General features: G+C 67.8%; 57 protein-coding genes (1 of these 57 cut by a window edge). 23 read left to right on the top strand and 34 right to left on the bottom strand.

Features of this window, described 5'->3' with window-relative positions; all coding sequences use genetic code 11:
* The 3 genes from WG898_RS22145 to WG898_RS22135 all read right to left on the bottom strand — a co-directional run.
* On the bottom strand, positions 1-441 hold the 5' portion of the coding sequence (locus WG898_RS22145; RefSeq protein WP_339604958.1) for a DUF7482 domain-containing protein. Its footprint begins 87 nt before the window's first position; only the first 441 of its 528 coding nucleotides appear in the window; it begins with the start codon at positions 439-441; its stop codon lies off the left edge, out of view.
* Positions 442-502: 61 nt separating this feature from the next.
* Entirely contained in the window at positions 503-1,627 is a 1,125-nt protein-coding gene (locus WG898_RS22140; RefSeq protein ID WP_339604957.1) for an alpha/beta hydrolase family protein, read from the bottom strand.
* Between the two features lie 101 nt (positions 1,628-1,728).
* Complete coding sequence (locus WG898_RS22135) at positions 1,729-2,019, bottom strand: antibiotic biosynthesis monooxygenase family protein (protein WP_339604956.1); 291 nt, start codon at positions 2,017-2,019, stop codon at positions 1,729-1,731.
* Between the two features lie 82 nt (positions 2,020-2,101).
* On the opposite strand from WG898_RS22135, the gene WG898_RS22130 reads away from it, so the two are divergent.
* Complete coding sequence (locus WG898_RS22130) at positions 2,102-3,220, top strand: GGDEF domain-containing protein (RefSeq protein WP_339604955.1); 1,119 nt, start codon at positions 2,102-2,104, stop codon at positions 3,218-3,220.
* A 34-nt stretch (positions 3,221-3,254) separates the two neighbouring features.
* Here the strand turns inward: WG898_RS22130 and WG898_RS22125 are convergent, their stop codons facing one another.
* The 12 genes from WG898_RS22125 to WG898_RS22070 form a co-directional block, all read right to left on the bottom strand.
* Positions 3,255-4,220 (bottom strand): AraC family transcriptional regulator, encoded by a 966-nt coding sequence (locus WG898_RS22125; protein WP_339604954.1) that lies wholly within the window; start codon positions 4,218-4,220, stop codon positions 3,255-3,257.
* A 57-nt stretch (positions 4,221-4,277) separates the two neighbouring features.
* Entirely contained in the window at positions 4,278-5,111 is an 834-nt protein-coding gene (locus WG898_RS22120; RefSeq protein ID WP_339604953.1) for an alpha/beta fold hydrolase, read from the bottom strand.
* Positions 5,112-5,119: 8 nt separating this feature from the next.
* On the bottom strand, positions 5,120-6,400 hold the full coding sequence (locus WG898_RS22115; RefSeq protein WP_339604952.1) for a hypothetical protein: 1,281 nt from the start codon (positions 6,398-6,400) through the stop codon (positions 5,120-5,122).
* Entirely contained in the window at positions 6,397-7,179 is a 783-nt protein-coding gene (locus WG898_RS22110; protein WP_339604951.1) for an outer membrane lipoprotein-sorting protein, read from the bottom strand. Before WG898_RS22110 ends, WG898_RS22115 begins: the two co-directional genes overlap by 4 nt.
* Before the next feature lie 9 nt (positions 7,180-7,188).
* The gene (locus WG898_RS22105; protein ID WP_339604950.1) at positions 7,189-8,586 is read right to left on the bottom strand and encodes an ABC transporter permease; all 1,398 of its coding nucleotides are present in this window, start codon (positions 8,584-8,586) and stop codon (positions 7,189-7,191) included.
* Positions 8,583-9,308 carry an ABC transporter ATP-binding protein gene (locus tag WG898_RS22100; protein WP_339604949.1) on the bottom strand — a complete coding sequence of 242 codons (726 nt, stop codon included), beginning with the start codon at positions 9,306-9,308 and terminating at the stop codon, positions 8,583-8,585. Before WG898_RS22100 ends, WG898_RS22105 begins: the two co-directional genes overlap by 4 nt.
* Positions 9,309-9,392: 84 nt before the next feature.
* The gene (locus WG898_RS22095; RefSeq protein WP_339604948.1) at positions 9,393-9,620 is read right to left on the bottom strand and encodes a formate dehydrogenase subunit delta; all 228 of its coding nucleotides are present in this window, start codon (positions 9,618-9,620) and stop codon (positions 9,393-9,395) included.
* Positions 9,610-10,458 carry a formate dehydrogenase accessory sulfurtransferase FdhD gene (fdhD, locus tag WG898_RS22090; RefSeq protein ID WP_339604947.1) on the bottom strand — a complete coding sequence of 283 codons (849 nt, stop codon included), beginning with the start codon at positions 10,456-10,458 and terminating at the stop codon, positions 9,610-9,612. Before fdhD ends, WG898_RS22095 begins: the two co-directional genes overlap by 11 nt.
* On the bottom strand, positions 10,448-13,324 hold the full coding sequence (gene fdhF, locus WG898_RS22085) for a formate dehydrogenase subunit alpha (protein ID WP_339604946.1): 2,877 nt from the start codon (positions 13,322-13,324) through the stop codon (positions 10,448-10,450). The genes fdhD and fdhF overlap by 11 nt, the downstream gene beginning before the upstream one ends.
* A 2-nt stretch (positions 13,325-13,326) precedes the next feature.
* The gene (locus WG898_RS22080; RefSeq protein ID WP_339604945.1) at positions 13,327-14,889 is read right to left on the bottom strand and encodes a formate dehydrogenase beta subunit; all 1,563 of its coding nucleotides are present in this window, start codon (positions 14,887-14,889) and stop codon (positions 13,327-13,329) included.
* Positions 14,889-15,347, bottom strand: a complete 459-nt coding sequence (locus WG898_RS22075; protein ID WP_339604944.1) for a formate dehydrogenase subunit gamma — start codon at positions 15,345-15,347, stop codon at positions 14,889-14,891. The genes WG898_RS22080 and WG898_RS22075 overlap by 1 nt, the downstream gene beginning before the upstream one ends.
* 121 nt (positions 15,348-15,468) lie before the next feature.
* A complete protein-coding gene (locus WG898_RS22070; RefSeq protein WP_339604943.1) occupies positions 15,469-16,401 on the bottom strand; it encodes a LysR substrate-binding domain-containing protein in 933 nt (310 codons plus the stop codon).
* Positions 16,402-16,477: 76 nt separating this feature from the next.
* Between WG898_RS22070 and WG898_RS22065 the strand changes: the two genes are divergently transcribed.
* Positions 16,478-17,287 carry an enoyl-CoA hydratase-related protein gene (locus tag WG898_RS22065; protein ID WP_339604942.1) on the top strand — a complete coding sequence of 270 codons (810 nt, stop codon included), beginning with the start codon at positions 16,478-16,480 and terminating at the stop codon, positions 17,285-17,287.
* Positions 17,288-17,290: 3 nt separating this feature from the next.
* Complete coding sequence (locus WG898_RS22060; RefSeq protein WP_339604941.1) at positions 17,291-18,823, top strand: 3-hydroxyacyl-CoA dehydrogenase; 1,533 nt, start codon at positions 17,291-17,293, stop codon at positions 18,821-18,823.
* Positions 18,824-18,829: 6 nt separating this feature from the next.
* Here WG898_RS22060 and lepB read toward each other — a convergent pair whose 3' ends face one another.
* From lepB to WG898_RS22030, 6 genes are all read right to left on the bottom strand, one after another.
* Positions 18,830-19,492 (bottom strand): signal peptidase I, encoded by a 663-nt coding sequence (lepB, locus tag WG898_RS22055; RefSeq protein ID WP_339604940.1) that lies wholly within the window; start codon positions 19,490-19,492, stop codon positions 18,830-18,832.
* Positions 19,493-19,550: 58 nt separating this feature from the next.
* The gene (gene pobA, locus WG898_RS22050) at positions 19,551-20,729 is read right to left on the bottom strand and encodes a 4-hydroxybenzoate 3-monooxygenase (RefSeq protein WP_339604939.1); all 1,179 of its coding nucleotides are present in this window, start codon (positions 20,727-20,729) and stop codon (positions 19,551-19,553) included.
* Between the two features lie 49 nt (positions 20,730-20,778).
* Positions 20,779-21,615, bottom strand: coding sequence for an IclR family transcriptional regulator domain-containing protein (locus WG898_RS22045; protein WP_339604938.1), 837 nt, complete (start codon positions 21,613-21,615; stop codon positions 20,779-20,781).
* Between the two features lie 375 nt (positions 21,616-21,990).
* On the bottom strand, positions 21,991-23,193 hold the full coding sequence (pcaF, locus tag WG898_RS22040; RefSeq protein ID WP_339604937.1) for a 3-oxoadipyl-CoA thiolase: 1,203 nt from the start codon (positions 23,191-23,193) through the stop codon (positions 21,991-21,993).
* Positions 23,194-23,224: 31 nt separating this feature from the next.
* A complete protein-coding gene (locus WG898_RS22035) occupies positions 23,225-23,866 on the bottom strand; it encodes a 3-oxoacid CoA-transferase subunit B (RefSeq protein WP_339604936.1) in 642 nt (213 codons plus the stop codon).
* Complete coding sequence (locus tag WG898_RS22030) at positions 23,863-24,555, bottom strand: 3-oxoacid CoA-transferase subunit A (protein WP_339604935.1); 693 nt, start codon at positions 24,553-24,555, stop codon at positions 23,863-23,865. Before WG898_RS22030 ends, WG898_RS22035 begins: the two co-directional genes overlap by 4 nt.
* 307 nt (positions 24,556-24,862) lie before the next feature.
* Between WG898_RS22030 and WG898_RS22025 the strand changes: the two genes are divergently transcribed.
* The 5 genes from WG898_RS22025 (at position 24,863) to WG898_RS22005 (ending at position 30,277) form a co-directional block, all read left to right on the top strand.
* Positions 24,863-26,062: a cyclic di-GMP phosphodiesterase gene (locus WG898_RS22025; protein ID WP_444718985.1), complete on the top strand. Its 1,200-nt coding sequence runs from the start codon at positions 24,863-24,865 to the stop codon at positions 26,060-26,062.
* On the top strand, positions 26,059-28,179 hold the full coding sequence (locus WG898_RS22020) for a putative bifunctional diguanylate cyclase/phosphodiesterase (protein ID WP_339604933.1): 2,121 nt from the start codon (positions 26,059-26,061) through the stop codon (positions 28,177-28,179). Before WG898_RS22025 ends, WG898_RS22020 begins: the two co-directional genes overlap by 4 nt.
* Positions 28,180-28,215: 36 nt before the next feature.
* Positions 28,216-28,539, top strand: a complete 324-nt coding sequence (locus tag WG898_RS22015) for a DUF1840 family protein (protein ID WP_339604932.1) — start codon at positions 28,216-28,218, stop codon at positions 28,537-28,539.
* A complete protein-coding gene (locus WG898_RS22010) occupies positions 28,536-29,183 on the top strand; it encodes a histidine phosphatase family protein (protein ID WP_339604931.1) in 648 nt (215 codons plus the stop codon). The genes WG898_RS22015 and WG898_RS22010 overlap by 4 nt, the downstream gene beginning before the upstream one ends.
* Before the next feature lie 182 nt (positions 29,184-29,365).
* A complete protein-coding gene (locus tag WG898_RS22005) occupies positions 29,366-30,277 on the top strand; it encodes a porin (protein ID WP_339604930.1) in 912 nt (303 codons plus the stop codon).
* Positions 30,278-30,340: 63 nt separating this feature from the next.
* On the opposite strand, the gene ruvB is transcribed toward WG898_RS22005, so the two are convergent.
* From ruvB to WG898_RS21985, 4 genes are all read right to left on the bottom strand, one after another.
* Positions 30,341-31,396: a Holliday junction branch migration DNA helicase RuvB gene (ruvB, locus tag WG898_RS22000; protein ID WP_339604929.1), complete on the bottom strand. Its 1,056-nt coding sequence runs from the start codon at positions 31,394-31,396 to the stop codon at positions 30,341-30,343.
* A 3-nt stretch (positions 31,397-31,399) separates the two neighbouring features.
* Complete coding sequence (ruvA, locus tag WG898_RS21995) at positions 31,400-31,978, bottom strand: Holliday junction branch migration protein RuvA (protein WP_339604928.1); 579 nt, start codon at positions 31,976-31,978, stop codon at positions 31,400-31,402.
* Between the two features lie 31 nt (positions 31,979-32,009).
* Positions 32,010-32,663 carry a response regulator gene (locus tag WG898_RS21990; RefSeq protein WP_339604927.1) on the bottom strand — a complete coding sequence of 218 codons (654 nt, stop codon included), beginning with the start codon at positions 32,661-32,663 and terminating at the stop codon, positions 32,010-32,012.
* Between the two features lie 107 nt (positions 32,664-32,770).
* Positions 32,771-34,672: a sensor histidine kinase gene (locus WG898_RS21985; RefSeq protein WP_339604926.1), complete on the bottom strand. Its 1,902-nt coding sequence runs from the start codon at positions 34,670-34,672 to the stop codon at positions 32,771-32,773.
* Between the two features lie 99 nt (positions 34,673-34,771).
* Between WG898_RS21985 and WG898_RS21980 the strand changes: the two genes are divergently transcribed.
* Complete coding sequence (locus tag WG898_RS21980; protein WP_339604925.1) at positions 34,772-35,752, top strand: PhoH family protein; 981 nt, start codon at positions 34,772-34,774, stop codon at positions 35,750-35,752.
* Positions 35,749-36,198, top strand: coding sequence for an rRNA maturation RNase YbeY (gene ybeY / locus WG898_RS21975; protein WP_339604924.1), 450 nt, complete (start codon positions 35,749-35,751; stop codon positions 36,196-36,198). The genes WG898_RS21980 and ybeY overlap by 4 nt, the downstream gene beginning before the upstream one ends.
* Positions 36,199-36,201: 3 nt before the next feature.
* Here ybeY and WG898_RS21970 read toward each other — a convergent pair whose 3' ends face one another.
* A complete protein-coding gene (locus tag WG898_RS21970; protein WP_339604923.1) occupies positions 36,202-37,254 on the bottom strand; it encodes a magnesium transporter CorA family protein in 1,053 nt (350 codons plus the stop codon).
* Positions 37,255-37,259: 5 nt separating this feature from the next.
* Entirely contained in the window at positions 37,260-38,273 is a 1,014-nt protein-coding gene (gene hemB / locus WG898_RS21965) for a porphobilinogen synthase (protein ID WP_339605092.1), read from the bottom strand.
* Positions 38,274-38,583: 310 nt separating this feature from the next.
* Between hemB and WG898_RS21960 the strand changes: the two genes are divergently transcribed.
* The 7 genes from WG898_RS21960 to WG898_RS21930 all read left to right on the top strand — a co-directional run bounded on the left by WG898_RS21960 (position 38,584) and on the right by WG898_RS21930 (position 43,510).
* Complete coding sequence (locus WG898_RS21960) at positions 38,584-39,012, top strand: CopD family protein (protein ID WP_339604922.1); 429 nt, start codon at positions 38,584-38,586, stop codon at positions 39,010-39,012.
* Between the two features lies 1 nt (position 39,013).
* Positions 39,014-40,096 carry a VanZ family protein gene (locus tag WG898_RS21955; RefSeq protein ID WP_339604921.1) on the top strand — a complete coding sequence of 361 codons (1,083 nt, stop codon included), beginning with the start codon at positions 39,014-39,016 and terminating at the stop codon, positions 40,094-40,096.
* 27 nt (positions 40,097-40,123) lie between these two features.
* Positions 40,124-40,450 (top strand): (2Fe-2S) ferredoxin domain-containing protein, encoded by a 327-nt coding sequence (locus tag WG898_RS21950; protein ID WP_339604920.1) that lies wholly within the window; start codon positions 40,124-40,126, stop codon positions 40,448-40,450.
* A 7-nt stretch (positions 40,451-40,457) separates the two neighbouring features.
* Positions 40,458-41,081, top strand: coding sequence for an alpha/beta hydrolase (locus tag WG898_RS21945; protein WP_339604919.1), 624 nt, complete (start codon positions 40,458-40,460; stop codon positions 41,079-41,081).
* A 42-nt stretch (positions 41,082-41,123) separates the two neighbouring features.
* On the top strand, positions 41,124-42,275 hold the full coding sequence (locus tag WG898_RS21940) for a D-alanyl-D-alanine carboxypeptidase family protein (RefSeq protein WP_339604918.1): 1,152 nt from the start codon (positions 41,124-41,126) through the stop codon (positions 42,273-42,275).
* Between the two features lie 67 nt (positions 42,276-42,342).
* The gene (locus tag WG898_RS21935) at positions 42,343-43,218 is read left to right on the top strand and encodes a D-amino acid aminotransferase (protein WP_339604917.1); all 876 of its coding nucleotides are present in this window, start codon (positions 42,343-42,345) and stop codon (positions 43,216-43,218) included.
* Between the two features lie 7 nt (positions 43,219-43,225).
* Positions 43,226-43,510, top strand: coding sequence for a DUF493 family protein (locus tag WG898_RS21930; protein WP_339604916.1), 285 nt, complete (start codon positions 43,226-43,228; stop codon positions 43,508-43,510).
* Between the two features lie 7 nt (positions 43,511-43,517).
* Here WG898_RS21930 and WG898_RS21925 read toward each other — a convergent pair whose 3' ends face one another.
* The gene (locus tag WG898_RS21925) at positions 43,518-44,162 is read right to left on the bottom strand and encodes a tetratricopeptide repeat protein (RefSeq protein WP_339604915.1); all 645 of its coding nucleotides are present in this window, start codon (positions 44,160-44,162) and stop codon (positions 43,518-43,520) included.
* Positions 44,163-44,254: 92 nt separating this feature from the next.
* Between WG898_RS21925 and lipB the strand changes: the two genes are divergently transcribed.
* Positions 44,255-44,923: a lipoyl(octanoyl) transferase LipB gene (gene lipB, locus WG898_RS21920; protein ID WP_339604914.1), complete on the top strand. Its 669-nt coding sequence runs from the start codon at positions 44,255-44,257 to the stop codon at positions 44,921-44,923.
* Between the two features lie 18 nt (positions 44,924-44,941).
* Entirely contained in the window at positions 44,942-45,940 is a 999-nt protein-coding gene (lipA, locus tag WG898_RS21915; protein ID WP_339604913.1) for a lipoyl synthase, read from the top strand.
* On the opposite strand, the gene WG898_RS21910 is transcribed toward lipA, so the two are convergent.
* From WG898_RS21910 to WG898_RS21890, 5 genes are all read right to left on the bottom strand, one after another.
* Positions 45,915-46,706 carry a substrate-binding periplasmic protein gene (locus tag WG898_RS21910; protein WP_339604912.1) on the bottom strand — a complete coding sequence of 264 codons (792 nt, stop codon included), beginning with the start codon at positions 46,704-46,706 and terminating at the stop codon, positions 45,915-45,917. The two genes, lipA and WG898_RS21910, sit on opposite strands and share 26 nt — an antisense overlap.
* Positions 46,707-46,742: 36 nt before the next feature.
* Complete coding sequence (locus tag WG898_RS21905; RefSeq protein ID WP_339604911.1) at positions 46,743-47,255, bottom strand: TlpA family protein disulfide reductase; 513 nt, start codon at positions 47,253-47,255, stop codon at positions 46,743-46,745.
* Between the two features lie 38 nt (positions 47,256-47,293).
* Positions 47,294-48,442, bottom strand: coding sequence for a hypothetical protein (locus WG898_RS21900; protein ID WP_339604910.1), 1,149 nt, complete (start codon positions 48,440-48,442; stop codon positions 47,294-47,296).
* A 144-nt stretch (positions 48,443-48,586) separates the two neighbouring features.
* Positions 48,587-49,291, bottom strand: a complete 705-nt coding sequence (locus WG898_RS21895; protein ID WP_339604909.1) for an alpha/beta fold hydrolase — start codon at positions 49,289-49,291, stop codon at positions 48,587-48,589.
* Positions 49,288-50,526: a CaiB/BaiF CoA transferase family protein gene (locus WG898_RS21890; RefSeq protein WP_339604908.1), complete on the bottom strand. Its 1,239-nt coding sequence runs from the start codon at positions 50,524-50,526 to the stop codon at positions 49,288-49,290. Before WG898_RS21890 ends, WG898_RS21895 begins: the two co-directional genes overlap by 4 nt.
* Before the next feature lie 52 nt (positions 50,527-50,578).
* Between WG898_RS21890 and WG898_RS21885 the strand changes: the two genes are divergently transcribed.
* Genes WG898_RS21885 through WG898_RS21875 form a run of 3 tightly spaced genes read left to right on the top strand, consistent with a single transcriptional unit; the run spans position 50,579 to position 51,825 of the window.
* Positions 50,579-51,127, top strand: coding sequence for a hypothetical protein (locus WG898_RS21885; protein ID WP_339604907.1), 549 nt, complete (start codon positions 50,579-50,581; stop codon positions 51,125-51,127).
* Positions 51,128-51,134: 7 nt separating this feature from the next.
* On the top strand, positions 51,135-51,548 hold the full coding sequence (locus WG898_RS21880; protein ID WP_339604906.1) for a PTS sugar transporter subunit IIA: 414 nt from the start codon (positions 51,135-51,137) through the stop codon (positions 51,546-51,548).
* A gap of 7 nt (positions 51,549-51,555) precedes the next feature.
* A complete protein-coding gene (locus WG898_RS21875; RefSeq protein ID WP_339604905.1) occupies positions 51,556-51,825 on the top strand; it encodes an HPr family phosphocarrier protein in 270 nt (89 codons plus the stop codon).
* A 2-nt stretch (positions 51,826-51,827) separates the two neighbouring features.
* On the opposite strand, the gene WG898_RS21870 is transcribed toward WG898_RS21875, so the two are convergent.
* Positions 51,828-52,670: a GNAT family N-acetyltransferase gene (locus WG898_RS21870; protein ID WP_339604904.1), complete on the bottom strand. Its 843-nt coding sequence runs from the start codon at positions 52,668-52,670 to the stop codon at positions 51,828-51,830.
* Positions 52,671-52,823: 153 nt separating this feature from the next.
* On the opposite strand from WG898_RS21870, the gene ptsP reads away from it, so the two are divergent.
* Positions 52,824-54,605: a phosphoenolpyruvate--protein phosphotransferase gene (gene ptsP, locus WG898_RS21865; protein WP_339604903.1), complete on the top strand. Its 1,782-nt coding sequence runs from the start codon at positions 52,824-52,826 to the stop codon at positions 54,603-54,605.
* Positions 54,606-54,646 lie beyond the last annotated feature (41 nt).

The following is a 54,646-nucleotide window of genomic DNA, read 5'->3' as shown; positions in this document are numbered from 1 at the left end:
CGTCAGCTCGCCGCGCTCCTCGGCGGCCAGCAGGGCCTCTTCCGAGGTCAGCAGCCGCGGCTTGAGGCCTGGCTGCCAACGCACCTCCACCAGCAGCCACAGGGGGCTGTAGCTCGTGTCGAGGCTGGCGGGCCCGACCGGCCTGGGCACCGAGGCAAAGATGCTGGCCTGCTCGTCGGCCATGAATTTGTAGACCCGCTCCAGCACCGTGCGCGCCGGGCCCGGAGCCTGTGCGCCCTCGGGCGGCAGCGCATCGGCCAGGCGCGGCGCGTAGTTGACGCCCAGCGCCCGCGCCATCGCAGCGTCGGAAATGTCGGTGGTGATGTAGTCGATCTGCTGATCCTCGAACCAGGCCTGCTGACGCGGCAGGGCCAGGTGGGAGGGCTGGGCGCAGCCCAGCAGCAGGGCGCCGGCGAGGGCGACGGCGAGTAGGGCGCGCATGGCAATAGTCATATCGGTGCTTGGTCGTCCGGCCGCCATATTTCTTACACCAGTCAATCCATCAACGCTGCTGCCACTGCCCCAGCTCGCCCAGCCAGGCCTGCGCCTCGGCCTGCAGCCATTGGCGCGCGGCCGGGCGCTCGCGCAGATGGGCGTCCAGAAAGGCCACGGTGGTGGTGGCGATCACGGCATCGAATTCGCTTTTGCCATGCGCCTCGCGCAGCGGCAGGCCGCGTGCACTTGGCAAGCTGGGCTGCTGCTGTTGCTGTAGTTGCATGTTGCCGCGCGTCGTGCCGCCACGGCCACGCCGCTCGGCGCCGCGGGCGCCCTGGCCGAGCATGCGATCCTGGGCCAGCGCGTCCAGCTCCTCATCGCTGTGGCCGGCCAGGCGCGCATGGTTGGCGCCGTCCAGCAGCAGGAGGTATTTGGCGCCGGCGGGCATCAGGCGAAAGGGCAGGCGGCGCGCCTCGGCGGAGGCAACGAAGCCGCTCGGGTCCAGGTCTTGCCTGGCGGTGATGCTCAGCACCGGCACCTGGATGCCGGCATAGCGCGCCGCATCTTCCTCGCCCGGCGCCACCAGGGGGCTGAGCAGGATACCGGCGCGGAACTGCGGCGCCAGCAGCAGGGCGCTTTGGGCGCCCAGGTCGTAGCCGGCGATGGCCATGCGGCCGAAGTCCAGCCGCGCGCAATCGGGGTCGCCGGCGGCGGCGCGGCGGCGCGCCTCCTGCAGCAGCGCCTCCAGCCTGGCCAGGCGCGCCGCGCTGGCGGCATGGCGCTCGCGCGCCAGGGTCCTGAACTCGGCGGCACGCGCCAGCTCCGAACCCCAGGCCAGCGCATCCTCGTCCAGCGGCTGCACCGACAGCACCGCGTAGCCGGCGCGCGCCCAGGCCTGGCGCCACAGCGCGCCGGCCTGCTCGGACTCGCCCAGGCCGGGCAGGTAGACCACCAGGGGCAAGACCTGACCCTGCTGGTTTGCGCTCGGCAGGGTCAGCGCCAGCGGCAGGCTTTCGCCGCGCAGCAGCCAATGCTGCGGGCTGAAGCTCGTGCCCTGCTGGATCGGCGAGCGGTAGCCGCTGGCCGCGAGCGCCTGGGCGTTCGCCAGGTGCTGCGCCTGCGGCGCCGGCGCCTGGCTGCGCTGCTGGCCGCGCGGGCCGGCGCAGCCGAGCAGGGCGAGGCAGAGTCCCACGAGCGCGAGCCGCGCCGATCCAGCAAAGCCCGCGGCAGCGGCTTTGCCGGGCCGCCGGTCTTGCCCCCTGGAGGGGGCGCGCGCAGCGCGTAGGGGGTGGGTCATACCTGGCAGAAGTGTTCGACTTGGGGCGGGCTGGCGAAGAAGGGCCTGACGATGGCGCGCCATTCGGCGAACAGCGGCCCGCCGCGGAAATGCACCGTGTGGTCTTCCAGCGTGGCCCATTCGATCAGCAGCAGATAGCGCTCGGGCGACTCCAGGCCCTTGCGCAGGCGGTAGCCCACAAAGCCCTGGGCCCGCGAGATCACGGTCTGCACGCCGCGATGCAGGGCCTCCTCGAAGGCGGCCTGCTGGCCGGGCTGGATGCGGATATCGGCAAGTTCCAGAATCATGGTGTCTCCCCTGCTGGCATGGCACCAGCTTGCGGCTACATTCTCGCCTGAGGCGAAACGGCCGAGGCTGGAGGAGCGCGGATTGCGAACAGAACTCGAGGGACTGGCGGCAGAGAACCTGGCCTTGCGGGGCCAGCTGGATGCGCTGCTGCGCGAGGCGCGTGCCAACGAAGACAAGCTGCGCCGCTTCGAAGGCCTGGAGCATCGCCTGATCGGCGCGGGCTCGGTGGTCGAGCTGGTGAAGCTGCTGCTGTGCGATTACAAGCCGGCCTTCGGCATCGACAGCGTGACCCTGAGCCTGCTGGACCGCGAGCTGGAGCTGAGCCGCCTGCTGAAGACCCAGGCCGAGCCGGAACTGGAGGCGCTACGCCTGCTGCCGCTGGCCGACGAGCTCGAAGCCCTCTACGGCAGGGTGCCGCGACCCTGGCTTGGACCCTTCGATGCGCGCCGCCACGCGGCCCTGTTCGGCACCGTCCAGCCCCGCTCGGTGGCGCTGCTGCCGCTGCTGCGCCGCGGCGAGCTGATCGGCAGCCTGCACTTCGGCAGCCTGGATGCGCAGCGCTACGACGCGCAGGCCGGCACCCAGTTCCTCGAACGCCTGGCGGCCATCGTCGCGGTGTGCCTGGAGAGCGTGCTGAACCAGGAGCGGCTCAAGCTCGCCGGCCTCACCGACATGCTCACCGGCGTGCACAACCGGCGTTATTTCGAGCACCGCTGCCAGATCGAGATCGCGCAGGCGCGCCGCCACCACCATGCGCTGGCCTGCCTGTTCCTGGATGTGGACTTCTTCAAGCGCATCAACGACAGCCATGGCCATGCGCGCGGCGACCTGGTGCTGCGCACCGTGGGGCTGTTGATCCAGGCCCAGCTGCGCGCCGGCGACACGGTGGCGCGCTGGGGTGGCGAGGAATTCGTGGTGCTGCTGCCGCGCGCGCCGGCGGCGGCGGCGCGCGAGATCGCCGAGCGCATCCGCCAGCGCATCGCCGCCCAGCAAATGCCCGCGGCCGCCGGCCAGGTGCTCGCCATCACCGCCTCGATCGGGCTGGCGATGCTGGAAGAGGTGGACGGCTCGGCCGCCGATGCCACCCTGCCGGCGGTGGCCGAACGCCTGGTGTCCGCGGCCGATGCCGCGCTCTACCGCGCCAAGCAGGGCGGGCGCAATCTGGTGGTGGGGCCGGGCATAGGTGCTTTGGTGGGCTGAATGCAGTCGAGCAGCCCTGATTTGCTTGGCTCGGCTACTCCCCTTTCGGGGCGGTCGAACCGGGGGGCCATGCCCTTTCCACCGCCGCGCCTTTGCCGGGCGTGGCGGTGCTGGCAATCACCTCGCCCAGCAGGCGGTAGGCCCAGAAGGGCTCTTCGCGGCGCATGCGCGCCATCAGCTGGCTGGGCGACATGCCGGTGACGCGGCGCACCTCGCGCGTCATATGCGATTGATCCGCATAGCCGGAGTCGGCGGCCAACTGCGCCATGTTCATGGGCTGCATCCCGGCTTCCCTGTGGTAATGGGCCCAAGCCTGCTCGACCCGTGCATAGAGCTGCAGCTCACGCATGCTCTGCCCGGTGCGCAGCTTGATCTGGCGCTGCAGCTGGCGCAGGCTGCGGCCGGCGCTGGAGAAGGCCATGCGGCTGGCCAGGCCGTTGATCCAGTCGCTAAGCATGGGCAGCGGCCGCCATGCCTGCGCGCCCGACCATAGCGGCGCCAGCAGGGCCTCGAAGCGCTCAAAGGGATCCGGCAGCGGCATCTCGGCAAACAGGGTCTCGCAGGCCCGCAGCAAGGGATTGTCGGCCGCCACCACCTCGTGCAAAGCCAGCACGCGGTCCTTCAGCGTGGCGACGGGAAAGCCCAGCAACTGGCTCAGCGCATCCGGGTAGAAGGACAGGGCCATGGCATGCGCGTCGCCCTGCGACCAGCTGGCCGGCGGCAGGGACTGAGGCCCGGACACCAGCAGCCGGTGCAGGCGCGGACCCAGGCGCGACTGGGCACCGTCGCCATCGGGCAGGACCTGGTGGAAGTCGCCCTCGAACACCCAGTGCAGGGCCGGCATGGGCGTGGCCGGGTAGTAGTTGAAGCGATCCTGAGGGTCGAAATTGCAGCCGCGCGTATCGCGCAGGATGCCGGCGAAGAGGCAGCCGCTCACTGCCCTGCTGGGCAGCAGCAGGCGCGCATATTCGGTCCGCGTCGTTTTCGTTCTAGCGAGCAAGTCGGGCACCTCCAGACAATCGCGCACAACCCCGGCCTTCGATGCTGCGAGGGTGTCTCACTGGCATGCCTGCCAGAGTCGCAGCGTCTCGGCGATGACGCGATCTGTTTGATCGCGTTGGGGCGCATGGCCACATTGTTCCAGGGCGAGCACCCTGACGGCGGGATGGATGCGTCCCACGGCCTCGATCTGCGCCAGGCTGCCGTATTCATCGCCCTCGCCCTGCAGGGCCAGCACCGGGCAGGCCAGGCCGCGCAGCTCGGCCTCGATATTCCATTGCTCGGCGAAGCCCGGGCGCAGCCAGGCATCGTTCCAGCCATAGAAGGCCGAGTCGACGTCGGCATGGTGGCGGGCCAGGGCGGCGCGCAGCGAGCGGCCCGACTCGAACGCCTCTTTGGCCTTGCGCAGGCCCGCGACCGTCATCGGCTCGACGAACAGATGCGGCGCCAGCGCCACCAGGCCGCGCACGCGCGCCGGAAAGGCGGCCGCGAACAGCAGGGCCAGGCTGGCGCCGTCGCTGTGGCCGAACAGGAACAGGCGTTCATCGTGCTGCAGGCCGAGCGCGTCGAAATAGGCCGGCAGCAGCTCGCGCGACTGGCGTTGCAGATAGTCCTGCGGCCAAGCGTCGGTGCGCGGTGTGCTCTTGCCATAGCCGGGGCGCGAGAACACCAGGCCGCGGCAGCCAAGGGCATCGCACAGACGCTGCGGGAATTCGCGCCATTGCGACAGCGAGCCCAGGCCCTCGTGCAGGAACACGGTCAGCGGCGCATGGCTGCGCTCGGGGCTGAGCCATTGGGTCTCGATCAGCAGCTCGCGACCTCGCAGGGCAAGGGGCTGGAGGAATGTGGGCTTGCTGCGCATCTGGGGCATTTGGCTAGGGCGGGCTGCCATGGGTGGATTCAGAAGTAGCCGCGCAGGCCCAGCTGCCAGGCGCTGGACAGTGGCAGGCCGGCGTAGACGCTGCCGGCATGGCCGCTGCTGGACTGATATTGCAGCGCCAGCTCCAGACCCGGCCAGCGGTAGCGCAGTTCCAACCAGGCCAGGCGGCTGTGGTCCTCGGAATTGCGTTGCAGCAGCGCGCCCAGGTCCAGATGCTGCAGGCCCAGGGCGTCGGGCCAGTTGGCGTACAGGCCCCATTGGCTGCGCGTGCTGAGTTCCTGTGCGCGCTGTGCCCAGACGCGGTAGGCCGCATAGGCTTGCGCCTGGGTCTGCAGTCGCTGCCAGTCCGCGCGCCCTGGGGCCGCGCTGTCGTAGGCCCATTCCAGCGTGAGCGTCAGCTTGTTGGCCGCGGTGTAGCGCAGGCCGGTCGCCAGGCGCTGCTGCCAGTGGCGCGGCGCATCGCGCTCGCCCAGCGCCTGCGCCTGTTGTGTGGGCGCGCGGCCACCCGCCCATTCCAGATACAGCAGGCCGGCCTGGCCAGCCAGGCTGCTGATGTTCAGGCCAAGCTGGGGCGTCTGCCCGTCGGCGCCGGCCAGCAGCCATTGCGGCTGCAGGTCCTCGCTCCAGCGCTGGCTCCAGGCCAGCAGCCAGCGGCTGCGCTCGTTGCTGGCGCCCAGATCGAGGCTCAGGCCGGCGCGGCTGGGCGCCTCGGCGAGCTTGGGCGCCAGCAGGGCGCTCAGCGCACCGCCCTCCCACAGGCCTTGCGCGCGCAGCATCACGGTGCCCAGGCGATTCGTCTTGAGGCTGGCCGGATCCACCGAGATCTGCGAGCGCAGGGCCCCGGCGCGCAGGAAATCGCTGGGGTTGTATCCCGTGCCCAGGCCCTGGCGCGCATTGACACGGCCAAGGTCCAGCAGCAGGCTCGTGTCGGAGCGCCAGGAGGCATAGGCCTCCTGCAAACTCAACAGGGCCTGCGGATAGGGCGCCTGCGCCGGGTCGCTGCGGTCCAGCCTGGCGACGCCGATCAAGCGCCAGGCCGGGGCCGGATTGACATCGGCCTGCAGCGCCAGCGACTGCCGCTGCTGGCTTCGCCAAGCTGCGCCAACAGCGCTGGATCGCGCCTGCCCCCAGGCGAGTTCGGCATGGCCTTGCCAGCCCTTGGGCGTGGGCGTCATGGCCACTTCGGGCAGTTGATCGGCCAGCCCCAGGGCCGCCTGCTCGGCGCTGCTCTGCGCCCGGCTGGCGGGCAGGGCCAGGCCCTGCAGCAGCATCAGCAGGGTCAGGTGCTTGAGGCCGCTCATTCGGGCTGGAAGCGCGGCAGATAGTCGCGCTGAAGCCATGCCTCGGGGACCTCGCGGCGCGTCCAGTCGCTCAGGCGCATGATGGTGACCCAGCTTGGATCGAGCCCGTCGATGATCACGGTCTCGGTCGGGCGTTCTGCGCCGAGCTGCTTCTGGTAGCGGCGATAGAAGGCGGTCTTCAGGAGCGCGCCGCTTTCGGCCAGGAACTGGGCCTTGAGCGGGCGCATGCCCTCGACGCTGATCCACAGCAGGATGCGGTGGTAGCTGGCATCGCTGTTGCGCGCCGAGAGGGAGAGCCGCCAGGCGCGGCGCGGTTGACGATCGCCATCGCTGACCTCTTCTTCCGTGGCCTCCACGGCCTGGTAGTCGCGCGCCAGGTTGACGGTCACGACATCGCCGTTGGAGGCCTGGCCCAGCAAGCGCTGCTGCGGCGAGAGCCGGATGCTGGCGCGATTGGCGGGGTCATAGAACCACAGATCGCGACCGCTGTAGAGCATCAGCTTGCCGGCGTCGCGGGCCGGGGCAAGAAAGCGCACCAGGCTGCGGAACTGGCCACTGGCATCGGCCTTGGAATAGACCGCCAGCGCATTGCTGTCGGTTTGCTTGCCCTGCCGGTACTCGATCAGGGTGTTGGTGAGCCCGAAGCCATGCGCGGGGTTGCGCACCGCATCGCTGGCGGCCAGCAGGGCCTGTGGGTCGGTGCCCGCCCTGGCCGTCCCGCCCAGGGCGAGGGCGCCCAGCAGCGCAAGCCAGGCACGGCGCTTCAGTTCGACATGCATCGCGGCCCCCTAGACATGGCGCAGCGCGTCAACGATCTGCATGCGCGCCGCGCGTTGCGCCGGCCACCAGGCCGAGAGCAGGGCCACGCCCAGCAGGCCCAGCGCACTGCCGCCGAGCAGGCCCCAGTCGCCCAGCAGTCGCACCTTGATCGGGTAGGCGTAGACATAGCCCGGCGGCGTCCAGCTCAGCCCCGCACGGTTGACCAGGGCGGAGACGATCAGCGCCGCGATCAGACCCAGCGTCACGCCGATCAGTCCCAGCAACAGCCCCTCGCCCAGGAACAGGCAGCGCACGCCGCTGCGGCGTTCACCGATGGCGCGCAGCGTGCCGATCTCGGCGGTGCGCTCGATCACCGCGGTGCTCATGGTGTTGCCGACGGTGAACAGCACGATCACCCCGATCAGGACCGCGATGAAACCGAACATCGAATCGAAGAACTCCAGGCTCTGGCGGTACATCGGCGCCAGCGTCATGAAATCCAGCGCCTCCAGCGGCTGCAGCGCAAAGGGCTGCTGCTTCAGCAGCGCCGCCAGCCGGGCGCGTGCGGCCGGCAGTTGCCAGCTGTGCTTGAGCTGGATCTGCAGCGCCGTTACCTGCGCCTGGCTGGCGCCGTAGACCAGCTTCTGCGCCTGGCTCAGGTGCATCACGGCGATGCGGTCGTCAAATTCCTTGAGCCCGAAATTCTCGGCCCGCAGCACCGTCAGGCCCACGACATTGGGGGCGCCGCGCAGGCTGGCGGCCAGCATCTCGATCTGTACCGGGTCGGCGTCGCCGGCACGGGGCTGCGCTTGCGAAAGCGCCGCAATATCGGCCGGCAGCGCGGCGGCGTTGCCGGCCGGCTCCTGCTCGGGCGCCGGCGGGCAGTCGCTGACGCGCAGCGGCCCGCACAGCAGCAGCTTGCGGGCCACGCCATGGCCGATGATGACGGCATTGGCCGGGCTACCGGACAGGTCCATCTGGGCCGCGTACATGGCGGCGCCATAGTCGTCCCAGCGGCGCAGCGCGGCCTGGCCCTCGGCCTCGATGCCGGTGGCGGCCACGGGGGTGGACTGGTTGGCTGCGAAATGCCCGGCCAAACCGCCCAGTTCCAGCTTGGGCGTGATGACGCTCAGCATCGGGCCGAGCTCAGCATCGCTGTTCAGTCGCTCGATCAGGGCCTGGTAGTCGCGGATGCCATAGCTGGCCGGGTTGCCGCTGCCATAGAGGAAATAGCCTTGGCGCTGAATCTGCAGATGGCCGTGGAGCTGGATGAAACCGGTCTCCATGCCAAGGACGGCGTTGCGGCTGTAGCCGCCAAAGGTCAGGATGGCGCCCAGGCCTATCACCATGGCCAGCAGGGTCGTCAGCGAGCGGCGGCGATTGCGCAGCAGATTGCGCAGCGCCAGCTTGAGGGTGGCGGCGTTCATGCGCATTGCTCCTCGACGACGGCCCGGCCTTGCGCCAGCGGGCTTGCGCCCGGCTGGGCGATGCGCCCGTCGCGGATATGGAACACCTCGTCAGCCTCGGCCAGCAGCTGCTGGTCGTGCGAGGAGAACACAAAGCTCACGCCGCGTTCGCGCTGCAGCCGCCGCATCAGCGCGATGATGGTGGCGCCGGTGGCACTGTCCAGGTTGGCGGTGGGCTCATCGGCCAGCACCAGCTCGGGCTGGTTGGCCAGGGCGCGCGCAATCGCCACGCGCTGGCGCTGGCCGCCGGAGAGTTGGCCCGGGCGGTGGCGGGCGAAGTCGCTCAGGCCCACGGCATCGAGCAACTCGCCAACGCGCGCGCGCCGCTGCGGCGCCGCCAGGCCCAGGCGCAGCATCGGGTACTCGACGTTTTCGTAGGCGCTGAAGACTGGCAGCAGATTGAAGTTCTGGAACACAAAGCCGAGGCGGCGGGCGCGCAGATCGGACAACTGGTCGTCGCTGAGACGGCGCACCTGCTCGCCCAGCAGCAGCACCTCGCCGGCATCGGCGCGATCCAGGCCGCCGATGATGTTCAGCAAGGTGGTCTTGCCGCTGCCGGAGGCGCCGGCGATGACGCTGAAGCGTGCCGGCGCAATTTCCAGGCTGATGTCGCGCAGCGCGGGCACGGCAACGGCATCCAGCCGATAGGTCTTCTGGACCTGGGTGAGGAGGACGGGAGACATGGGTGGGGTCGCTGTTGTAGGCGACGGCCAGTATGGCAGCGGCGGCCCCCCCAGTCTTGAACGGAAGCGACGTCGGCGCCGGGCTCAGACCAGGCTTTGCCGCCGCGCTTCCAGCGCCTCGCGAACAATCGGCAGCAGGGCGCTGCCCGCCGTGCCGGCGTCGATGGCGGCGAAGAGTTCGCGCCGCATGCGCGGCTCCCAGAACTTCTTGAGATGCTGGGCGATGCCTTCGACCGCCTCCTGATGATCGGGCATGGCCTCGAAGAAGGCGCCAATCTGGTTGGCCATGTGGACCAGCTTGTCAATGTGCATGATGGGGGGAGGACGGTTGTTGCTGTTCAACAAGCGCCAGGCGCTCGGGGTGGCAGTAGATCACCAGGTCCTGCTGGCGCGCAAAGCCCACCAGGGTCATGTTGGCACGCGTGGCGGTGGCCACCGCGAAGGAGGTGGGCGCCGAGACGGCGGCCAGCAGGGGCACGCCGGCGGCGGCGGTCTTCTGCACCATCTCGAAGCTGGCGCGGCTGGTGACGGCGATGAAACCCTGCGAGGCGTCCACCGCGTGGCGGGCGAGTGCGCCGATCAGCTTGTCCAGCGCGTTGTGGCGGCCCACATCCTCGCGCAGCCAGCGCACCTCGCCGTCGGCCGAACACCAGGCCGCGGCATGCACCGCGCCGGTGGCCTGCTGCAGGTCCTGCAGACCGACGAACTGCGCCATCGCGTGGCTGATGGCCTCGCGCTGCAAGACCTGACCCCCGGGGAGTACCGGCAAGCTTCGCGCCACCTGGCCCAGGCTTTCGGTGCCGCAGAGGCCGCAGCCGGTGCGGCCGGCCATGGTGCGGCGGCGCTGCTTGAGGCGGGCAAAGGCCGCGCCGGCAACGCGCAGCTGCAGGGTGATGCCCAGCTCGGAGGCCAGTTCCTCAACGCCGTAGAGCTCGTGCGCGGCATCGAGAATGCCCTCGCTGAGCGCGAAGCCGAGCGCGAAGTCCTCCAGGTCCAGCGGCGTGGCCAGCATCACCGCGTGGCTGATGCCATTGATCTCCAGCGCCACCGGCACCTCGTCGGCCACCCAGTCGTGGGTGTGCTCGGGGGCCTGGCCGGCGCGCAGCCGCTGCACCGGCAGGCGGCGCGCACCCAGCTTCTCATTTGCCATGCGCGAGCTCATGCGCCTGCTGCAGCAGCTGCTGCTGCACCTGGTTGAAGCGGCTGTAGTCGCGCTGCCATTGCGAAGGCTGCTGTACCGGCATCACCTGCACCGCCGTGACCTTGTACTCGGGGCAGTTGGTGGCCCAGTCGGAGTTGTCGGTGGTGATGACGTTGGCGCCCGACTCGGGGAAGTGGAAGGTGGTGTAGACCACGCCCGGCTGCACCCGCTCGGTGAGGGTGGCGCGCAGCACGGTCTCGCCGGCGCGGCTCTGGATGCCGACCCAGTCGTCCTGCTTGATGCCGCGTTCCTCGGCGTCGTGCGGGTGGATCTCCAGCCGGTCTTCGCTATGCCACTCGTTGTTGGGCGTGCGGCGCGTCTGCGCGCCGACGTTGTACTGGCTGAGGATGCGGCCGGTGGTGAGCAGCAGCGGGAAGCGGCGCGTCACCTTCTCGTCGGTAGGCAGGTACTGGGTGATGATGAAGCGCCCCTTGCCGCGCACGAATTTGTCGACATGCATGATGGCGGTGCCGGCCTCGTCGGTGCCCTCATGGCAAGGCCATTGCACGCTGCCCAGGCGTTCGATCTTGGCGTAGCTGACGCCGGCAAAGGTGGGCGTGAGCGCGGCGATCTCGGCCATGATCTCCTCGGGATCGCGGTAGGGCATGGGATAGCCCAGCGCCTCCGAGAGCTTGACCGTGACCTCCCAGTCGGCATAGCCGGCCAGCGGTGGCATGACGCGGCGCACGCGCGAGATGCGGCGCTCGGCATTCGTGAAGGTGCCGTCCTTTTCCAGGAAGCTGGAGCCCGGCAGGAACACATGGGCGTACTTGGCGGTCTCGTTGAGGAAGATGTCCTGCACCACCACGCATTCCATCGCCATCAGCGCGGCGGCCACATGTTTCGTGTTGGGATCGGACTGCACGATGTCCTCGCCCTCGCAGTACAGGCCCTTGAAGCTGCCGGCGAGCGCGGCGTCGAACATATTCGGAATGCGCAGCCCCGGTTCGGGGTTGATCGCCACGCCCCAGGCGGCCTCGAACTGCGCGCGCACCGTGCTGTCGGAGACATGGCGGTAGCCCGGCAGCTCATGCGGGAAGGACCCCATATCGCAGCTGCCCTGCACATTGTTCTGGCCGCGCAGCGGGTTCACGCCCACGCCCTCGCGGCCGACATTGCCGGTGGCCATGGCCAGGTTGGCAATGCCCATCACCATGGTCGAGCCCTGGCTGTGCTCGGTCACGCCCAGGCCGTAGTAGATGGCGGCATTGCCACCGGTGGCGTACAGGCGCGCCGCGGCGCGCAACTCGGCGGCCGGCACGCCGCTGGCGGCCTCCAGCGCCTCGGGCGAATTCTCGGCACGCGCGACGAAGTCGCGCCATTCCTTGAAGCTCTTGGCGTCGCACCGCTCGGCCACATAGGCCTCGTTCACCAGGCCCTCGGTGACGATCACATGGGCCAGCGCGCTGATCACCGCCACATTGGTGCCGGGGCGCAGCTGCAGGTGGTGGGCGGCCTCTATATGCGGCGACTTCACCAGGTCGATGCGGCGCGGGTCCACCACGATCAGCTTGGCTCCCGGTCTTTTTCCATCACCCCGCAGGCGCTTCTTCAGGCGCGAGGCGAACACCGGGTGCGCATCGCTGGGGTTGGCGCCAATCACCATCACCACATCGGCATGCTCCACCGACTTGAAGGTCTGGGTGCCGGCCGAGGTGCCCAGGGTCTGGCCCAGGCCGTAGCCGGTGGGCGAGTGGCAGACGCGCGCACAGGTGTCGACATTGTTGTTGCCGAAGGCGGCGCGCACCAGCTTCTGCACCAGATAGGTTTCCTCGTTGGTGCAGCGCGAGGAGGTGATGCCGCCGATGGCATCGCGGCCATGCTTGGCCTGGATGCGGCGGAACTCGCTGGCCGCATGCGACAGCGCCGCCTCCCAGCTGACCTCCTGCCAGGGATCCTGGATGGAGGCGCGGATCATGGGCTTGGTGATGCGGTCGGCATGGGTGGCATAGCCCCAGGCGAAGCGGCCCTTCACGCAGCTGTGGCCCTCGTTGGCCTTGCCGTCCTTCCAGGGCGTCATGCGCACCACCTGCGTGCCCTTCATCTCGGCCTTGAAGCCGCAACCCACGCCGCAATAGGCGCAGGTGGTGATGACGCTGTGCTCGGGCTGGCCCAGCTCGATGACGCTCTTTTCCTGCAGCGTGGCGGTCGGGCAGGCCTGCACGCAGGCGCCGCATGACACACAGTCGGAGGCCATGAAGGGCTGGTCCTGGCCGGCGGCCACGCGCGCGTCGAAGCCGCGGCCCGTGATCGTCAGCGCAAAGGTCCCCTGGGTTTCCTCGCAGGCGCGCACGCAGCGGTTGCAGACGATGCACTTGGCGGGGTCGTAAGTGAAATAGGGGTTGGACTCGTCCTTCTTGGCGTCGCAATGGTGCGCGCCGGCCGCCGCACCCACGCCATAGCGCACATTGCGCAGGCCGGTCACGCCGGCCTGCGTCTGCAGCTCGCAATCGCCGTTGGCGGCGCAGGTCAGGCAGTCCAGCGGGTGGTCGGAGATGTAGAGCTCCATCACGCCGCGGCGCAGGTCCTGCAGCTTGGGTGTCTGGGTCTTGACCTTCATGCCGGACGCGGCCGGCGTGGTGCAAGAAGCGGGATAGCCCTTGCGGCCCGCTATCTCCACCAGGCAGAGCCGGCAGGAGCCGAAGGGCTCCAGGCTGTCGGTGGCGCAGAGCTTGGGCACATTGACGCCGGCCTCGGCGGCGGCGCGCATCAGCGAGGTGCCGGCCGGCACGGTGACGGCGAAGCCGTCGATCTCAAGCGTTACTTGCTGCGTGGATTCGCGGCGCGGCGTGCCGTAGTCCAGGTCTGCTTGCATGGTCATGCTCCTGCGTTCAGACCGAAGTCCTGCGGGTAATGGTTCAGTGCCGAGAGCACCGGGTAGGGCGTCATGCCACCCATGGCACAGAGCGAGCCGTGCAGCATGGTGTCGCAGAGGTCGCGCAGCAGCATGACATGCTGATCGCGCTTCTCCTGGTTCTGGTCGGCCCGGATGCGATCAATCACCTCGACGCCGCGCGTCGAGCCGATGCGGCAGGGCGTGCATTTGCCGCAGGACTCGATGGCGCAGAACTCCATCGCATAGCGGGCCAGCCTGGACATATCGGCGGTGTCGTCGTGCACGACGATGCCGCCATGGCCCAGCACCGCGCCCATCGCGGCATAGGCCTCGTAGTCCAGCGGCACGTCCCATTGCGACTCCGGGATGTAGGCGCCCAGCGGGCCGCCCACCTGCACCGCCTTGATGGGCCGGCCGCTGGCCGTGCCGCCGCCGAAGTCGATCAGCAGCTCGCGCAGCGTCAGGCCGAAGGCCTTCTCCACCAGGCCGCCATGCTTGATATTGCCGGCCAGCTGGAAGGGCAGCGTTCCATGCGAGCGGCCTACACCATAATCTCGATAGAACTGGGCGCCGCGCGCCAGGATGAGGGGGGCGCTGGCGAAGGTGATGACGTTGTTGATGACGGTGGGCCGGCCGAACAGGCCCTCGACGGCAGGCAGCGGCGGCTTGGCGCGCACCACGCCGCGCTTGCCCTCGATGCTCTCCAGCATCGCGGTCTCCTCGCCGCAGACATAGGAGCCCGCGCCCTTGCGCACTTCCAGCTCGAAGGCCTGGCCCGAGCCGCAGATGCTGGCGCCCAGGAAGCCGGCCGCGGTGGCGCGCCGGATCGCCTCCTGCATGGTGGCGATGGCATGCGGGTATTCGGAGCGGACGTAGACATAGCCGCGCGTGGCGCCCACCGCCAGCGCCGCGATGGTCATGCCCTCGATCAGCATGAAGGGGTCGCCCTCCAGCGTCATGCGGTCGGAGTAGGTGCCGGAGTCGCCCTCGTCGGCATTGCAGACCACGTACTTCTGCGCCGCCGCGGTCTGCTGCACCGTGCGCCACTTGATGCCGGCCGGGAAGGCCGCGCCGCCGCGGCCGCGCAGGCCGGATTGCGTCACTTCCTGCACGATGGCGGCGCCGTCCAGTGCGAGCGCGCGCCTCAGGCCGGCCCAGCCCTGATGGGCCTCGTAGTCGGCCAGCGAGAGCGGGTCGGTGATGCCCATGCGGGCGAAGGTCAGGCGCTCCTGCCTGGCGAGATAGGGGATCTCGTCGGTAACGCCCTGCCTGAGCGCATGCGCACCACCGGCCAGCAGGCCGGCGCCCAGCAGCGCCGGCACGTCCTCGGGCGCCACCGGGCCATAGGCGATGCGGCCGGCGGGCGTGGCCACCTCCACCAGCGGTTCCAGCCAGAACAGGCCGCGCGAACCATTGCGCACCAGCTCGATCGCGAGGCCGCGCTGTGCGGCCTCGCGCTGCAGCGCGGCGGCCACCTCGTCGGCGCCCACCGCGAGCGCGGCGGCGTCGCATGGCACGAAGACCCTCGTCACGGCGGCGCTCATCACAGGCCCTCCTTGGCGAGCAGGGCATCGAGCCTGGCCGGCGTCATGCGCGCATGCAGTTGATCGTTCAGCTGCAGGGCCGGCGACATCGCGCACAGGCCCAGGCAGTAGACCGGCTCCAGCGTCACCGCGCCATCGGCGCGCGTGCTGTGCGAGGCGCAGGAGAGGCGCGCTTCAGCATGCGCCAGCAAGGCCTCGCCGCCACGCGACTGGCAGGCCTCGGCACGGCAGATCTGCAACAGCTGACGGCCGGGCGGCGTGCTGCGAAAGAAGTGGTAATAGCTGACCACGCCATGCACCTCCGCGCGCGACAGGTTCAGATGCTCGGCGATGCGGGGCACGGCGGCCTCCGGCACATGGCCGAGCCGCTCCTGCAGCGCGTGCAGCAGCGGCAGCAGGGCGCCGGCCTGCGCCGGATGGGCGGCCAGGACTTCGAGCAGTGGGGCGTCGTCGATCATCTCGGGTCTGCCTTGCGGCGGTTCAGGGTTGCGGTCCGGGTGGGCCATTCGACACGCACGCGGGCCAGGCTGTCCAATTCAATCGGGTGATGGCCCGATTCGCGCGCGTGATGATGCTCAGTCAATCAAGAAAGAAAGATGCCTGGCGCAGCGTGTCCTGCCAGACAGGATCTTGCGCCAATTGCAGCGCCGCGGCCAGGGTGTGCGAGGGGCGGTTGCCCGGGTGCAGCATGAAGGCCATCGGCACCTCGACCAAGGGCGCGCACAGCGGCCTGGCCTCCAGCGCCGCCTGGCCAGGCAGCAGGGCCAGCCAGGCGCCGGGCAGGATGCTGCAGACCCGCCCCGCCAGCACGCTGCTGACCAGGGTGACGGTGGAGTTGGATTCGATCGCCGCGCGCGGCTGCACGCCGGCGCTGGCAAAGGCGCGGTCGATGATGCTGCGGTTGTGCATCTCGGCGCTCAACAGGCATAGCGGCAGGCCGCCGGCCTCGGCCCAGGAAATCGCTGCACCGCGGTGCAGGCCGGCCGGGCCCTCTGGGCGGCGCCGCAGCAGAAAGTACTGTTCGCCGTATTGCGGCAACACGCGCAGCTGGCTGCGATCCATGCGCTCGTTGTAGCCCAGGCCCAGATCCAGGGCCAGGCTGTCCAGCCCGGTTTCCAACTCCACCGAGCTCATCGAGCGCAGCGTCGGCACGATGCCCGGGTGGCGGTCCTGCAGCATTGCCACGAAGCGTGCGGCCACCGGCATGGCGGTGGGCACCGCGCCCAGCAGCAGCTGGCCGCAGGGCGCCTCGACGCGGCCTTGCAAGTCCTGCTGCAGCAATTCCTGCTCGCGTAGCAACTGGCGCGCGCTGCTCAGCACGCGTTCACCTTCCGCGGTGAATCCGGCGAAGGCGCGGCCGCGTTTGACGATGGCGCAGGCGTAATGCGCCTCCAAGGCGCGCAGCGCGTTTGAAAGGGCGGGCTGGGTCACATGGCAGGCCAGGGCGGCACGGCCGAAGTGCTTGTGGTCATCCAGGGCCACCAGGTATTTCAGCGAGACAAGCAGATTCATCGCGGGGCTAGGTGCGGTAACGCCGCATTGTGCGTTGGCGGCGATACTGCTGGCCTTGACCTAGGAGTGACAAGACGTGGAGACAGTGCAGATCGAGGTGGATGCGCGCGGCGTTGCGCACCTGACCATGAATCGGCCCGAGGTATTCAATGCCTTCAACGAGGCCATGATTGCCGAGCTTGACCAGGCCATGGACCAACTGAGCGCCGACCCTGGGGTGCGCCTGATCGTGCTGGCCGGGGCCGGCAAGGCCTTCAGCGCCGGTGCCGACATCCAGTGGATGAAGCGCGCCTCCGAGGCCACGCAGGAGGCCAATCTGCTGGACGCGCGGCGCTTCGCCGCGATGCTGCACAAGATCGCCAGCTGCCCCAAACCCACGTTTGCTCGCGTGCAGGGACTGGCGCTGGGCGGCGGCGTGGGCCTCACCGTGGCCTGCGATATCGCGGTGGCCAGCAGCGACGCCAAGTTCGCCGTCAGCGAGGCGCGCTTCGGCATCCTGCCCGCGGTGATCGGCCCCTATGTGCTGAATGCCGTGGGGCCGCGCCAGGCGCGGCGCCTGGCCCTCACCGCCAGCCGCATCAATGCCGCCGAGGCGCTGGCCATGGGCATGGTGCACGAGGTGGTGGAAGGGGCGGCCGAGCTGGACGCCGCGCTGGCGCGCTGGACGGCCGAGCTGCTGGCCAATGGGCCGCAGGCGCAGGGCGAGATCAAGCAGCTGTTCGCGCAGCTGGCAGTTGGGCCGGTGACGGCCGAGGTGCGCGAGCTGACGGCACAGACCATCGCGCGCGTGCGCATGGGCGCCGAGGCGCGCGAGGGTTTTGCGGCCTTTCTGGCCAAGCGTCCGGCGGCCTGGGTGCCGCCGGCGGCGAACGACAAGGAAGTCTGAGACATGAGCGACGAGATGCATCAAACGCAGGGCTGGCGCGTCGCCAGCGAGCCGGCCGCGAGCGCGGTGATCGGCGTGGTGGGCGCCGGCGTGATGGGCGCCGGCATTGCCCAGGTGGCGGCGCAGGCCGGCCATCCGGTGCGCCTGCTGGATGTGCGCGAGGGCGCCAGCGCGCATGCGATTGCACAGACCGCCAAGGCGCTCGACGGCCTGGTGGCCAAGGGCCGCATGGTGCAGGGCGAGCGCGATGCGACGATGGCGCGCATCAGCCCGGCGACGCAGCTCGCCGAGCTGGCCGATTGCGCCCTGGTGGTGGAGGTCATCATCGAGAAGCTGGAGCCCAAGCAGGCGCTGCTGCGCGAGCTGGACGCGCTGCTGCCGGCCGGGGCCATCATCGCCTCCAACACCTCGTCGATCAGCGTCACCGCGCTGGCCAATGGCATGCAGCATCCCGCCCGCCTGGTGGGCATGCATTTCTTCAACCCGGTGCCGCTGATGAAGCTGGTGGAGGTGGTGTCGGGCGCCGAGACCGATGCCGGCGTGGCGCGGGTGATCGAGGCGCTGGCCAGGCAATGGGGCAAGACGCCGGTGCATGCCAAGAGCACGCCCGGCTTCATCGTCAACCGCATTGCCCGGCCCTATTACGCCGAGACCCTGGCGCTGCTGCAGGAGCAGGCGGGCACGCCGGCGCAGCTGGATCGCGCGCTGCGCGGCGCGGGCTTCCGCATGGGGCCCTGCGAGCTGATGGATCTGATCGGGCATGACACCAACTACCTGGTGACCCAGTCGGTGTTTGATGCCAACTTCGGCGACAAGCGCTATGTGCCCTCGCTGGTGCAGAAGGCGCTGGTCGATGGTGGGCGGCTGGGGCGCAAGGTCGGCAAGGGCTTTTACGAGGGCCTGCCGGCGACCGTGCCGGCGGTGGCGGCGCCCGAGGGCGCGCTGCCCGCGATCAGCGTGGTGGGGCGCGGCGCACTGGTGGAGCGCCTGGCCGACTGGCTCACGCACAAGGGGCTGGATTACACACGCGGCGAATCGGCCGACTGGTGCGGCGTGCAGCTCGGCGATCTGCAACTGCACCTCAGCAGCGGCCGCAGCGCCGCGCAGCTGGCGCATGAGCGCGGCCATGCCAGCCTGGCGGTGCTGGACTGGCCGGTGGCGCCCGACAAGGCCGATGCCCTGGCGCTGGCCTTTGCGCCGCATGCTGGTGCGCTGCAGCAACTGCAGGCGCAGAACTTCCTGCGCGCGCTGGGCTGGGAGCCGCTGGTGCTGCGCGATGTGCCGGGCCTGGCGGTGGCGCGCAGTGTGGCCATGCTGGTCAACGAGGGCGCCGATGCGGTGTGGCAGGGCGTCTGCGATGAGCAGGCCGCCGATCTGGCGATGAAACTGGGCGTCAACTACCCGACCGGGCCGTTCGAGTGGCTCGCCCTGGTGGGCGCCGCCGCGGTGGCCGATCTGCTGGATCAGCTCTTTCACGCCTACCGCAGCGAGCGTTACCGCGTCAGCCCGCTGCTGCGCCAGCGTCTCTGGGCTTGATGCTCTTTACAGCCGCTGGCCGAAGCGCTCGAAGCGCGGCAGCCAGCTGCCCTTGATATCGGCCGAGGCCAGGATGCGCACCGCGCGGCCGATCAAGAGCTCGCGCGGCACGGTGCCGATGAAGCGCGAGTCGGCGCTGTTGTCGCGGTTGTCGCCCAGCATCAGGTACTGGCCGGGCGGGATCACGGTGGCTGGCAGGTCGCGTGCCAGCACGCCCTGCAGATGCTGGACGCGGCGCTGGCCATCGGCGAGCTTCTCGGTCATGCGCAGCGCCGGCACCAGGCCCCAGGGCTCGACCGGCTCGGGCAGCGACTCGATCTCCTCATAGGCCGCCTCTTCGCCATTGATGCGCAGCCGGCCCTGCCGCATCTCCACCCGGTCGCCGGGCAGGGCGACCAGGCGCTTGATCAGCCGCGTGCCGTCCTTGGGCGAGGCGAAGGTGACCACGTCGCCGCGCTGCGGCTCGCCCAGGTGCACGAGCACATGGTCGGTGAGCGGCAGCTTGAGGTCGTAGGCCAGGCGGTTCACGAACACCACATCGCCCTCCAGCAGATTGGGCCGCATCGAGCCCGAGGGGATGGGGTTCCAGTCGGCGATGGCGGTGCGGAAAAAGCCAAAGCAGATCAGGAAGACCAGAAAGCCCTTGTTGTCCTTGAGCCAGCCGCGCATATGCATCTCCTCTCGTTGAGAGCGCCATGATGCGGCTGTTGAGTGAGGCGAAACTTAATCAGTCCTCAAAGGGCAGGCCCACATAGTTCTCTGCCAGCACCGCCTGCGCCGCGCGTGAGCTGAGCAGGTATTCAAGCTCGGCCTGCTGCAGCTTGTGGTCGAAGCCGGCGATGTCGGGGAAGCAGTGCATCAGCTTGGTCATGGACCAGGAGAAGCGCTCGGCGCGCCAGATGCGGCGCAAGGCCTTCTCGGAATAGCTGTCGAGGCCGGCGTCGCTGTGCTCGCGGTAATGCTCGATCAGGCCGCGCGCCAGGTAGCGCACATCGGAGGCGGCCAGGTTGAGCCCCTTGGCGCCGGTGGGCGGCACGATATGGCCCGCATCGCCCGCCAGGAAGAGCCGGCCAAAGCGCAGCGGCTCGGCCACGAAGCTGCGCAGGGGCGCAATGCTTTTCTCCCGCGCGGGCGCCGCTTGCAAGGCGGCCGCGGTTTCGCCATCCAGGCGGCAACGCAGCTCGGTCCAGAAGCGCTCGTCGCTCCACTGCTCGACTTTGTCGCTCAGATTGCACTGCAGGTGGCAGCGCAGGCGCGTGCGGCTGCTCATGCTGCATAGCGCAAAGCCGCGTTGGTGATGGGCATAGACCGGCGCGTCGGCCGGCGGCGGCGCATCGGCCAGCACGCCCAGCCAGCCGAAGGGGTAGATGCGCTCGTAGGTCCGGATCGCATCGCGCGGCACGCTGGTGCGCGAGATGCCGTGGAAGCCGTCGCAGCCGGCGATGAAGTCGCACTGCAGCTCGTGGCTCTGGCCACCGCGCTGGTAGCGCACGCTGGGGCTGGCCTCGGTGCCGTGCACGCTCACATGGGCCACCTCGTAAAGCGTCTGCAGACCGGCGGCCATGCGTGCCTCCATCAGGTCGCGTGTGACCTCGGTCTGGCCATAGACCAGCACGGACCTTCCGCCGGTGAGCGCGCTCAGGTCGATGCGGTGGCGCTGGCCCTGGGTACTGAGGTAGATGCCATGCTGGACAAGGCCCTCGCGGCGCATGCGTGCGCCGACACCGGCTTCGTCCAGCAGCTCGGTCAGGCTTTGATCCAGGATGCCGGCGCGGACGCGCGAAAGCACGTAGTCGCCGCTGCGCTGTTCCAGAATCACATTGGCGATGCCGGCCCGATGCAGCAGGGCACCAAGCAGCAGTCCCGACGGGCCCGCCCCGATGATGGCCACCTGGGTACGCTGCATGCTGAGGTCTCCTGTGAAGGCCCCAGCCGCAAGGCGCGCCGGCGCTGGGTTACAGCAGCATGCGCAAATGCGCCTGGGCTTGCAATAGGGGTGGCAAGCAATGTTCAAGCAGCTGATCCATGCTCATGCGCGAGGCATGCACGCTGATGTTCATCGCCGCCACGGTGTCGCCGCGGTAATTCTTCAAAGGCACGGCCACGGTGCGCAGGCCCAGCTCCAACTCCTGGTCGATGCAGGCATAGCCCAGCGAGCGCGCGCGTGCGATCTCGATGCGCAAGCGCTCGGGATGGGTGACGGTGTGCGGCGTGAGCGCCTCGAGCTCCTGCCGCGCAATCCAGGCGTCCACCTCGGGCTGTGGCAGGGCGGCAAGCAGCACGCGGCCGTTGCCGGCGCAGTAGGCGGGCACGCGGGTGCCGGGCTGCAGCGTCGGCGAGACCACGCGGCCGGCGCTGGTGGCGGCAATGCAGATCACGTCGCTGCCATCCAGCACGCCGGCGGAGCTGGCCTCCTTGAGCGCATAGGCCAGCTTGTGCAACTCCGGCTCGACGATGCGCGGCAACCTGGCCGAATGCATATAGCTCTGGCCCAGGCGTAGTACCTTGGGGGTGAGCGCGAACATCTTGCGGTCCTGCGAGACGAAACCGAGATGGGTGAGGGTCAGCAGATAGCGGCGGGCGGCGGCGCGGGTCAGTCCCGTGCGTGCGGCCACCTCGCTGATGGTGAGTCGCGGGCGCTCCTGGTCGAAGGCCTCGATCACCGCCAGGCCCTTTTCCAGGCCGGCGACGAGATCGCGCTTGAGGGGACCGCTAGCCTCGGCGGCGGGCGCCTCGGGGTAGTGCAGCTGGTTGTTCGAGGGCAAATCTTCGAAATCACGTTCAGCGGACATAGGTGCCAGTTTTGAGCGTAAAGCGCCCAAATCCGCTGGGCGCGAGCATGCGATGAGCCGACTATAGGGATTGGCCCCTGGCTTGTCCCGGCATCGGGTGACACCTTGGGCGATCTGCGCACCTGTGCGCACCAATTTGGTGAAATTTGGGTGCGCGCCATCCCACGGCCTGAAAGGGCGGGTGTGCCAGGGGTGAAGTGGCGCCATGGTGCTGGTATACCTGCGATATGCGCCTCAATCCGCGGCGAGTATCCCATGGGCCTGCGCCGCAAACCGCCGGTCATGGCCCGCCAAGTCATGACAAAAGTTCAAGCTCCCCTGCGCTTTTCTCATGGCCGGTTGGGCAGGACGCTGGTCTTGCCCCCGATCAGGTGCTCAGACCCGCTCGACGATGAGGGCGATGCCCTGACCCACGCCTATGCACATGGTGCACAGAGCGTAGCGACCGCCGCTGCGCTGCAGCTGATTCACCGCAGTGGTGACCAGGCGGGCGCCGCTGGCGCCCAGCGGGTGACCCAGGGCGATCGCACCGCCGTTCGGATTGACGCGCGGATCGTCGTCGCGCAGGCCGAGTGCGCGCAGCACCGCCAGGCCCTGGGCCGCAAAGGCCTCGTTGAGTTCGATCACGTCCATTTGCGCCAAACTCAGACCGGTGAGCGCCAGCACGCGCTGGCTGGCCGGTGCCGGGCCTATGCCCATGATGCGCGGCGCCACGCCGGCGGTGGCCATGCCCACCACGCGGGCGCGCGGCGTCAAGCCATGCCGGGCCGCGGCCGCCTCGCTGGCCAGCAGCAGGGCGCAGGCGCCGTCGTTCACGCCCGAGGCGTTGCCTGCGGTGACGCTGCCGTCCGGCCGCACCACGCCCTTGAGCTTGGCAAGCGCCTCCAGGCTGGTTTCGCGCGGATGCTCGTCCTTGCCGACGACGATGGGATCGCCCTTCTTCTGCGCAATGCTGACCGGGGTGATCTCGGCGTCGAAAAAGCCCGCCTGCTGGGCCGCCACGGCCTTGAGCTGGCTGGCCAGCGCCATCCGGTCCTGCGCCTCGCGCTCGATGCCGAAGTCGGTGGCGACGTTCTCGGCCGTCTCGGGCATGGAATCGACGCCGTAGCGTTCCTTCATCAGCTTGTTGACGAAGCGCCAGCCGATGGTGGTGTCGTACACCGCATTGCTGCGTGAGAAGGCGCTTTCGGCCTTGGGCATCACAAAGGGCGCGCGGCTCATGCTCTCGACGCCGCCGGCCAGCATCAGCTCGGCCTCGCCGGCGCGGATGGCGCGAGCGGCCGAGCCCACCGCGTCCATGCCCGAGCCGCACAACCGGTTCAGCGTCGCGCCCGGCACCTCCAGCGGCAGGCCGGCCAGCAAGGCAGACATGCGCGCCACATTGCGGTTGTCTTCACCGGCCTGGTTGGCGCAACCATAGAGCACATCGGCGAGCGCGGCCCAATCGACCTGCGGGTTGCGCGCCATCAGCGCCTTGATGGGGATGGCGCCCAGGTCATCGGCACGCACCGAGGAAAGGGCGCCGCCATAGCGGCCGAAGGGTGTGCGTTGCGCGTCGCAAATAAAGGCTTGAGTCATGGGATATCTCCAAGGCTGAGGAAGGGATGCATCAGGCCCGCAGGGGCAGGCCGGTGAGGCATTCGAGTTGGCGGTGCTCCAGGCCCGGGCAGCGCGCCAGCACGCGCAAGCCCGCGGCTTCGACCGCCAGCACCGCGAGATCGGTGTAGATGCGGCTGACGCAGGCCGCCGCCGTGAGCGGATAGCTGCATGCGGCGACGACCTTGCTCTGTCCGCGCTTGCCGAGGTGCTCCATCATCACAAAGACCTGCTTGGCTCCGATCGCCAGATCCATGGCTCCGCCCACGGCCGGTATGGCATCGGCGGCGCCGGTATGCCAGTTGGCCAGATCGCCCTGGGCCGAGACCTGGAAGGCGCCCAGCACACAGATGTCCAGATGCCCGCCGCGCATCATCGCGAAGCTGTCGGCATGGTGGAAGAAACAGCCGCCGGGCAGCAGGGTGACGGCCTGCTTGCCGGCGTTGATCAGATCGGGGTCGGCGGCCTCGGGGCCGGGCGGCGGCCCCATGCCCAGCACGCCGTTCTCGCTGTGCAGGATGATCTCCCGCTCCGGCGGCAACTGGCTGGCCACCAGGGTCGGCAGGCCTATACCCAGGTTCACCACCGCGCCCTCGGGAATGTCCCGGGCGACCAGGGCGGCCATTTGGCTGCGTGTCCAGGCCTGCCAGCTCATGAGCGGGCCTCCGTGGTGGCTGCCGGGCGCGGGCAGCACACCAGCCTTTGCACATAGATGCCAGGCGTTACCACAGCCTCGGGGTCCAGCGCGCCCAGCGCCACCACATCACGCACCGCGGCTACGGTGATGCGCGCCGCCGTGGCCATCACCGGACCAAAGTTGCGCGCGGTCTTGCGATAGACCAGATTGCCCCAGCGATCGCCATGCTCGGCCTGGATGAGGGCGTAGTCGGCGTGCAGCGCGTATTCCAGAACATGGCCGCGCCCGCCAATCTGGCGCTGCTCCTTGCCGCGGGCGAGGTCGGTGCCATAGCTGGTGGGCGTGTAGAAGGCGCCGATGCCGGCGCCGGCGGCACGGATGCGCTCGGCCAGACTGCCCTGCGGTACCAGTTCGAGCTCGATCTGCCTGCCGCGGTAGGCGCGCTCGAAGTGATGCGAGTCGGCCTGGCGCGGGAAGGAGCAGATGATCTTGCGTACCCGCCCTGCGGCGATCAGGGCCGCCAAGCCGTGATCGCCGTTGCCGGCATTGTTGTTCACCACCGTCAACTCGCGCGCGCCCTGGTCCAGCAGTGCGCTCACCAGGTCCTGCGGAAGGCCGGCTTCACCAAAGCCGCCAATCATCACGGTGGCGCCGTCCGGCACGTCGGCCAAGGCGGCGGCCGGCGAGGGCTGCAATTTGTCGATCACGGCGGGGTCTCTTGCGGCAGTGGTTCGTAATTAGAACTTACGTTCAATTGATGAACGCTCGCGCCGACGATGATACGGCGTCATCGTTGCAAGTTGTGAGAATTTGCACGCGTTCGGCTGTGGCTGCAGGCCGTATACATTTGAGCTTGTAAATCACTTAAGTAGTCTCGCCCTATTGCCGATGCCCCTGACGAGGGCGCCTCAAAAAATGGGCGTAGAGAATCGAATGAAGGACAGATCAGCAGATCCTTTGATAGATGTGACTCAGCTGCGGGTGGGGATGTTCATCCACCTGGACCTGGGCTGGATGTCCCATCCTTTTCCGCTTTCCAGCTTCAAACTGAGCTCGGAAGAACAGTTGCTGATCTTGCGCCGCCTGGGTCTCAAGCAGGTGCGCTGGAGCCCGGGCAAGAGCGATCTGCAGACCGACGCCACTCCGGCACCCCAGCCGGCGGCGGTGCTCGAGGCCGTGCCGACGATCTCCGCGGAGGAACTGGCCCGCGAGCGACATCGGCAGGCGCTGGCCGCGCAGCGCGAGGCCCTGCAGCTGTGCGAGAAGCAATATGGTGAGGCGGCCGCCGCCTACCGCCAGGTGATTGATCTGGTGCCGCGCGAGCCGCGCAATGCGCGCGACCAGTCGGTGGCCCTGACGACCGCCCTGCTGGACAAGATGCTGGTCGAGGGCGACCTGAACATCCGCCTGTTGAACGAAGGCGCCGGTGATCGCGGCACCGCCCATGCGCTCAATGTCTCCATCGTCTCGCTGTTGCTGGGCCGTGCCTTCGGCCTGGGGCGCGACGAAATGCTGGATCTGGGCGTCGGCGCCCTGCTGCACGATGTCGGCAAGATCGAATTGCCGCCGCGCGTGCGCAACCGCGACGACAGCTTTACCGCCGCCGAGACCAATCTATACCAGCAACATGTGGTGAAGGGCGTGGCCCTGGCGCAGCAGATGGGGCTGCAGCCCGGGCCGCTGCTGATCGTGGCCCAGCACCACGAGAATGCCGACGGTTCCGGCTTTCCGCAGCGCATCAATGTGGACCGCATGAGTGCCGGCGCGCGCATCGTTGCGCTGGTGAATCGCTTCGACGGCCTGTGCAATCCACTGCTGGCGTCCAAGGCGATGACGCCGCACGAGGCGCTCTCGCTGATGTTTGCCCAGGGGCGCAACCGCTTCGACGCCACCATGTTGAACGCCTTCATCCGCATGATGGGCGTCTATCCGCCGGGCTCGACGGTGCAGCTCACTGACGACCGCTATGCGCTGGTGGTGGCGGTCAATTCCTCGCGCCCGCTCAAGCCGCGCGTGATGGTGCATGACGCCAAGGTGCCCAAGGATGAGGCACTGGTGATGAATCTGGAAGAGTTGCCTGACCTGGGCATCCGGCGCAGCCTCAAGCCCCAGCAACTGCCGCGTGCCTCGCTGGACTATTTGAGCCCGCGCACCCGGGTGGCCTATTTCTTCGAATCCGTGCCCACCGCACCAGCAGGGGAGATGGCCGCGTGAGACTTCTGCGACCGAAGACATCGCCTTCGGCCCTCCAGCTCAGCGAACGCTACACGGCCCTGATCGACGGGCTGCAGGAAGCGGTGTGGCTGGTGGAGGCCGAAACGCGCTGTATCGTCGCAGTGAACCAGGCCTCGACCCAGTTGCTGGGCATGGAGGCCGAGCAATTGCTTGGATGCGCGATGGAGTCGCTGGCGTCCACGCCCGAGGACGCGATGTTCTGGATGGACGTGGCGGCCGGCAGCTTCGATCCGCTGCACACCGACACCATGATGCGCCATGCCGATGGGCGCATGCTCTGGGTGGCGCGCCGCGTCAGCTATGTCGAACAGCTGGAGGGCGGCGGGCTCTGGCTCATCTCGATGCGGGACCAGACCTCGCAGCGCCAGCATGACGACGAGCGCGAAGCCCTGTTGGCCGAGCTGCGCGCCACGCTGGAGTCGACCGCCGATGGCATCCTGGTGGCCGACCTGGCCGGCCGTATGCGCAGTTTCAATCAGCGCTTTGCCTCGCTCTGGGGTATTCCCGAGGACCTGCTGAACGAGCGCAACGACGAGGCCGTGCAAGCCTGGATGCGGCGCAGTGTGGTCGATGGCCCGGCCTATGCCATGCGCCTGGCCTCGATCCAGGATGCACCCCTGCTGCAGACCAGCGACAACATCAAGCTCATCGACGGCCGTGTGCTGGAGCGCGTCTCGCTGCCGCAGTGGAGCCGTGGCCGTCCGATCGGCCGGGTCTACTCTTTTCGCGACCTGAGCGAGAAGCTGGCGGCCAGCCAGCGTATCGAGGAGCTCTCGCATACCGACATGCTGACCGGGCTGCCGAACCGGCGCGCCCTGTGTGAGCGCGTGGACTACGCGCAGGCGATGGCGCGCCGCGAGGCCACGCCTTTCGGCCTGCTGAACGTCGACCTGGACCGTTTCAAGCAGATCAACGATACCCTGGGTCATTCCTATGGCGATCGCGTGCTCAAGGAAGTGGCGCTGCGCCTGAAGGAATGCCTGCGCGAGGTGGATACCGTGGCGCGCCTGGGGGGTGACGAGTTCGCCCTGCTGATCCATCAGGCCGATGCGCGCGGCGCCGAGCATGCGGCCCGGCGGGTGCAGGAGGCGATGTCGCGGCCCTTCTGCTTTGACACCCTGAGCTTCACCGTCACGGCCAGTACCGGCATCGCGTTGTTCCCCGGCGATGGCGCGAATGCCGAAGAGCTGATGGCCAGCGCCGAGCGCGCCATGCACTGGGTGAAGGAAAGCGGCCGTGCCACCTTCCGCTTCCACCAGCCGCGCAAGGATGTGGACCTGCTCTCGCGCATGCGCCTGGACCACGCGATGCGCCAGGCGCTGCAGGAGCGCGAATTCCGGCTGCATTACCAGCCGCAGATTTCGCTCAGCACCGGCCAGGTGATCGGTGCCGAGGCCTTGATACGCTGGCGCGACCCCTTGCGCGGCGAGGTCTCGCCCGCCGAATTCATCCCGGTGGCCGAGGAGAGCGGCTTTATCGTCGCGATCGGCGACTGGGTGCTGCAGCAGGCGGTCAGCCAGGCGGCGCAGTGGCTGAAGCAGGGCTGGCGCATGCCGGTGGCGGTGAATGTGTCGGCGCTGCAATTCCAGCAGACCCAGTTCGTCGATTCGGTGGCGCAGGCACTCAAGGCGGCCGACCTGCCACCCTCGCTGCTGGAGCTGGAGCTGACCGAATCGATCCTGCTGCGCGACGCGCAGGAGGCCTTGCTGCGCCTGGAGGCCCTGGCCGAGCTGGGCGTGTGCATGTCGATCGACGACTTCGGCACCGGCTATTCTTCGCTCGGCTATCTGAAGCGGTTCCCGATCCAGCGCCTCAAGATCGACAAGAGTTTCGTGAACGGCCTGCCTGGCGACGCCAGCGACGCCGGCATCGTGAATGCCATCGTGCAGATGGGGCGCGCCCTGCATTTGCATGTGATCGCCGAGGGCGTGGAGAACGACGCCCAGCGTGAGTTCCTGAGCCGCGCCGGCTGCCATGAGTTCCAGGGCTTCCTCTATGCCCCGGCACTCGACCCGCGCGCCTTCGAGGAGCGCGTCTGGCGCCCCGGTCCGTCGACGCCGCGCGCACCCGTGCATTTGATCCGTGGCGCCGCCTGAGCGGTGACAATCCTCCGCAACAACGCGGAGTTTCAGGTGATCTACAAATTCAAATCCAAGGCCGGGGCCGATGTGCTGATGCTGGGCCCGCAGGGCGAGCGCGTGCTGCGGCTGCTGGGCCACGAACCCGCCAGGCAGGGCCTGCTGGCGCTGGCCGAGCTGGGCCCCGCAATGGCGGCACTGGAGGCCGCGGTGGCAGACGACGAGGCCGAGTTCGCACGCCAGCAGGCCGAGGCCGAGGCTGCCGGACACGAGGCGCCGCGCCGCGAGGGCGTGAGCCTGCGGCAACGCGTCTGGCCGCTGCTGGAACTGATGCGGCACAGCCAGCGCGCCGAGGTCGACATCGTCTGGGACGCATGAGCTTCGAAAGCGCCACGCAGATCCTGGCGATACGCCACGGCGAAACCGACTGGAACCGCGACAGCCGCATCCAGGGTCAGCTGGACATTCCGCTGAATGAGCGCGGCCGCGCCCAGGCGCGTCGCCTTGCGTTGGCGCTGGCGGGCGAGCCGCTGGCCGCCGTGTACGCAAGCGATCTGGCGCGTGCCTGGGAGACCGCCGCCGCCCTGCAGGGTCTGGGCGCACCGATCCATGCCGACGTGCGGCTGCGCGAGCGCTCATTCGGCCATTTTGAGGGCCAGACCTGGGACGAGATCGCCAGGCGCTGGCCTGAGCAGAGCCTGCGCTGGCGCCGCCGCGACCCCGACTTCGCCGCCGAGGGGGGAGAAAGCCTGCGATATTTCTATGCCCGCTGTACCCAGGCGGTGCAGGAGCTGACCCAGGCCCACCCCGGCCAGACCATTGCCATCGTTGCCCATGGTGGGGTGATGGATTGCCTGTACCGCCTGGCGGCGCGTCTGGAACTCCATGCCTCACGCAGTTGGACGCTCGGCAATGCCAGCATCAACCGCCTGATCTATTCACCCGAGGGCTTTGCCCTGGTGGGCTGGAACGACGACCAGCATCTGCACGATCTCGGCTTGGACGATCCGGCGCAGGCCTAGGAGCCTGTCGCCGAATGGCTCTTCAAGTGTCATTCGGCACATTCCTGGCTATAGCGGGGGAGTGTTGCAATTTCGCGTCGGAACAAACCCGGTGAAACCCTGGCCCTCCTATACTGCGGCCACATTTCGCGCAAAGACCGGGCACTTCAAGCCCGGCCCACCCTCTCAACTCTTAAAGGCAAATGATGAAGAAGATTGCTCTCGTCGCTGCACTCGCAGCCATCGCCGCACCCGCATTCGCACAAAGCTCGGTCACCCTGTATGGCCGCGTCAACACCACCGTTGAAAGCCAGAAGGTCGAGAACCAAGGCCGCAAGGTTGTCGTGCAGAACAACTCGTCGCGCATTGGCTTCCGTGGCGTTGAAGATATGGGCGGCGGCCTGAAGGCCTCGTTCGAGCTGGAGCATGGCTTCAATTCGGACACCGGCGCTGCCACCGGCGGCACTGCCGGATTCTGGGGTCGTGGCGCTCACGTCCAGATTGCTGGTGCCTTCGGTGCCGTGCGCCTGGGCCGTTGGACCCCGGGCTCGTACTACGCTACCGCTGACTACATCGGTATGCACAACCACGACACTGGCACGTCCAGCGATGCGCTGTACGGCGGCCCGTTCCCGACCGCCAACAAGGTCGGTTACTTCTACAGCACCGGCGGCTTCTCGACCGAGTTGGCCGTCGCCGCTGGCGAAGGCAGCCAGCCGCGCGCTTTTGACGCTTCCGCCAACTACGACCAGGGCCCTCTGCACCTGGGTGCTGGCTACAGCAAGCAAAGCGCCGACAAGCAGTTCGCCGTGCGTGGCCTGTATGAGCTGGGTGCTGTGACCCTGGGCGCGTACTACCAGCACGTGACCGGTGCCGGCAATACCAAGGAAAACAACCTGCGCTTCGCTGCCGCTTACGCGATCGGCGCTTCGTCCTTCCACCTGGATATCGGCCGCGCAACCGAGGCCAAGACCAACCAGTGGACCCTGGGCTACAACTACAATCTGAGCAAGCGTACCAAGCTTTACGGCTTCTACACCGCCATCGACACGAAGCTGGCCGCCCAGAAGGGTGACTTCAGCTCCTTCGCTGCTGGTGTTCGCCACAACTTCTGATCTCAGGATCGGATATGAGAAAGGCGCCCCATGGGGCGCCTTTTTTTTGTGCCTGTTTGGCGCTCAGTCGAACAACTCGCCCATGGATTTGGGCGGTGCCACGCCCAGGTGGCGGAAGGCCGCCAGCGTGGCGATGCGGCCGCGCGGCGTGCGTTGCAGGTAGCCTTGCTGGATTAGATAGGGCTCGATGACGTCCTCGATGGTGTCGCGCTCTTCGCCGATGGCCGCGGCCACATTGTCCAGGCCGACCGGTCCGCCGTCGAAGCGGTGGATGACCGCCTCCAGCAGCTTGCGGTCCATCAGATCGAAGCCCTGCGGGTCCACGTCAAGCATGGCCAACGCCTTGTCGGCAATGCCCTTGCTGATCTGCCCATTGCCCTTCACCTCGGCGTAGTCGCGCACGCGGCGCAGCAGCCGGTTCGCGATACGGGGCGTGCCGCGCGAGCGGCGCGCGATTTCCAGCGCGCCGTCCGGATCCATGGGGGCGTTCAACAGGCTGGCCGAGCGCGTCACGATGCGCTGCAACTCGGCAGGGGTGTAGAACTCCAGCCGCGCGACGATGCCGAAGCGATCGCGCAGGGGGTTGGTGAGCATGCCGGCGCGTGTGGTGGCGCCCACCAGGGTGAAGGGCTGCAGATCCAGCTTGATCGAGCGCGCCGCCGGGCCCTCGCCGATCATGATGTCGATCTGGTAGTCCTCCAGCGCGGGATACAGGATCTCCTCCACCACCGGTGAAAGCCGGTGGATCTCGTCGATGAAGAGCACATCGTTCTTTTCGAGATTGGTGAGGATGGCGGCCAGGTCCTTGGGCTTTTCAAGCACCGGACCCGAGGTCTGGCGTAGGTTCACGCCCAGCTCGGCGGCAATGATGTGGCTCAGCGTGGTCTTGCCCAGGCCGGGCGGCCCGAACAGCAACACATGGTCGAGCGCCTCGCTGCGTTTCTTGGCCGCGCTGATGAAGATTTCCAGCTGTTCGCGTGCCTTGCCCTGGCCCACATACTCGTCCAGCCACTTGGGGCGCAGGGCGCGTTCGATGGCTTCCTCGTTGGGGGAGGTCGGGGCGGCGCTCACCACGCGCTGCGCCGGGATGCTGCCGAAATCGTCGGTCTGGATACTCATGGCTTAGCGCGACAGTGATTTGAGAGCAAGCTTGATGCCCTCGCTCACGCCAACGTCCTTGGGCAGGGCCTTGAGGGCGCTGCCGGCTTCCTTCTCGCTGTAACCCAGGGCCACCAGGGCTTGCAGGATGTCGGCCTGGTTGTCGTTCTCGGCGTGCACGGCGGCGGCGCCATGGAGATCTGGCGCCAGCTTGCCCTTGAGCTCCAGCAGCAGGCGTTCGGCCGTCTTCTTGCCGATGCCAGGCACCTTCACCAGCCGGCCGGCCTGCTGCTGCGCCACCGCCTGGGCCAGTTCGGCCACGCTCAGACCTGACAGCAGCGAGAGCGCCATGCGCGGGCCGATGCCGCTGATCTTGATGAGCTGGCGGAAGGTGGCGCGCTCCTCGCTGCTGGCAAAGCCGAACAGCACTTGCGCGTCCTCGCGCACCACGAAATGCGTCAGCAAGGTGGTGCGCTCGCCAATGCCTGGCAGGTTGTAGTAGGTGCTCATGGGCACGTCGACCTCGTAGCCGACGCCTTGCACATCCACGAGTACGAGCGGGGGCGATTTTTCCGCGATGACGCCGCTGAGTCTGCCAATCATCGCCCCATTATCAGGGGCCGCAGGGCTGCGCCTAGTTTCTGCCGAACAATCCCAAGCGCTGCGCTTCCAGGGCGGCCTCGGCGCGCGACGAGACATTGAGCTTGCGGTAGATCTGCTTCACGTAGTCGGCAATGGTGTGGCGCGACAGGCCCAGCTGCACGCCGATCTCCGGCAGCGTGTAACCCTTGGCCACGCGCAGCAGCACCTCGGTTTCGCGATCGGTGAGCGAGACCTCGTGCAATTGCGCCGCCGCCTGCGGCCGCCGCTGGGCCGCAAAATAGGCGATCACCTTGCGCGCGATCGAGGGCGACAGCGGCGGCTCGCCCTGGCTGATGCGCTGCAACTGCTCGACCAGCAACTCGCGCGACTGCTCCTTCAGCAGATAGCCGAAGGCGCCCGCCTGCAGGGCTGGGAACAGGTGCTCGTCGTCGTCGTGGATGGTGACGATCACCGACTGCACCTCGGGCTGCTTTTCGCGCAGCGCCGCGATCACCTCCACGCCCGAGCCATCGGGCAGGCCCAGATCGAGCAGTGCCAGGGTGAAGCGCTGGCTGTTGACCTGGGCCAGCGCATCCTGCACGCGTGAGCACTCGGTGATCACGGCATTGGCGAACACCTGTTTGACCAGGGCCTTCAGCCAGGCGCGGATTTCCGGGATGTCTTCGAGCAGGAGGATGTGGTTCATGGCGTTCTTCTCTGGCAATGGGTAGGCCGCGCGATCAGCACGCTGGAGGCCTACGGTAGTCGTTTATCGGAACATCGCCTAGGCAATGAAGCTTACGCCTGTACTGATCAGAGGGGAATCGTGAGGCGGATCACGGTTCCCCAGCCCGGCCCGGACTCCACCAGGCATTGCCCATGCATCTGCTTGGCGCGCGCCTTCATGCTGGCCATGCCATGCCCGCGGTCCAGGCGGCCGTCCAGCTCCATCGGTATGCCCTGCCCGTTGTCCTGGATGACGACGATGAAATAGCCGTCCTCGACGCTGCAGCTGACCACGCAATGCGTGCCGCCGCTGTGCTTGATGATGTTGCTGACTGCCTCACGGAAGATGCGCGTGGTCTGCACATAGGCTCGCGCCGGCAGGGTGTGGACGATATCCTCGGCCGGGGCCTTCCACTCCGCCAGGATGTTGGCCTGCGCCAGCCGCGACACCACCTCGGCACGCCAGTCGCCCAGCGCATCCAGCAGTTGCACCGGCTTGCCGGTGAGGCCCCGCACCGACAGGCGCATTTCTTCCAGCGCCTCGCGCGCCAGCGTAGAGATGCGGTCCGACTCGCTGGTGTGCACGATGGTCAGCAGCTTGGCGCCAAGGTCGTCATGCAGGTCGGCGGCGATGCGCTTGCGCTCGCGCTCGGTGACCTGCTCCAGCTTGAGCTCGGCCATCTGGTTGTAGTGCCGCTCGATATCGGCCACGCGCTCCTGCACATGTTGCTCCAGTTGATGCTGCATGGCCTCGGCCTCCTGGCGCGCACGCGCCTGTGCCAGCAGGGCCTGCAATCCCATGCCCAGCATCACCAGCGGCATGGCGACGGCCGTCAGACCGGCGTTGGCGGGAGTGCGGAACTGCTGGGTTGCCAGCTCCAGCAACACACTGAGCGCCGCCAGGCCGAGCAAGGCGGTGGTGATCCACCATTGCCGGCGCTGTTGCTTGCCCTGCCTGGGCAGGCCGTGCGGACCCTGCGCGCGCAGCCATTGCTGGCGCAGATGCCAGCCCAGCGCGCTCAGGACCTGGACCGCCAGCACCAGGCTCCAGAGGCTTACCGCGACGAACTGGTACTTCGCCGGAGTGAGTGCGAGGCTGGTCGGCGCAATGAGCGCCTGCAGCAGCAAGGTCTGGTCGATGCGCTTGTCCTGGCGGCCCTGGGCGCGCAGCAGGTACTGCACGGCGCACAGCGTCAGCAGCGGCAGCAGCGAGGCGATCAGCACCTCGACGAGAGCGCGCGGCCAGGGCATGTTACCGATCCATAGACGGTTGGAGAACAGCACCCAGCCGGCCATCAGCCCGGCCAGGTACAGCAGGTGCTGGTCGCGCGCATGACGCAGCGCCAGCAGTGCCAGCGTCAGCGCCATCAGCACCAGCATGGCCGACAACTGCAGCGGCAGGGTCTGCTGCCAGAACCAGGCCCAAGTTTGCCGCCTGGCCAATGTTTCCAGTTCGCCGATTTCGACGACCGAGAGGCTGGCGGCTCGACTGCTGCTGCCCAGCACCTGCTTGGCATAGCCCGCGACCTTGATGTCGATGACGTTGCCGGCAGGGCGCAGCAGACCCGGCGGCAACTCGATCAGCTGCGGCTCGAAGCAGCGCTCGGAAATCGGGTCGAGCATGCGCCCGCGCGCCACCAGGTTGACGCCGTTGACCCAGAGCTGGTAGTTGCTGCAGACCTGCTCGATATAGAGCGCCTGCCGCACCAGCGGACTGCCCCCGCCTTCCAGTTTGAACCGATACCAGACCGCGCCACTGAAGCCGGGCCGGCTGCTGGCCCAATGGTCGGGCAACTGCACCGCAGCAACGTCAGCATGGGCGGGAAATTCAGCGGCGTCGCTGGCAACGGCCAGGGCCTGCCTCAGCACCAATTCCTGCGCATGTGCCGGACGCAGGCCCAGCAGGAGCAGCGCTAGCAGCAGCGCGCTGATGAGCAGGCGCCAGCCGCCCGGGCTGGCGGCAAATCGTCGAATTCTCTGACTGTGCATGGGCGGCGATTGTGCAGGACGGAGCGCGTCGGGAGGAGCGGGCGGGCTCGGGCGACAATATGCGCTTGCACCGAGCAGACCCACCCAGAAAGTGCCGCCTTGATTCTCCGTCACGTTTTTACCCCGATAGACAACCGCCGTCTGTCCCATCTATGCGGCATGCTCGACGAGCATTTGCGCCAGATCGAACCTGCCATGGATGTGCGCATCAGCCGGCGCGGCGAAGCCTTCCGCATCGAAGGGCCCAAAGCAGCGGCCGAGCGCAGCCTGGTCTTGCTGGAGTCGCTTTACGAGCGCGCCCGCAAGGCCATCCCGGCGGAGCACCTGCAGCTCGCAATCGCCGAGGCGGCAGGCGAGCTGGGCGAGAAGCTGCGCGGCAAGCGCGTGCTGGAAGCCAAGCCGGCCGGCGACGCCGTCGTGCTGCGCACGCGGCGCGCCGATCTGGCGGGCCGCACGCCCAACCAGCACCAATACCTGCGCCACATCATGGCGCACGACATCAGCTTCGGCATCGGTCCGGCCGGCACCGGCAAGACCTTTCTGGCCGTGGCCTGCGCCGTCGATGCGCTGGAGCGCTCCTCGGTGCAGCGCATCATCCTGACGCGCCCGGCGGTGGAGGCGGGCGAGCGCCTGGGCTTTCTGCCCGGCGACCTGACGCAGAAGGTCGATCCCTACCTGCGCCCGCTGTACGACGCCCTCTACGACTTGATGGGGTTCGACCGCGTCACCAAGGCGTTTGAGAAGGGCCAGCTGGAGATCGCGCCGCTGGCCTTTATGCGCGGCCGCACGCTCAACCATGCCTTCGTGATACTGGACGAGGCACAGAACACCACGCCCGAACAGATGAAGATGTTCCTCACGCGCATCGGTTTCGGCAGCAAATGCGTGGTCACCGGTGATACCAGCCAGGTCGACCTGCCCAAGGGCATGCAAAGCGGGCTGATTGATGCCGAGCGCGTGCTTGCGCGCGTGCAGGGCATTGCAATGACGCGCTTTACCTCTGCCGATGTGGTGCGCCATCCGCTCGTTGCGCGCATCGTTGAAGCCTATGAGGCCGCGCAAGGAGGAGGGCAGCGATGACGAACCGGCCGGAGTTGAGCCTGTCGCTGCAGTTCGCCGATCCGCGTCATCGCGCGCTGCTGGCGCGCCACAAGGTGATGCGCTGGATACGCGCTGCGTTGGAACTGCCGGGCGAGATCGCGGTGCGCATCGTCGACGCCGAGGAAGGCCGCGCCCTCAACCATGAATACCGCGCCAAGGACTACGCCACCAATGTGCTGACCTTCGATTACAGCCATGAGCCGGTGGTGGGCGCCGACCTGGTGATCTGCGCCGAGGTGGTGGAGCGCGAGGCGCGCGAGCTGGGCATAGAACTGCTTGCCCACTACGCCCATATGCTGGTGCACGGCACCCTGCATGCGCAGGGTTACGACCATGAAGAGGACGACGAGGCCGAGGCCATGGAGGCGCGCGAAACCGAGATCATGCTCGCACTCGGCTTTGCCGACCCCTACCAGAAGGGTTGAGCGTCAGCGCTGCGTGCCCAGGTAGCGCTTGCGCCAGAAGAAGGCGCCCAGGGCCAGGCCCAGCGCCGCCATCAACGCCACCGCGATCCAGAAGCCGGTGGCCCTGTGGATCAGCGGCAGGGTGTCGAAGTTCATGCCGAAGATGCCGGTGATTAGGTTCAGTGGCAGGAAGATCGCGGTCAGCACGGTGAGCGTACGCATGATGCTGTTGGTGCGGTGCCCCAGTGCCGAGAAGTGCATCTGCACCGCGCTCTCCGCTGAACTCTCCAGCCGCCGCACATGGCTGAGCACGCGTTCCACATGCTCCAGCACGTCGCGCGAGCGCACGCGCAAGAGCTCGCGTTCGCGCTCGGCCAACAGGCTGCCGTTAACAGGCCAGTCGGCCAGCGCGTCGATCCACTCCTGCACCGCGCTGCGTTGGTCCTCGCAGGTGTCCTCCAGCAGATGCAGGGCATCGCGCGAGGACAGCAGGCTGGGCCAGTCGTCAAAGTGGCCGTGCCGGTCCATCAGCGACCGCTGCAGCGCGCCGAGCTGGCGCGTCAGCAGGCGGCGCAGCTCCAGATAGCTGTCCACCATGTGGTTAACCATGCGCAGCATCAACTCGGCCGGGCTGGTGGGCAGGCGAGCGCTGCCGCGGAAGTCGCGCCCCTCCTGCAGCTTGCCCAGGCGTTCGGCGAAGAATTCACGCACCTGGCAATCGTCCGGATGCACGGTCAGCAGCACGCGGTCGAACACCGCGAAACCGACCGGGCTGGTGTCGATGGCCTGCAGCGCTGCCTCGCTGCCCGCCACCGCCGCGAGGCGCCGGAACACCATCAGGTCGTACCAGGAGGTGTAGTCGAAATGCGAGGGCAGTTGGTCGTTCAGCAGGTCGGAGACATGCAGGTCAAGCAGCTGCGCGCCGGTCCAGTGCTGCAGTTGCTGTTGCAGGCAGCCGACCTCGCGCTCGAACTCAGCGCGCGCCATGCCTATCCAGACAAATCCCTCGGCGGGCAGCTCGGCGGGCAGCTCGGCGAGCTCGGTGAAATGCTCGCCGCTGAGGTGGAAGCGCCGCAAGGCCTTCAGGCTCCGGCCTTCAGCAGGCGCGCGGCCTCAAGGGCGAAGTAGCTCAGGATGCCATCGGCGCCGGCGCGCTTGAAGGCGAGCAGCGCTTCCAACATCACCGCGTCGTGGTCCAGCCAGCCGTTTGCCGCCGCGGCCTTGATCATGGCGTACTCGCCGCTCACCTGGTAGGCGAAGGTGGGCACGCCGAATTCGTCCTTGACACGGCGCACGATGTCCAGATAGGGCATGCCGGGCTTCACCATCACCATGTCGGCACCCTCGGCCAGGTCCAGCGCCACCTCGCGCAGCGCCTCGTTGCTGTTGCCCGGGTCCATCTGGTAGGTCTTCTTGTCGGCTTTGCCCAGATTGCCCTTCGAGCCCACGGCGTCGCGGAAGGGGCCGTAGAAGGCGCTCGCGTACTTGGCGCTGTAGGCCATGATGCGCGTGTGGACGTGGCCCTGCGCTTCCAGCGCCTGGCGGATCGCGCCAACGCGGCCGTCCATCATGTCGCTGGGCGCCACGATGTCCACGCCAGCGGCGGCCTGCACCAGCGCCTGCCGGGTCAAGATCTCGACGGTGCGGTCGTTGATGATATAGCCCTGCTCGTCCAGCACGCCGTCCTGGCCGTGGCTGGTGAAGGGGTCCAGCGCCACATCGGTGAGGATGCCCAGGCCCGGTACCTTGTCCTTGAGGGCGCGCACCACGCGCGGCACCAATCCATCGGGGTTGGTGGCCTCCAGGCCTTCCGGATCCTTCAGCTTGGCATCGATCACCGGGAACAGCGCCAGCACCGGGATGCCCAGGCTGACACATTCCTCGGCCACGCCCAGCAGCTTGTCCAACGTCAAGCGCGACACGCCAGGCATCGAGGCCACCGGCTCGGCATGGTTCTCGCCCTCATGCACAAACACCGGCAGGATCAGGTCGCTGGCCGTCAAGGCGTGCTCGCGCACCAGGGCGCGCGTGTAGGCGTCGCGACGCAGGCGGCGCGGACGGCAGGCAGGATAAGGGGCAGGGAGTTGGCTAGACAGGCGGCGGGACAAGCGAGTCTCCAGACGGGGGGCAGCGGGCTGACCCCTCAAAAACGGGGGCTATGACGGGCAAGCGTGCAATCTGCGTCGATCTACGCGACTTCCCGTAGAGACGGATTTGCGACAGCTCTGTTAAACTTGCCAGCGAATGATAGCCGCAAGGCGTCGTTCCCTGCTTTTCCTCCCTGAGCAGGAGCCTTAGCGTGATGACAGCGATAAGGCTTTGCCGCCCCGGCTTCATAGCCGGGGCTTTTTTTCGCCCGCCAAAAGGCCCAAGTTGGCGGGCGAAGCTGCAGCCCATAATGGGCCCATGCTCTGGATTAAAGCCTTTCACATCGTCTTCGTCGCGTCCTGGTTTGCCGGCCTGTTCTATATGCCGCGCATATTTGTGAATCTGGCCATGGTGCCCGCCGACAGCCATGCCGAGCGCGAACGCCTGCTGCTGATGGGGCGCAAGCTCTACGGCTTCATGACCTTGCTGATGGTGCCGGCCCTGGTGCTCGGCCTGCTGTTATGGCTGTACTACGGCATCGGCCGGGGTGGCGGTGCCTATTGGCTGCATGCCAAGCTGACCCTGGTGCTTGCGGTGCTGGGCTATCACCTGTGGTGCCGGCGCATCCTGCGGCAATTCGAGCAGATGGCGAATCGCCGCAGCCACCGCTGGTTCCGCGTCTTCAACGAGATCACCGTGCTGCTGTTCATGGCCATGGTGATCCTGGTGGTTGTGAAGCCGTTCTGAGATGGGCAGACGCAGCTCGGCCAGCTGGCTGGCGCTGATCTACGCCCTGCTGGTCGTCTATGCCAGCCTCTACCCCTTCTGGCCCTGGCGCTGGTCGCCGAGCCTGCTGAACGGCCTGCCCTGGCCGCGCTACTGGAGCAGTTTCGACAACTGGGTCAATGTGATGGGCTACATGCCGCTGGGCCTGCTCGGCTTTGCGGCGGTGGTGCGCAGCGGCGGGCGGCATCGTGCGGGCCTCTTGCTAGCGGTGCTGGGCCTGTCGGCGCTGTCCTACCTGATGGAGAGTCTGCAGTTCTTGCTGCCTGGCCGTGCACCCTCGCGGGCCGACTGGCTGCTCAACAGCCTGGGCGGCACCATCGGCGGCCTGGGCGGATGGTTGTTGCACCGGCATGGCGGCCTGCAGCGCTGGCATGGCTGGCGCGAGCGTTGGTTCGTGCCGCACAGCGCCGGCGCGCTCGCCTTGTTGGCGCTGTGGCCGGTGGGCCTGCTGTTTCCCGCCCCGGTGCCCCTGGGCCTGGGGCAATGGCTGCCGCGCCTGCGCGAATTGAGCGAGAGCGCGCTCGATGGCACGCCCTGGGCCATCACGGCGGAGCAAGCCGCGCAGCCGCTGCCCCTGCCGCCGGGGCTCGAAGCGATCGCGATTGCCCTGGGCCTGCTGGGCCCCTGCCTGCTGGCGCTCTCGGTGGCGCGGCCAGGCAAACGCCGCGTCCTGCTGATCCTGGGGGCGCTGGCGCTGGGGGTGCTGGTGACGGCCTGGTCCACCGCGTTGAACTTCGGCCCGCAGCATGCCTGGGCCTGGCTGACGGCGCCCACCGTGCCAGGCCTTGCCACCGGCGTGCTGCTGAGTCTGCTGGCCTGCCTGGCGCCGCGCCGCGCCAATGCGGCCTTCGCCCTGGTGGTGCTGACGGCGCTGATCGCCCTCATCAGCGAGGCGCCCTCCGACCCCTATCTGCTGCAAAGCCTGCAGACCTGGGAGCAGGGCCGCTTCATCAACCTCTACGGCCTGGCGCAATGGATAGGCTGGGTCTGGCCCTTCGCGGCGCTGGCCTGGCTGTTGTGGTGCGTGGTGCAGCGCGAGGCCTGAAGCGCCGGTCTGCCTACAATCCGGGCGATGAGCTATTTCCAGCGTCACATCTTTTTCTGCCTCAACCAGCGCGACAACGGCGAAAACGCCTGCGCCCAGCATGGTGCACAGGCCGGTTTCGACCATTGCAAGGCACGCGTCAAGGCGGCCGGGCTGGCGGGCCCCGGCGGGGTGCGCGTCAACAAGGCGGGCTGTATGGACCGCTGCGCGGGCGGCCCGGTGGCGGTGGTCTATCCCGAGGCGGTCTGGTACAGCTATGTGGACCAGAGCGACATCGACGAGATCGTCGACAGCCATCTGAAGGACGGCAAGGTGGTGGAGCGCCTGCTGCTGCCCGAGAACGTCGGACGCTGAGGCCGCCGTGAATCTGCACACTCAACGCCGGCAGATCGCCGGCCCCGCGGGCGAACTCGAGTGCGCCATCGACGCGCCGGCCGAGGGTCAGGTCTTGCGCGGCACGGCGGTGATCTGCCACCCCAACCCCACCCAGGGCGGCACGCTGGACAACAAGGTAGTGCAGACGCTGGCGCGCGCCTTTGTGCAGCTGGGCTATCTGGCGGTGCGCTTCAATTTCCGCGGCATCGGCCGCTCGCAGGGCGCCTGGGACGAGGGCCGCGGCGAGGTCGACGATGCGCTGGCGGTGATCGCCGCGCTGCGCGAACCCGGCTTGCCGCTGGCGCTGGCCGGTTTCTCCTTCGGCGGCTATGTGGCCTCGCAAGCGGCGCTGCGCCTGCCCGCCGACGCGCCCGCCGAGCGCCTGGCCCTGGTCGGCCCCGCGACCTCACGCTTCGACACTGCCGCCGTGCCCGCCGATACCCTGGTGATACACGGCGAGACGGACGATGTGGTGCCGCTGCAGGCGGTGCTCGACTGGGCGCGGCCGCAAAACCTGCCCGTCACCGTGGTGCCCGGCGTGGGGCATTTTTTCCACGGGCAGCTGCCGCTGCTCAAGAACATCGTGCTGCGCAGCTGGCATCCTGCCTGAGCGCCCCATCCATCCCTGCCGTCCCCGTCGTCCCGATACCGGATGAAATCCCTGATCGCCTTTGTGCTGGCCGCGGCCGGCAGCCTTGCTGTTCATGCCCAGGCGCCGCAGCCGCCCGAGATCGCGGCACGCAACTATGTGCTGGTGGACCTGAGCGCCAACCGTATGGTGCTGGCCGAGCGCGACGCCGACACGCCCAGTGACCCGGCCTCGCTGACCAAGCTGATGACGGCCTACATCGTCTTCAACGCGCTGAAGGAGAAGCGCCTCACGCTGGAACAGGGGCTGAGCATCTCCAAGCGCGCCTGGGACGAGCGCAAGGGCGACCCCTCGCTGATGTTCATCGACACCACGATGCGCCCCAAGGTCGATGAGCTGCTGCGCGGCATGATCATCCAGTCGGGCAATGACGCCTCGGTGGCGCTGGCCGAGGGCGTGGGCGGCACGGTGGAGCAGTTCGTCGCGATGATGAATCGTCAGGCCCAGGCCTGGGGTCTGAAGAACACCAGCTTCACCAATGTGACCGGCCTCGCGGAGCCCGGCCACAAGAGCAGTGCGCGTGATCTGGCGGTGATCGCCGGCCACATCATCAAGGACTTCCCCGAGTACTACCCCTATTACTCGCAGCGCGAGTACACCTTCAACAAGATCCGCCAGCACAACCGCAATCTGCTGCTGACGCGCGACCCCAGCGTCGACGGCATGAAGACCGGCTACACCGAGGCCGCCGGCTACTGCCTGGTCTCCAGCGCCCAGCGCGACTTCCCGAACGGCAAGCGTCGCCTGCTCAGTGTGGTGATGGGCACGGCCTCCAAGGAGGCGCGCGCCAACGAGAGCCAGAAGCTGCTGAACTGGGGCTATTCCGCCTTTGACGCGGTGCGCCTGTTCGACAAGGATCAGGCGATCGCCACCGCCAAGGTCTGGAAGGGTGCCGCGCCCGAGGCCAAGCTGGGCGCCGAAGGGCCGGTGTTCGTGGCGGTGCCGCGTGGCGAGGGCGGCAAGTTGCAGACCCAGGTCGAGCGCACCGACCCGCTGGTGGCGCCGCTGGCCAAGGGCCAGCGCGTCGGCACCCTGAAGGTCACGACCACCGCCGGCGTGGCGGTGGCCGAGCTGCCCCTGGTGGTGCAGGAAGCCGTGCCGCTGGCCGGTATCTTCGGCCGTGCCTGGGATGCGATCAGGCTCTGGATCAAGTAATGCCGCATTTGGCATGCGTGGCCGCGGGTGCCGGGCGTAAGCTAGGCGCATCGAAGAGGAGTGGTTCATGACTGCATTGCCCGACGTCCCCTGCTACCTGAACGGTGCATACACACCGCTGGCCGAGGCCAAGATCTCGGTGATGGATCGCGGCTTCATCTTTGGCGATGGTGCCTACGAGATGGTGCCGGTCTATGGCGGCCTGCTGTTCCGTTTCGACGAGCATCTGGCGCGCCTGGAGCGCAGCCTGGCCAAGCTGCGCATCGCCAATCCGCTCAGCCGCGAGCAGTGGCTGGCGCTCGGGCGCCGGCTGGTGGCCGAGGTGGACGTGCCCGATCAGTGGTGGTACATCCAGGTAACACGCGGCGTGGCGCCGCGCGACCATGTGATGCCCAAGGACATCGCGCCCACCGTGTTCTCGTACAGCAGCGCGCAAAAGCCGGTGCCGGCCGAGCAGCGCCACCATGGCGTGGCCTGCATATCGGCGCGCGATTTCCGCTGGGAACGCGGCGATATCAAGAGCATCTCGCTGCTGGGCAATGTGCTGGCGCGGCAGATTTCGGCCGACCAGGGCGCGCTGGAGACCATCATGTTTCGCGACGGCTTCCTTACCGAGGCCTCGGCCTCCAATGTCTGGATCGTCAAGGAAGGCGCCCTGCTGGGCCCGCCCAAGAGTGAGCATGTGCTGGAAGGCATTCGCATGGATTTGCTGCGCGAGCTGTGCGAGGAGGTGGGCATTGCCTACAACCTGCGCCCGATCTCCGAGGCCGAGGTATTCGCCGCCGACGAGATCCTGCTCAGCTCGGCCACCAAGGAAGTGCTGGCCGTCACCACGCTGGATCGCGAGCCGGTGGGGCATGGGGCCCTGCATGGCAAACCGGGGCCCGTGTACGGCCGCCTGTACGAGGCTTATCAGCGCGCCAAGCTGATGCAATCCATCTGAGGTCAATATGGATTTCAAGCGACCCATTCCCCCCGAGGAATCGCTGATCGAATACCCCTCGCGCTTTCCCATCAAAGTGATGGGCGCGCATGTGGAGGGTTTTGTCGAGGCCATCGTGATGGTGGCGCAGCAGTTCGACCCCGAGTTCGATGGCGCGACGGTGGAGCGGCGCCCCAGCTCGGGCGGCAAGTACCTGGGACTGACCATCACCGTCACGGCCACCAGCCGCGAGCAGCTCGATGAACTCTACCGAACCCTCACCACCCATCCGATGGTGAAGGTGGTGCTCTGAGCGAGGATCAAGCGTCCGTTGTGGGTGCCAATCTGGCATCCATTTCCCTGAGTTTGTAGGGGGCAGCTTCGTCGCCATTGCGCGCGGCGATGTCGTACCAGTAGCGCGCCAGGCGCAGGTCCTGCTCGACGCCCAGCCCGGTTTCGTACATTGAGGCGAGCAGGTATTGCGCGCCGACGTCGCCACCCTTGGCAGCCTCGCGATACCAATGCGCGGCGCCCGCCAGGTCCTTGGCAATGCCCCGGCCCAGGTAGAGGGCGGTGGCGATGGCGACCTGACCATCCACGCTGCCATGCTCGGCGGCGCGCGCATACCAGCTATTGGCCTGACGCAGATCCGGCTTGCCCAGCAGGCCCTGCTCGTGGAATTGGCCCAGGCTCAGTTCGGCGCGGATCAGTCCGGCGGCGGCGGCGCGTTCCAGCAGCCGGCGCGCCGCGCGCAAGCTGGGCGTCTGCAACTCTCCGCGAATGTGCATCATCGCCAGGTTGTAGTCGGCCAGCGGCACGGCGCGCCTGGAGAGTTCGCCGAAGCCGCGCGCCGCCGCTTTCAGATCGCCCTGCGCGTAGGCAGCAATGACTGCATCGATGTCGGGTGCGGCCCAGCTCAAACTGGCGGCGAGCAGCAGAGTGAGCAGGGCAGAAAGAGCGCGCATCAGGGGCATCCTTGGTGACTGGGTCAACGCTAACCCAAACTCGGTCGCCTGGCTGGCCCAGGGCCTTACAACGCACAAGCTAGGATGGCAGCATGATTGTGAAAAACATGGGCCGCGTGGACTATGTGGCCACCCTGGAGGCGATGCGCGCCTTCACCGAGACGCGCGGCCCCGACACGCCCGACGAGATCTGGCTGTGCGAATTCGACCCGGTCTACACCCAGGGACTGGCCGGCCAGGCCGCCCACCTGCTCAACCCCGGCCAGATTCCGGTGGTGCAGACCAACCGTGGTGGGCAGGTGACCTATCACGGCCCCGGCCAGGTGGTGGCCTACCCGCTCATCAATCTGCAGCGCCAGGGCTATTTCGTGCGCGAGTATGTGTTCCGGCTCGAGGCCGCCGTGATCCAGACCCTGGAGGGCTTCGGCATCACCGGTCATCGCGTCAGCGGCGCCCCCGGCATCTACGTGCGCCTGGACGATCCCGGCGCTCATGCCGCCCTCACCGGACCGGCCCGTCCGGACGATCCCTTCCGCGGCCTGGGCAAGGTGGCGGCGCTGGGCATCAAGGTCAGCCGGCAATGCACCTACCACGGCGTGGCGCTGAACGTGGCCATGGATCTGCAACCCTTTACCGGCATCAACCCATGTGGCTATGCCGGCCTGCGCACGGTGGACCTCGCTACACTTGGCGTTTTCACCGATTGGCCCACCGTGGCCCAGCGTTTTGGCGAGCGGCTTGCAGCCCAGTTGCCGCGCTGAAGGAACGAGTACAGCGTCATGGCGACCGAGAACATCACCCACGAAGCGAAGAGCGGCGAGGCCTATGACGCCAGCGCCAAGCAAAAGGCGCAGGCCAAGACGGCGCGCATCCCGATCAAGATCGTGCCGGCGGAAACGCTGAAGAAGCCCGACTGGATTCGCGTCAAGGCCGGTTCGCCGAGCACGCGCTTCTACGAGATCAAGCAGATCCTGCGCGAGCACAAGCTGCACACGGTCTGCGAGGAAGCCTCCTGCCCGAACATCGGTGAATGCTTCGGCCATGGCACGGCCACCTTCATGATCATGGGCGACAAGTGCACGCGCCGCTGCCCCTTCTGCGACGTTGGCCATGGCCGCCCGGACCCGCTGGATGCCAGCGAGCCCGAGAACCTGGCCAAGACGATTGCAGCGCTCAAGCTCAAGTACGTGGTGATCACCAGCGTGGACCGCGACGACCTGCGCGACGGCGGTGCGGGTCACTTTTCCGACTGCATCCGCCAGGTGCGCGCGCATAGCCCCAGCACGCAGATCGAGGTCCTGGTGCCCGATTTCCGCGGCCGCTTGGACCGCGCGCTGGAGATCCTCAAGGCCGCGCCGCCCGACGTCATGAACCACAACCTCGAGACCGCGCCGCGCCTATACAAGGAAGCGCGCCCGGGTTCGGACTACGCGTTCAGCCTGAACCTGCTCAAGCGCTTCAAGGAGGAGGTCCCCGGCGTGCCGACCAAGAGCGGCATCATGGTGGGCCTGGGCGAAACCGACGAGGAGATTCTGCAGGTGATGCGCGACATGCGTGCCCATAGCATCGACATGCTTACCATCGGCCAGTACCTGGCGCCCTCCGGGCACCACTTGCCGGTGCGCCGCTACGTGCACCCGGACACCTTCAAGATGTTCGAGACCGAGGCTTACAAGATGGGCTTCACCCATGCCGCCGTGGGCGCCATGGTGCGCAGCAGCTACCACGCCGACAAGCAGGCGCAGTCGGCGCTCAGCGGTAACGCACCCGCTGCCTGAAGTCGTCCAGCAGGCGCTGATAGCTGCCGTCGCGGCGCATCTGCGCCAGCCCGAGGCTGAAGCTTGTCATCAGCTTCTCCGCCTGCGGATGCTGTCTGGAAAAGGCGATCCAGAAGCCGTCCATGGACAGCAGGCCGACGCGCTTGACGCGGCCGCGGAACTCTGGGGCGGCGTCGATGCGTAGCCAGCCAGGTGTGCGGTTCAGCAGGATGTAATCCACCCGCTTGTTGACCAGCATGCGCAGCAGCGCAGCGTCCGAGGTGGCGCTGAACTTGTGGATGCGGCCGTCATGCATGAATTCGCTGGGATAGGTGTAGCCATTCGTGTAGGCCACTCGCTTGCCACGTAGGTCGGCCAGACGCATCTCGCGACCCTGTTCCTCGATCCGGCCAAAGATCGACAGCTCCTCTTCGAACATGGGTGTGGGGTGCCAGAGGTAGTCGGCGCGGTTGTCATCGGTGATGGTGGCGTTGAAGCAGCCTGCCACCTGTCCGCTCTTGGCGTAAAGCATGCAACGCGCAAAGGGCACGGTGATGATCTGCACCTGGATGCCCTGGGTGGACAGGGCGGCGCGAATCAGATCAACGCTGAAGCCTACCGGCGCCGTCTGCACATCGGCCCCGGGCTTCTCGGCGGCGCTATAGGGCGGCCAATCATCCTCGCCGGCAAGCACCAAGGTTTGGGCCTGTAGGTTCAGGGCCAGCACACAGCAGAAGGCCGCCACCATCCGGCGCAGGCATGCGATCCCGTTGACTGTATGTGCCATGCGACTCAGCCCGTGTACTGAGCCCATCGTGCCTGCTCAGGCTGATTCGTTCAATAGCTTTTCCACCAGGCCATGCAGGGTGGAAAAGTCGGGCTCACCCACATAGCGCTTGACGATCTCGCCGCGCTTGTTGATCAGCAGCGTGGTGGGCGTCAGCTGCACGCGGCCGAACTGCTTGGCAATCTCGCCGGTGTTGTCGATCGCCACGCCGAAGGGGAGCTTGCGACTCTCGGCAAAGTTGGCGACAAAGGCGGGCGGGTCGTAACTCATCGCCACTGCCAAGGTGTCAAAGCCGCGGCCCTTGAACTTCTCGTGCGTGGCGATGATTTGCGGCATTTCGTGCACGCAGGTGGTGCAGCTGGTGGCCCAGAAGTTCACCAGCATGACCTTGCCGGCCCAGGCGCTGGAGTCGACCTTGTTGCCGTCCAGCAGCACATAACTCAGCGCTGGCGCCTGCTCCTTCTTGGCCAGACTCTGGTAGCCCAGCCAGACAGCGCCGCCCAGGGCGGCCACCATCACCACGGAAGCAAGCATGCGAGAGGTTTTCATAGCGGCGCCAGTGTAGGCCAGTGCAGCTGGCGGCCGCCTTACAGGGACTTCGAGAGTTCGAACAGCAGGATGGAAGGCAGCGCGTCGGTAAGGTGCTTGCGCGCGATGCGGGCCATGCCGTCGCTGGTGGCGGTGGAGAGCTGAGTCACATGGTCCTCGTCCAGCACCTCGACGAAGCTGAACTCCGGCACCTCGCGCAGCACGTCGGCGCGTAGCAGCTCGAAGGCCGCACCGCGTTGGGCCGATTCGAACACGATGCCATGCGGCAGGCCTTCCAGGCAGAACTGGGTGGCTTCGTCCATATTGTTGACCACGTCGATGATCAGGCCCATATGCCGCACCGAGTCCTGGATCTGGGCGCGCAGCTCGCGCCGCGGCGTGACGATCAGCAGATGGCTGCCGGCCAGCGGTTTGGAATTGGTGGACGGCTGGTGCTCGGGCTCCTTCTCCAGCACCGGCGGCGCGGCCCCAGGCTCGTCGCTGATGGTGTGCGGGAACTCCAGCGTCAGCACGGTGATGCCGGCCTCGTCCTCGCGCAGCGGCAGCACGCCCATGGTCAGTGCGGTCTGCTCCACCAGGCGCCAGGCCAGCGAATTCAGGGCCGGCGGCAGCTCTTGCTTGCGCGGGTCGTCGATCAGGTCCAGCGAGCGATGCGCAAAGCGGCACATCAGGCGTGCCTTGGCGGGCCAGGGCGTCAGGTCCAGGCGCAGGTCGATCGACGAGTGCGTGCTGGCCAGCGCCCAGTCCAGCAGGGCATTCAGCAGCGAGAACAGCAGCGAGCCATCCGCCACGATCTCAACCGGCTTGAGCACCTGTCGGACCTGGATGCCGCGCGCCTGGGTCTCGCGGCTTCGGTGCGCCAGCACGCCGCGCAGCACCTGGGTCAGGTGCACGCGTTCGCGCGAGAGCCGCAGCCGGCCCGAGGCCAGGCGTGCCAGTTGCTGGCCCATCATGCCGGTTTCGCGCGCCAGGGCGACGTTGTCGCGCAGGGCGCGCAGGCTCTGCCGGTCGATCTGACCGGTCACGACCAGGTTGTGCACCCGCTCCAGCGCCGCGCTCAACGGCCCGGCGATCTCGGCGCCCAGCTGCTGCACGATCTCCGCCCATTGGGATTGGCTCGGCCCCTGCGCCACGTCATTGGCGGCGGCAGCGGGCGGAGCAAGCGGGGTAGCGGGCGGGGTGGGCATGGATTGTTTTTGTTGAGCGACCGCCCGCGATCGCGAGCGGCGGGGTCGGTCGCCATGGTCCGGGCGGGGCCTGGGTGCGTCCATCCCCCGTCTCGGGGGAAACTCCTCAGGGCAGGGGGCGTGGCCGCGCTTTCGTGAACTCCCTCACGCGCGCGCCAGCTTCAGCAGGATGGACAGCAGCGCGTCCGGCGCGGAGATCATCGCGTCGTGGCCGGTGGCGATTTCGTGCAGGTCCCAGCCGGGCTGCTCGCGCGCACGCTGGCGCGCGATGGCGATGGTGGCCAGCGCCGGCGCCGTGCAGTCGATGAAGCTGCGGGGCAGGGCGGCCAAGCGCTGGGCGTCGAAGTCCAGCGGGCTGTCGTACACGCCGCCTGGCTGCGGGGTCTGGCGGCGCGCCACCCAGTCCGCGTCCTCGGCCTGCAGGCCGAAGGCCGAGGGGGTTGCCGCCGGGATATGGCCATGGGCGGCAATCGCCGCGCGGCGCTCGGCCTGGGTGGCCTCGCTGTGGCGGCTGGACCAGCTTTCGCCCGGCAGCGGCACCACGGCATCCAGATAGACCAGGCGCCGGATGCATGCGGGCATGCGATCGGCCACGCCGGTGATCACCATGCCGGCGTAGCTGTGGCCCACCAGCAGCACCTGATCGAGCTCTTCGGCCTCGATCACCCGCGCCACGTCCTCGATATGGGTGTGCAGCGTGATCTCGCGGCTGAGTTGATGGGCGCGTTCGCCAACACCCGTCAGCGTGACCGGGAAGACGCGATGCCCGTCCGCCCAGAGCGGCGCCAGCACGCGGCGCCAGCACCAGGCACCGTGCCAGGCGCCATGCACCAGCACGATATTGCTCATGCGATCACCCCCTGTTCGCGCAGGGCCGCGATGTCGGCGGTCGCATAACCGAATTCGGCCAGCACCTCCTCGGTGTGCTGGCCCAGCAGCGGCGGGGCCAGCCGGTAGCTGACCGGCGTTGCCGAGAGCTTCATCGGGCTGGCCACCAGCGTCAGCCCGTCGCTGAGCGGGTGGGGCATGGGCACCGTCATCTCGCGGGCCTGGACCTGGGGATCGGCAAACACCTCACCGAGGTCGTTGATGGCACCGCAGGGCACCTTGGCGGCTTCCATGGCATCCAGCCAATGCTGCCGCGGCCGCGTCTTGAGCGCGGCGGCAATCATGGGCACCAGCAGCTCGCGGTGGCGCACCCGTTCGGCGTTGCGGGCGAAGCGCACGTCGGCGACCCATTCGGGGTGGCCGGCCAGCTCGGCAAACTTGGCGAACTGCTTGTCGTTACCCACCGCCACGATCACATGGCCATCGCTGGCCTCGAACACCTGGTAGGGCACGATGTTCTGGTGTGCGTTGCCCATGCGGCGCGGCGGCACGCCGGTGCACAGGTAGTTGGCGCCCAGGTTGGCCAGCATCGCGACCTGGGTGTCCAGCAGGGCCATGTCGATGATCTGACCCTGGCCCGTGGCATCGCGGTGGCGCAAGGCCGCCAACACTGCCACGGTGGCATACATGCCGGTGAACAGGTCGGCCACCGCCACGCCCACCTTCTGCGGGCCGCCGCCGGCCAAGTCGTCGCGTTCGCCGGTCACGCTCATCAGGCCGCCCAAGCCCTGCACCGCATAGTCGTAGCCGGCGCGGTCCCTGTAGGGGCCGGTCTGGCCGAAGCCAGTCACCGAGCAGATCACCAGGCCGGGAAACTCTTCCAACAGGCTCTGGGCGTCCAGACCGTAGCGGGCCAGATCGCCGACCTTGAAGTTTTCCACCAGCACGTCGGCCTTGCCGGCCATTTCGCGAATCAGGGCCTGACCACGCGGGCTGGCGATGTCGATCGCGATCGAGCGCTTGTTGCGGTTCGTGCCCAGGAAATAGGCGGCCTCGCTGCTGTCCTGCCCGTCACGGGTTTTCAGATAGGGTGGGCCCCAGGCGCGTGTGTCGTCGCCCGTGCCGGGGCGCTCGACCTTGAGGACGTCGGCACCCAGGTCGGCGAGCGTCTGGGTGCACCAAGGGCCGGCTAGCACACGTGAGAGATCGAGGACGCGTACGCCGGCCAGTGCGGTGTTGGATGCGGGTGTCTGCATGGGGGCATTTTGCGGTACGGCCGCTGCTGGCCTGCCCCGGGATAATGCGGTCATGTCATTCTTTACCCAGACGCCAGGCCCTTGCGCCCTGCTTGCATTGGCCGGCGCGCTGCTGGCCTGCTCCCCCGGACTCAACTGGCGCGAGGTGCGCCCCGAGCATGCCGGCCTGAGCCTGCTGTTCCCCTGCAAGCCCGAGGTGGAGAGCCGCCCCTTGCGCGCCGCATCGACCGGGCAGCCTGCGCTGGAGATGGGGCTGGCCGTCTGCATGGCAGAGGGTGCGCGCTTCTCGCTCGCATGGGCCGATGTGGACGAACCCGCGAAGTTGGCGCCGGCGCTGGCGCAGATGCGGGCCTCACTCGCGACCAAGCTGCATGCGCGGGCGGAGCCTGCGCAAGCGCTCGCACTGGCAGGCATGACGCCGAACGCCGAGGCAATGGCGCAGGCCTTGCGTGGCGGCCGGGCCGAGGGGCGGGACGTGCAGGCCGAGGTGGCAGTGTTCGCGCGCGGCCTGCGCGTGTACCAGCTGGTGCGCCTGGGGCCGCAGGCCGGCGGGCCGGCCTGGGAGAGCTTCCTGAACTCGGTGAACTTGCAGGAACGATAATCCTGCCATGCCCGGTCTGCTTGTGATTGCCCATGCCCCGCTGGCCTCCGCCCTCAAGGCGGTGGCCGAGCACACCTTCCCGAACTGCGCGCCGCAGCTGTTGGTGCTCGACGTCACGCCCGATATGACGGCCGAGATGGTGGAGTCGCGCGCGCGCGCGCTGCTGGCGGCGGGAGGCCATGCCGAAACCTTGGTGCTCACCGACGTGTTTGGCGCCACGCCTTGCAACGGCGCCCAACGCCTGCTCGACGCCAGCGGGCAGGTGAGTGTGCTCAGCGGGGTGAATGTGCCGATGTTGTGGCGTTCGCTGTGCTATGCGCACGAGCCTCTGAATGCCTTGCTGCAGCGTGCCGCCGACGGTGGCAGGCAGGGAATTGTGCAGGGCGAGTCAGCCCAAACCGTCTCCAACGTGTCCTCCTGACCTGTCCATGATCAAGTCCAATCTGACCATCAGCAACAAGCTGGGCCTGCATGCCCGTGCCTCGGCCAAGCTCACCAAGCTCGCCGGTTCCTTCCAGTGCGAGATCTTCATGAGCCGCAACGGCCGCCGCGTGAATGCCAAGAGCATCATGGGCGTGATGATGCTGGCCGCCGGCCTGGGTGCCCAGGTGGAGTTGGAGACCGAGGGTCCGGACGAGCAGGCGGCCCAGGACGCCATCACCGCGCTTGTTAACGACAAGTTCGGTGAGGGGCAGTAGGCTTAGGCCCCGTTGAGGAAGTGCCGGCGATAGCGTGCCGGCAGGTCGGCGATGCGCATCATCATGGGCAGGTCGGCGGTGTTGAAGTCGGGGTCCCAGGCCGGGCGGCCGAGGATGCGCGCGCCGCAGCGAAGATAACCCTTGATCAGCGGCGGGGCCTCGACGCTCATGTCGTGGCGCAACTCATCCACCGGTAAGGGCAGGCGCGGCCGCACCTGCCATTCGATGCCGGCCAGATGGGTTTTCTCCAACTGCTTCCAGAGACTGGCGGCGTAGTGGCCGCCGTCGCGCATGCTGACGCTGGCGCAACCGATCATGGTGTCCAGCCCGTTGCGCAGCATGAATTCGGCCAAGGCCCCCCACAGGGCCATGATGGCACCGCCGGAGCGGTGCTCGGGGTGCACGCAGGAGCGACCCAGTTCCACCATCTGTGGGCGCAGGCTGCGCAGTCGCGTGAGATCGAATTCGGTTTCGCTGTAGAGCCCGCCGGCGCGCAGCGCAGCGGCCGGGGTCAGTACGCGGTAGGTGCCAATCACCTCGTCGGGGCGGCCATGCTCGTCCAGGGTGCGTACCAGCAGGTGTTCGCAGAAGGGGTCGAAGCTGTCGATGTCGTGTCCCGCCGGCGCACCGTGCGGGACGCTCAGACGCGCGCCCATCTCCTCCGCGAAGACCCGGTATCTCAGACGCTGGGCTTGGCGAACTTCCTCTTCAGTGCGCGCCCAGGCCACGTCCAGGCGAGTGCGGGCCAGCGATTCCAGCGCGGAGCCCGCTGGAAGTGACCTCCGAGGCACCTGGGGCGCATGCAGTTCGGAGAAGGGCAATGTCGGCAAAGGGAGATCCCTCATGATCGGCCTTGTCGTTGTTGGACGAACGTGATGCTCGGCTGCGGCGGTGACGCGGGCGTGACCAAGCGGTGACGAAACCGTGACCGGCCCGCATGCTCACGCGCCCGGGTGTTCCTGGGGTTGGGGGCGCCGGCACGCTGCTACATTCAAGCCATGAGCTTTCAGGTCTTTGGCATTCCTGTTTCTCGCGGCGTCGCCATAGGGCGCGCCGTGCTGGTCGCATCCAGCCGCGTGGACGTGGCTCATTACTTCATCGAAGAGGCCGCGGTTGCCGCCGAAATCCAGCGCGCCCTGCGCGCGCGCGACGAGGTGGCGCGTGAACTGGAGACGCTCAAACTAGACCTGCCTGCGGACGCGCCGCACGAGCTGGCGGCCCTGCTGGACGTGCATCTGATGCTGTTGCACGACGATGCCTTGCTGGGCGCCACGAGGCAGTGGATCGTCGAGCGCCACTACAACGCCGAGTGGGCCTTGTCAGCCCAGCTAGAAGTGTTGGCGCGCCAGTTCGACGAGATGGAAGACGACTACTTGCGCGAGCGCAAGGCCGATCTGGAGCAGGTGGTCGAGCGCATTCTGTCCGCCCTGGCGGCAGAGCAGGGCGGCGCGCATGTGGGCGCGGCCGCGGTGGTCAACCGCGACTTCGCGGGCGAGGACCCCTTGCTGCTGGTGGCGGCCGACATCGCGCCGGCCGACATGATGCAGTTCAAGCGCAGCGTGTTCCATGGCTTCATCACCGACATTGGCGGCAAGACCTCGCACACCGCCATCGTGGCGCGCAGCATGGATATTCCCGCCGTGGTGGGCACGCGCGAAGCCTCACGCCTGATACGCCAGGACGACTGGGTGATCATCGACGGCGATGCCGGTGCAGTGATCGTGAACCCTTCGCCCATCGTGCTGGAGGAATACCGTTTCAGGCAGCGGCAGAGCGAGCTCGAACGGGCGCGTCTGGCGCGCTTGCGCCATACCCCGGCCGTGACGCTGGATGGCGAACGCGTCGAGCTGCATGCCAATATTGAGCTTCCGGCCGATGCGACCGCCGCCGTAGAGGCGGGGGCCACCGGCGTGGGGCTGTTTCGCAGCGAGTTCCTGTTCATGAACCGGGATGGTGAACTGCCCAGCGAGGAGGAGCAATTCACCGCTTACCGCGCCGCGGTCGAGGCGATGCGCGGCATGCCGGTGACGATACGGACAGTGGATGTGGGGGCTGACAAGCCGCTCGATCGCATGTCGGCCAGCGAACTCAGACACGAGCATGTGCTGAACCCCGCCATGGGCCTGCGCGCGATTCGTTGGAGCCTGGCAGAGCCCAGCATGTTCCGCCAACAGCTGCGCGCCATCTACCGGGCCAGCGCCTTTGGCAAGATACGCCTGCTGATCCCGATGGTCGCGCACCTGGGCGAGATGCGGCAGATCCACGAAGCCATCAAGCGTGTCCAGCAGCAGCTGACCGATGCCGGCCAGGCTTACACATCGGTAGAGTTGGGCGTGATGATCGAGATTCCGGCCGCCGCCATCATGCTGCCGCTGTTGCTGCGCTATGTGGACTTTGTTTCAATCGGCACCAATGACCTGATTCAATACACCTTGGCCATCGATCGCGCCGACGAAGCGGTGGCGCATTTGTACGATCCCTGGCATCCGGCCGTGGTGCATTTGATTGCGTCCTCAATCGCCCAGGCGCGCGCAGCAGGCAAGTCGGTGAGCGTTTGCGGCGAGATGGCGGGCGACCCGGCCTTTACCGATTTGCTGCTTGGTATGGGCCTGCGCAGCTTCTCCATGCATCCCTCGCAGATTCCGTCGGTCAAGCAGCGCGTCTTGCGCGCCGACGCTGGGCGCCTTGCCGCCGCGCTGCCTGGCGTGCTGGAGAGCGACGATCCACAGAAGGCGGCTGAGCTGGCTTTCCTGCCGCCTGGCTCGACGCGCAGCCACTGATTGAATGGGCCGGCGCAGCCGCCCCATTCAACTTCTTCGCA

The organism is Paucibacter soli (assembly GCF_037482845.1).
Taxonomy (GTDB): Bacteria; Pseudomonadota; Gammaproteobacteria; order Burkholderiales; family Burkholderiaceae_C; genus Paucibacter_B; species Paucibacter_B soli.
This window is presented reverse-complemented; position numbering and strand designations above follow the sequence as displayed.

Excerpts from the sequence above, each read along its gene's own strand:
- WG898_RS22135 (WP_339604956.1), bottom strand. The coding sequence starts at position 2,019 with ATGATTCTGGAACTTGCCGATATCCGCATCCAGCCCGGCCAGCAGGCC.
- WG898_RS22120 (WP_339604953.1), bottom strand. The coding sequence starts at position 5,111 with ATGGCAGCCCGCCCTAGCCAAATGCCCCAGATGCGCAGCAAGCCCACA.
- WG898_RS22115 (WP_339604952.1), bottom strand. The coding sequence starts at position 6,400 with ATGAGCGGCCTCAAGCACCTGACCCTGCTGATGCTGCTGCAGGGCCTG.
- WG898_RS22110 (WP_339604951.1), bottom strand. The coding sequence starts at position 7,179 with ATGCATGTCGAACTGAAGCGCCGTGCCTGGCTTGCGCTGCTGGGCGCC.
- WG898_RS22105 (WP_339604950.1), bottom strand. The coding sequence starts at position 8,586 with ATGAACGCCGCCACCCTCAAGCTGGCGCTGCGCAATCTGCTGCGCAAT.
- WG898_RS22100 (WP_339604949.1), bottom strand. The coding sequence starts at position 9,308 with ATGTCTCCCGTCCTCCTCACCCAGGTCCAGAAGACCTATCGGCTGGAT.
- WG898_RS22095 (WP_339604948.1), bottom strand. The coding sequence starts at position 9,620 with ATGCACATTGACAAGCTGGTCCACATGGCCAACCAGATTGGCGCCTTC.
- fdhD (WP_339604947.1), bottom strand. The coding sequence starts at position 10,458 with ATGGCAAATGAGAAGCTGGGTGCGCGCCGCCTGCCGGTGCAGCGGCTG.
- fdhF (WP_339604946.1), bottom strand. The coding sequence starts at position 13,324 with ATGCAAGCAGACCTGGACTACGGCACGCCGCGCCGCGAATCCACGCAG.
- WG898_RS22080 (WP_339604945.1), bottom strand. The coding sequence starts at position 14,889 with ATGAGCGCCGCCGTGACGAGGGTCTTCGTGCCATGCGACGCCGCCGCG.
- WG898_RS22075 (WP_339604944.1), bottom strand. The coding sequence starts at position 15,347 with ATGATCGACGACGCCCCACTGCTCGAAGTCCTGGCCGCCCATCCGGCG.
- WG898_RS22070 (WP_339604943.1), bottom strand. The coding sequence starts at position 16,401 with ATGAATCTGCTTGTCTCGCTGAAATACCTGGTGGCCCTGGATGACCAC.
- WG898_RS22060 (WP_339604941.1), top strand. The coding sequence starts at position 17,291 with ATGAGCGACGAGATGCATCAAACGCAGGGCTGGCGCGTCGCCAGCGAG.
- lepB (WP_339604940.1), bottom strand. The coding sequence starts at position 19,492 with ATGCGCGGCTGGCTCAAGGACAACAAGGGCTTTCTGGTCTTCCTGATC.
- pobA (WP_339604939.1), bottom strand. The coding sequence starts at position 20,729 with ATGCAGCGTACCCAGGTGGCCATCATCGGGGCGGGCCCGTCGGGACTG.
- WG898_RS22045 (WP_339604938.1), bottom strand. The coding sequence starts at position 21,615 with ATGTCCGCTGAACGTGATTTCGAAGATTTGCCCTCGAACAACCAGCTG.
- pcaF (WP_339604937.1), bottom strand. The coding sequence starts at position 23,193 with ATGACTCAAGCCTTTATTTGCGACGCGCAACGCACACCCTTCGGCCGC.
- WG898_RS22035 (WP_339604936.1), bottom strand. The coding sequence starts at position 23,866 with ATGAGCTGGCAGGCCTGGACACGCAGCCAAATGGCCGCCCTGGTCGCC.
- WG898_RS22025 (WP_444718985.1), top strand. The coding sequence starts at position 24,863 with ATGTCCCATCCTTTTCCGCTTTCCAGCTTCAAACTGAGCTCGGAAGAA.
- WG898_RS22010 (WP_339604931.1), top strand. The coding sequence starts at position 28,536 with ATGAGCTTCGAAAGCGCCACGCAGATCCTGGCGATACGCCACGGCGAA.
- WG898_RS22005 (WP_339604930.1), top strand. The coding sequence starts at position 29,366 with ATGATGAAGAAGATTGCTCTCGTCGCTGCACTCGCAGCCATCGCCGCA.
- ruvB (WP_339604929.1), bottom strand. The coding sequence starts at position 31,396 with ATGAGTATCCAGACCGACGATTTCGGCAGCATCCCGGCGCAGCGCGTG.
- ruvA (WP_339604928.1), bottom strand. The coding sequence starts at position 31,978 with ATGATTGGCAGACTCAGCGGCGTCATCGCGGAAAAATCGCCCCCGCTC.
- WG898_RS21990 (WP_339604927.1), bottom strand. The coding sequence starts at position 32,663 with ATGAACCACATCCTCCTGCTCGAAGACATCCCGGAAATCCGCGCCTGG.
- WG898_RS21985 (WP_339604926.1), bottom strand. The coding sequence starts at position 34,672 with ATGCACAGTCAGAGAATTCGACGATTTGCCGCCAGCCCGGGCGGCTGG.
- ybeY (WP_339604924.1), top strand. The coding sequence starts at position 35,749 with ATGACGAACCGGCCGGAGTTGAGCCTGTCGCTGCAGTTCGCCGATCCG.
- WG898_RS21960 (WP_339604922.1), top strand. The coding sequence starts at position 38,584 with ATGCTCTGGATTAAAGCCTTTCACATCGTCTTCGTCGCGTCCTGGTTT.
- WG898_RS21955 (WP_339604921.1), top strand. The coding sequence starts at position 39,014 with ATGGGCAGACGCAGCTCGGCCAGCTGGCTGGCGCTGATCTACGCCCTG.
- WG898_RS21950 (WP_339604920.1), top strand. The coding sequence starts at position 40,124 with ATGAGCTATTTCCAGCGTCACATCTTTTTCTGCCTCAACCAGCGCGAC.
- WG898_RS21940 (WP_339604918.1), top strand. The coding sequence starts at position 41,124 with ATGAAATCCCTGATCGCCTTTGTGCTGGCCGCGGCCGGCAGCCTTGCT.
- WG898_RS21935 (WP_339604917.1), top strand. The coding sequence starts at position 42,343 with ATGACTGCATTGCCCGACGTCCCCTGCTACCTGAACGGTGCATACACA.
- WG898_RS21930 (WP_339604916.1), top strand. The coding sequence starts at position 43,226 with ATGGATTTCAAGCGACCCATTCCCCCCGAGGAATCGCTGATCGAATAC.
- WG898_RS21925 (WP_339604915.1), bottom strand. The coding sequence starts at position 44,162 with ATGCGCGCTCTTTCTGCCCTGCTCACTCTGCTGCTCGCCGCCAGTTTG.
- lipB (WP_339604914.1), top strand. The coding sequence starts at position 44,255 with ATGATTGTGAAAAACATGGGCCGCGTGGACTATGTGGCCACCCTGGAG.
- lipA (WP_339604913.1), top strand. The coding sequence starts at position 44,942 with ATGGCGACCGAGAACATCACCCACGAAGCGAAGAGCGGCGAGGCCTAT.
- WG898_RS21910 (WP_339604912.1), bottom strand. The coding sequence starts at position 46,706 with ATGGCACATACAGTCAACGGGATCGCATGCCTGCGCCGGATGGTGGCG.
- WG898_RS21905 (WP_339604911.1), bottom strand. The coding sequence starts at position 47,255 with ATGAAAACCTCTCGCATGCTTGCTTCCGTGGTGATGGTGGCCGCCCTG.
- WG898_RS21900 (WP_339604910.1), bottom strand. The coding sequence starts at position 48,442 with ATGCCCACCCCGCCCGCTACCCCGCTTGCTCCGCCCGCTGCCGCCGCC.
- WG898_RS21895 (WP_339604909.1), bottom strand. The coding sequence starts at position 49,291 with ATGAGCAATATCGTGCTGGTGCATGGCGCCTGGCACGGTGCCTGGTGC.
- WG898_RS21890 (WP_339604908.1), bottom strand. The coding sequence starts at position 50,526 with ATGCAGACACCCGCATCCAACACCGCACTGGCCGGCGTACGCGTCCTC.
- WG898_RS21885 (WP_339604907.1), top strand. The coding sequence starts at position 50,579 with ATGTCATTCTTTACCCAGACGCCAGGCCCTTGCGCCCTGCTTGCATTG.
- WG898_RS21880 (WP_339604906.1), top strand. The coding sequence starts at position 51,135 with ATGCCCGGTCTGCTTGTGATTGCCCATGCCCCGCTGGCCTCCGCCCTC.
- WG898_RS21875 (WP_339604905.1), top strand. The coding sequence starts at position 51,556 with ATGATCAAGTCCAATCTGACCATCAGCAACAAGCTGGGCCTGCATGCC.
- WG898_RS21870 (WP_339604904.1), bottom strand. The coding sequence starts at position 52,670 with ATGAGGGATCTCCCTTTGCCGACATTGCCCTTCTCCGAACTGCATGCG.
- ptsP (WP_339604903.1), top strand. The coding sequence starts at position 52,824 with ATGAGCTTTCAGGTCTTTGGCATTCCTGTTTCTCGCGGCGTCGCCATA.